The 46,109-nt window shown below is 70.3% G+C and carries 48 protein-coding genes, 2 rRNA genes and 1 riboswitch (2 of these 51 running past the window's edge); of the genes, 34 read left to right on the top strand and 16 right to left on the bottom strand.

Features of this window, described 5'->3' with window-relative positions; translation table 11 throughout:
* The 12 genes from OHS57_RS06700 to OHS57_RS06645 form a co-directional block, all read left to right on the top strand.
* A 23S ribosomal RNA gene (locus OHS57_RS06700) occupies positions 1-890 on the top strand; it begins 2,233 nt to the left of the window's first position.
* An 82-nt stretch (positions 891-972) separates the two neighbouring features.
* Positions 973-1,089: ribosomal RNA gene (rrf, locus tag OHS57_RS06695) — 5S ribosomal RNA — on the top strand.
* 157 nt (positions 1,090-1,246) lie between these two features.
* The gene (locus OHS57_RS06690; RefSeq protein ID WP_041991795.1) at positions 1,247-1,855 is read left to right on the top strand and encodes a CDP-alcohol phosphatidyltransferase family protein; all 609 of its coding nucleotides are present in this window, start codon (positions 1,247-1,249) and stop codon (positions 1,853-1,855) included.
* A gap of 114 nt (positions 1,856-1,969) precedes the next feature.
* Positions 1,970-4,465 (top strand): mannose-1-phosphate guanyltransferase, encoded by a 2,496-nt coding sequence (locus tag OHS57_RS06685; protein WP_041991797.1) that lies wholly within the window; start codon positions 1,970-1,972, stop codon positions 4,463-4,465.
* A gap of 110 nt (positions 4,466-4,575) precedes the next feature.
* A complete protein-coding gene (locus OHS57_RS06680; RefSeq protein WP_328581359.1) occupies positions 4,576-5,508 on the top strand; it encodes a DUF881 domain-containing protein in 933 nt (310 codons plus the stop codon).
* Positions 5,505-5,837, top strand: coding sequence for a small basic family protein (locus tag OHS57_RS06675; RefSeq protein WP_031069011.1), 333 nt, complete (start codon positions 5,505-5,507; stop codon positions 5,835-5,837). Before OHS57_RS06680 ends, OHS57_RS06675 begins: the two co-directional genes overlap by 4 nt.
* A gap of 50 nt (positions 5,838-5,887) precedes the next feature.
* Entirely contained in the window at positions 5,888-6,643 is a 756-nt protein-coding gene (locus OHS57_RS06670; RefSeq protein WP_241778788.1) for a DUF881 domain-containing protein, read from the top strand.
* Between the two features lie 85 nt (positions 6,644-6,728).
* The gene (locus OHS57_RS06665; RefSeq protein WP_078863731.1) at positions 6,729-7,679 is read left to right on the top strand and encodes an FHA domain-containing protein; all 951 of its coding nucleotides are present in this window, start codon (positions 6,729-6,731) and stop codon (positions 7,677-7,679) included.
* 19 nt (positions 7,680-7,698) lie between these two features.
* Positions 7,699-8,439, top strand: a complete 741-nt coding sequence (gene ftsR, locus OHS57_RS06660) for a transcriptional regulator FtsR (protein ID WP_328581358.1) — start codon at positions 7,699-7,701, stop codon at positions 8,437-8,439.
* A gap of 53 nt (positions 8,440-8,492) precedes the next feature.
* The gene (locus OHS57_RS06655) at positions 8,493-8,966 is read left to right on the top strand and encodes a bifunctional nuclease family protein (protein ID WP_033327106.1); all 474 of its coding nucleotides are present in this window, start codon (positions 8,493-8,495) and stop codon (positions 8,964-8,966) included.
* A gap of 178 nt (positions 8,967-9,144) precedes the next feature.
* The gene (locus OHS57_RS06650) at positions 9,145-9,732 is read left to right on the top strand and encodes a MerR family transcriptional regulator (protein WP_041991815.1); all 588 of its coding nucleotides are present in this window, start codon (positions 9,145-9,147) and stop codon (positions 9,730-9,732) included.
* 41 nt (positions 9,733-9,773) lie between these two features.
* Positions 9,774-11,336, top strand: coding sequence for a DNA polymerase IV (locus OHS57_RS06645; RefSeq protein WP_328581357.1), 1,563 nt, complete (start codon positions 9,774-9,776; stop codon positions 11,334-11,336).
* Here OHS57_RS06645 and OHS57_RS06640 read toward each other — a convergent pair.
* Entirely contained in the window at positions 11,237-11,641 is a 405-nt protein-coding gene (locus OHS57_RS06640) for a PRC-barrel domain-containing protein (protein WP_078863977.1), read from the bottom strand. The two genes, OHS57_RS06645 and OHS57_RS06640, sit on opposite strands and share 100 nt — an antisense overlap.
* Before the next feature lie 102 nt (positions 11,642-11,743).
* Positions 11,744-11,842, top strand: a riboswitch (glycine riboswitch).
* A gap of 177 nt (positions 11,843-12,019) precedes the next feature.
* Between OHS57_RS06640 and gcvP the strand changes: the two genes are divergently transcribed.
* Positions 12,020-14,905, top strand: a complete 2,886-nt coding sequence (gene gcvP, locus OHS57_RS06635) for an aminomethyl-transferring glycine dehydrogenase (RefSeq protein ID WP_328581356.1) — start codon at positions 12,020-12,022, stop codon at positions 14,903-14,905.
* 95 nt (positions 14,906-15,000) lie between these two features.
* Here the strand turns inward: gcvP and OHS57_RS06630 are convergent, their stop codons facing one another.
* Positions 15,001-15,207, bottom strand: a complete 207-nt coding sequence (locus OHS57_RS06630) for a DUF5999 family protein (RefSeq protein WP_041991821.1) — start codon at positions 15,205-15,207, stop codon at positions 15,001-15,003.
* Between the two features lie 267 nt (positions 15,208-15,474).
* Positions 15,475-16,068 (bottom strand): hypothetical protein, encoded by a 594-nt coding sequence (locus tag OHS57_RS06625; RefSeq protein ID WP_041991822.1) that lies wholly within the window; start codon positions 16,066-16,068, stop codon positions 15,475-15,477.
* 524 nt (positions 16,069-16,592) lie between these two features.
* On the opposite strand from OHS57_RS06625, the gene OHS57_RS06620 reads away from it, so the two are divergent.
* The gene (locus OHS57_RS06620; protein WP_041991824.1) at positions 16,593-18,101 is read left to right on the top strand and encodes a glutamate-cysteine ligase family protein; all 1,509 of its coding nucleotides are present in this window, start codon (positions 16,593-16,595) and stop codon (positions 18,099-18,101) included.
* Between the two features lie 91 nt (positions 18,102-18,192).
* On the opposite strand, the gene OHS57_RS06615 is transcribed toward OHS57_RS06620, so the two are convergent.
* Positions 18,193-19,962, bottom strand: a complete 1,770-nt coding sequence (locus OHS57_RS06615) for a substrate-binding and VWA domain-containing protein (protein WP_328581355.1) — start codon at positions 19,960-19,962, stop codon at positions 18,193-18,195.
* A 163-nt stretch (positions 19,963-20,125) separates the two neighbouring features.
* Between OHS57_RS06615 and OHS57_RS06610 the strand changes: the two genes are divergently transcribed.
* Positions 20,126-20,926, top strand: coding sequence for a CPBP family intramembrane glutamic endopeptidase (locus OHS57_RS06610; RefSeq protein ID WP_041991828.1), 801 nt, complete (start codon positions 20,126-20,128; stop codon positions 20,924-20,926).
* Here the strand turns inward: OHS57_RS06610 and OHS57_RS06605 are convergent.
* The gene (locus tag OHS57_RS06605) at positions 20,923-21,753 is read right to left on the bottom strand and encodes a PhzF family phenazine biosynthesis protein (RefSeq protein ID WP_041991830.1); all 831 of its coding nucleotides are present in this window, start codon (positions 21,751-21,753) and stop codon (positions 20,923-20,925) included. The genes OHS57_RS06610 and OHS57_RS06605 overlap by 4 nt on opposite strands.
* A 160-nt stretch (positions 21,754-21,913) precedes the next feature.
* On the opposite strand from OHS57_RS06605, the gene OHS57_RS06600 reads away from it, so the two are divergent.
* Positions 21,914-22,525 carry a PadR family transcriptional regulator gene (locus OHS57_RS06600; RefSeq protein WP_041991832.1) on the top strand — a complete coding sequence of 204 codons (612 nt, stop codon included), beginning with the start codon at positions 21,914-21,916 and terminating at the stop codon, positions 22,523-22,525.
* A gap of 82 nt (positions 22,526-22,607) precedes the next feature.
* On the opposite strand, the gene OHS57_RS06595 is transcribed toward OHS57_RS06600, so the two are convergent.
* Complete coding sequence (locus tag OHS57_RS06595; RefSeq protein ID WP_041991834.1) at positions 22,608-22,802, bottom strand: hypothetical protein; 195 nt, start codon at positions 22,800-22,802, stop codon at positions 22,608-22,610.
* A gap of 225 nt (positions 22,803-23,027) precedes the next feature.
* Here OHS57_RS06595 and OHS57_RS06590 point away from each other — a divergent pair, with 225 nt between their 5' ends.
* The 3 genes from OHS57_RS06590 to OHS57_RS06580 all read left to right on the top strand — a co-directional run bounded on the left by OHS57_RS06590 (position 23,028) and on the right by OHS57_RS06580 (position 25,919).
* The gene (locus OHS57_RS06590; RefSeq protein WP_328581354.1) at positions 23,028-23,564 is read left to right on the top strand and encodes a Clp protease N-terminal domain-containing protein; all 537 of its coding nucleotides are present in this window, start codon (positions 23,028-23,030) and stop codon (positions 23,562-23,564) included.
* A gap of 87 nt (positions 23,565-23,651) precedes the next feature.
* Positions 23,652-24,653: an EamA family transporter gene (locus tag OHS57_RS06585; protein WP_328581353.1), complete on the top strand. Its 1,002-nt coding sequence runs from the start codon at positions 23,652-23,654 to the stop codon at positions 24,651-24,653.
* Positions 24,654-24,956: 303 nt separating this feature from the next.
* The gene (locus tag OHS57_RS06580; protein WP_328581352.1) at positions 24,957-25,919 is read left to right on the top strand and encodes a DMT family transporter; all 963 of its coding nucleotides are present in this window, start codon (positions 24,957-24,959) and stop codon (positions 25,917-25,919) included.
* Positions 25,920-25,962: 43 nt separating this feature from the next.
* Here OHS57_RS06580 and OHS57_RS06575 read toward each other — a convergent pair whose 3' ends face one another.
* Positions 25,963-26,634 carry an FMN-binding negative transcriptional regulator gene (locus OHS57_RS06575; protein ID WP_328581351.1) on the bottom strand — a complete coding sequence of 224 codons (672 nt, stop codon included), beginning with the start codon at positions 26,632-26,634 and terminating at the stop codon, positions 25,963-25,965.
* Positions 26,635-26,644: 10 nt separating this feature from the next.
* Complete coding sequence (locus tag OHS57_RS06570; protein WP_041991842.1) at positions 26,645-27,334, bottom strand: pyridoxamine 5'-phosphate oxidase family protein; 690 nt, start codon at positions 27,332-27,334, stop codon at positions 26,645-26,647.
* A 23-nt stretch (positions 27,335-27,357) separates the two neighbouring features.
* Here OHS57_RS06570 and OHS57_RS06565 point away from each other — a divergent pair, with 23 nt between their 5' ends.
* Complete coding sequence (locus tag OHS57_RS06565; RefSeq protein WP_328581350.1) at positions 27,358-28,689, top strand: aminotransferase class I/II-fold pyridoxal phosphate-dependent enzyme; 1,332 nt, start codon at positions 27,358-27,360, stop codon at positions 28,687-28,689.
* On the opposite strand, the gene OHS57_RS06560 is transcribed toward OHS57_RS06565, so the two are convergent.
* A complete protein-coding gene (locus OHS57_RS06560) occupies positions 28,680-29,684 on the bottom strand; it encodes a DMT family transporter (protein ID WP_328581349.1) in 1,005 nt (334 codons plus the stop codon). The genes OHS57_RS06565 and OHS57_RS06560 overlap by 10 nt on opposite strands.
* A gap of 74 nt (positions 29,685-29,758) precedes the next feature.
* Between OHS57_RS06560 and OHS57_RS06555 the strand changes: the two genes are divergently transcribed.
* Positions 29,759-30,673, top strand: coding sequence for a LysR family transcriptional regulator (locus OHS57_RS06555; RefSeq protein ID WP_041991845.1), 915 nt, complete (start codon positions 29,759-29,761; stop codon positions 30,671-30,673).
* Here OHS57_RS06555 and OHS57_RS06550 read toward each other — a convergent pair.
* A complete protein-coding gene (locus OHS57_RS06550; RefSeq protein ID WP_041991846.1) occupies positions 30,660-31,112 on the bottom strand; it encodes a Rieske (2Fe-2S) protein in 453 nt (150 codons plus the stop codon). The genes OHS57_RS06555 and OHS57_RS06550 overlap by 14 nt on opposite strands.
* Positions 31,113-31,318: 206 nt before the next feature.
* On the opposite strand from OHS57_RS06550, the gene OHS57_RS06545 reads away from it, so the two are divergent.
* Both OHS57_RS06545 and OHS57_RS06540 read left to right on the top strand, forming a co-directional pair.
* Positions 31,319-31,789 carry a helix-turn-helix transcriptional regulator gene (locus OHS57_RS06545; RefSeq protein WP_328581348.1) on the top strand — a complete coding sequence of 157 codons (471 nt, stop codon included), beginning with the start codon at positions 31,319-31,321 and terminating at the stop codon, positions 31,787-31,789.
* Positions 31,790-31,799: 10 nt separating this feature from the next.
* Positions 31,800-32,210, top strand: a complete 411-nt coding sequence (locus OHS57_RS06540) for a VOC family protein (protein WP_041991851.1) — start codon at positions 31,800-31,802, stop codon at positions 32,208-32,210.
* A 28-nt stretch (positions 32,211-32,238) separates the two neighbouring features.
* On the opposite strand, the gene OHS57_RS06535 is transcribed toward OHS57_RS06540, so the two are convergent.
* The gene (locus OHS57_RS06535; RefSeq protein WP_328581347.1) at positions 32,239-33,075 is read right to left on the bottom strand and encodes an alpha/beta fold hydrolase; all 837 of its coding nucleotides are present in this window, start codon (positions 33,073-33,075) and stop codon (positions 32,239-32,241) included.
* Positions 33,072-33,665, bottom strand: a complete 594-nt coding sequence (locus tag OHS57_RS06530) for a TetR/AcrR family transcriptional regulator (protein WP_041991854.1) — start codon at positions 33,663-33,665, stop codon at positions 33,072-33,074. The genes OHS57_RS06535 and OHS57_RS06530 overlap by 4 nt, the downstream gene beginning before the upstream one ends.
* Positions 33,666-33,740: 75 nt before the next feature.
* On the opposite strand from OHS57_RS06530, the gene OHS57_RS06525 reads away from it, so the two are divergent.
* On the top strand, positions 33,741-34,289 hold the full coding sequence (locus OHS57_RS06525; RefSeq protein WP_041991856.1) for a YciI family protein: 549 nt from the start codon (positions 33,741-33,743) through the stop codon (positions 34,287-34,289).
* Positions 34,290-34,304: 15 nt separating this feature from the next.
* Here OHS57_RS06525 and OHS57_RS06520 read toward each other — a convergent pair whose 3' ends face one another.
* From OHS57_RS06520 to OHS57_RS06505, 4 genes are all read right to left on the bottom strand, one after another.
* Complete coding sequence (locus OHS57_RS06520; protein WP_328581346.1) at positions 34,305-34,871, bottom strand: hypothetical protein; 567 nt, start codon at positions 34,869-34,871, stop codon at positions 34,305-34,307.
* A gap of 1 nt (position 34,872) precedes the next feature.
* Positions 34,873-35,970, bottom strand: coding sequence for a DUF6286 domain-containing Asp23/Gls24 family envelope stress response protein (locus OHS57_RS06515; RefSeq protein WP_328581345.1), 1,098 nt, complete (start codon positions 35,968-35,970; stop codon positions 34,873-34,875).
* Positions 35,967-36,155 (bottom strand): hypothetical protein, encoded by a 189-nt coding sequence (locus OHS57_RS06510; RefSeq protein WP_328581344.1) that lies wholly within the window; start codon positions 36,153-36,155, stop codon positions 35,967-35,969. The genes OHS57_RS06515 and OHS57_RS06510 overlap by 4 nt, the downstream gene beginning before the upstream one ends.
* Before the next feature lie 83 nt (positions 36,156-36,238).
* On the bottom strand, positions 36,239-36,742 hold the full coding sequence (locus OHS57_RS06505; RefSeq protein WP_328581343.1) for an Asp23/Gls24 family envelope stress response protein: 504 nt from the start codon (positions 36,740-36,742) through the stop codon (positions 36,239-36,241).
* A 209-nt stretch (positions 36,743-36,951) separates the two neighbouring features.
* On the opposite strand from OHS57_RS06505, the gene OHS57_RS06500 reads away from it, so the two are divergent.
* The 10 genes from OHS57_RS06500 to OHS57_RS06455 form a co-directional block, all read left to right on the top strand.
* Complete coding sequence (locus tag OHS57_RS06500) at positions 36,952-37,539, top strand: RNA polymerase sigma factor (protein WP_328581342.1); 588 nt, start codon at positions 36,952-36,954, stop codon at positions 37,537-37,539.
* Complete coding sequence (locus tag OHS57_RS06495; protein WP_328581341.1) at positions 37,530-38,201, top strand: Asp23/Gls24 family envelope stress response protein; 672 nt, start codon at positions 37,530-37,532, stop codon at positions 38,199-38,201. Before OHS57_RS06500 ends, OHS57_RS06495 begins: the two co-directional genes overlap by 10 nt.
* On the top strand, positions 38,198-38,596 hold the full coding sequence (locus OHS57_RS06490) for an Asp23/Gls24 family envelope stress response protein (RefSeq protein ID WP_328581340.1): 399 nt from the start codon (positions 38,198-38,200) through the stop codon (positions 38,594-38,596). The genes OHS57_RS06495 and OHS57_RS06490 overlap by 4 nt, the downstream gene beginning before the upstream one ends.
* A gap of 171 nt (positions 38,597-38,767) precedes the next feature.
* Complete coding sequence (locus tag OHS57_RS06485; RefSeq protein WP_041991866.1) at positions 38,768-39,583, top strand: hypothetical protein; 816 nt, start codon at positions 38,768-38,770, stop codon at positions 39,581-39,583.
* A 31-nt stretch (positions 39,584-39,614) separates the two neighbouring features.
* A complete protein-coding gene (locus OHS57_RS06480; RefSeq protein WP_328581339.1) occupies positions 39,615-40,298 on the top strand; it encodes a class F sortase in 684 nt (227 codons plus the stop codon).
* Positions 40,299-40,424: 126 nt separating this feature from the next.
* Complete coding sequence (locus OHS57_RS06475; RefSeq protein WP_041991868.1) at positions 40,425-41,450, top strand: LacI family DNA-binding transcriptional regulator; 1,026 nt, start codon at positions 40,425-40,427, stop codon at positions 41,448-41,450.
* A 135-nt stretch (positions 41,451-41,585) separates the two neighbouring features.
* Entirely contained in the window at positions 41,586-42,848 is a 1,263-nt protein-coding gene (locus OHS57_RS06470; RefSeq protein ID WP_328581338.1) for an ABC transporter substrate-binding protein, read from the top strand.
* Positions 42,849-42,863: 15 nt separating this feature from the next.
* Positions 42,864-43,838, top strand: coding sequence for a carbohydrate ABC transporter permease (locus OHS57_RS06465; protein ID WP_078863734.1), 975 nt, complete (start codon positions 42,864-42,866; stop codon positions 43,836-43,838).
* Between the two features lies 1 nt (position 43,839).
* Positions 43,840-44,655, top strand: a complete 816-nt coding sequence (locus OHS57_RS06460) for a carbohydrate ABC transporter permease (protein WP_328581337.1) — start codon at positions 43,840-43,842, stop codon at positions 44,653-44,655.
* 65 nt (positions 44,656-44,720) lie between these two features.
* Positions 44,721-46,109, top strand: the 5' portion of a protein-coding gene (locus OHS57_RS06455; RefSeq protein WP_328581336.1) for a glycoside hydrolase family 31 protein. 633 nt of this gene lie beyond the right edge of the window; the window shows 1,389 of its 2,022 coding nt (coding positions 1-1,389); the start codon lies at positions 44,721-44,723; the stop codon falls past the right edge of the window.

Raw genomic sequence — 46,109 nt, 5'->3', positions numbered from 1 at the left:
GTGAAATTGCACTACGAGTAAAGATGCTCGTTTCGCGCAGCAGGACGGAAAGACCCCGGGACCTTTACTACAGTTTGATATTGGTGTTCGGTTCGGCTTGTGTAGGATAGGTGGGAGACTGTGAAGCTTGGACGCCAGTTCAGGTGGAGTCGTCGTTGAAATACCACTCTGGTCGTGCTGGATGTCTAACCTGGGTCCGTGATCCGGATCAGGGACAGTGTCTGATGGGTAGTTTAACTGGGGCGGTTGCCTCCTAAAGAGTAACGGAGGCGCCCAAAGGTTCCCTCAGCCTGGTTGGTAATCAGGTGTTGAGTGTAAGTGCACAAGGGAGCTTGACTGTGAGACCGACGGGTCGAGCAGGGACGAAAGTCGGGACTAGTGATCCGGCGGTGGCTTGTGGAAGCGCCGTCGCTCAACGGATAAAAGGTACCCCGGGGATAACAGGCTGATCTTCCCCAAGAGTCCATATCGACGGGATGGTTTGGCACCTCGATGTCGGCTCGTCGCATCCTGGGGCTGGAGTCGGTCCCAAGGGTTGGGCTGTTCGCCCATTAAAGCGGTACGCGAGCTGGGTTTAGAACGTCGTGAGACAGTTCGGTCCCTATCCGCTGTGCGCGTAGGAGTCTTGAGAAGGGCTGTCCCTAGTACGAGAGGACCGGGACGGACGAACCTCTGGTGTGCCAGTTGTCCTGCCAAGGGCATGGCTGGTTGGCTACGTTCGGGAGGGATAACCGCTGAAAGCATCTAAGCGGGAAGCCTGCTTCGAGATGAGGACTCCCACCCCCTTGAGGGGTTAAGGCTCCCAGTAGACGACTGGGTTGATAGGCCAGATGTGGAAGACCGGTAACGGTTGGAGCTGACTGGTACTAATAGGCCGAGGGCTTGTCCTCAGTTGCTCGCGTCCACTGTGTTAGTTCTGAAGTAACGAACAGCTGTGTCCATATCCGGTGTAGTTCGACATCTTCATAGTGTTTCGGTGGTCATTGCGTGAGGGAAACGCCCGGTTACATTCCGAACCCGGAAGCTAAGCCTCATTGCGCCGATGGTACTGCAGGGGGGACCCTGTGGGAGAGTAGGACGCTGCCGAACAATTCTTCAGTTAGACCAGGGAAGCCCCTGCACCTTCACGGTGCGGGGGCTTTTCTGCGTTCTGCACCTCCCTCGCACCCCCGTTGCGTCCGCCCGTCCGGCCTGAGGGTAAGGTCAGGAGGCATCGTCGGCACGTTTCTCACATGGAGGCCCCCGGGTGGAGGTCCAGGAGACCCGCGTTCAGACGAACCGGGTGCTCACCATCCCCAACATCCTCAGCATGGCTCGCCTCGTCGGCGTGCCGCTGTTCCTGTGGTTGATCCTGCGTCCCGAGTTCGGTGGCCCCAACAGTGACCTGTGGGCGCTGCTGGTCCTGGCCCTGAGCGGCATCAGCGACTACCTCGACGGCAAGCTCGCCCGCAGGTGGAACCAGATCAGCAGCCTGGGGCGGCTCCTCGACCCCGCTGCCGACCGGCTGTACATCCTTTCCACCCTTGTCGGCCTCACCTGGCGCGAGATCCTGCCCCTGTGGCTCACCGCGGCGCTATTGGCCCGCGAGCTGATGCTTCTGGTGATGGTCGGAATCCTCCGCCGGCACGGTTATCCGCCTCCCCAGGTGAACTTCCTGGGGAAGGCAGCTACCTTCAACTTGATGTATGCCTTCCCTCTGCTGCTGCTCAGTGACAGAGATGGCTGGCTTGCGTCACTCGCCGAAGTTTTCGGATGGGCGTTCGCAGTTTGGGGTACAACTCTGTATTGGTGGGCAGGGATCCTGTATGTGGTCCAGGTCCGCCGGCTCGTCAGAGCGGACACCGTGGCCGATTGAGCCCGTCGTTCTGGTCGTGCCGTGCAGTGTCGCCGGCCCGCGCTTGACGCTTATGCGCCTGCCTCTGACGGGTGACGTCGGCGAGATCGTCTCTTCGAGGAGGATTCTTCCGACATGAAGGCCGTCGTGATGGCCGGTGGCGAAGGTACGCGACTTCGCCCCATGACCTCCAGCATGCCCAAGCCGCTTCTGCCGGTCGCGAACCGGCCGATCATGGAGCATGTTCTGCGGTTGCTCAAGCGCCATGGGCTGAGTGAGACCGTTGTCACCGTGCAGTTCTTGGCTTCTCTCGTCAAGAACTACTTCGGTGACGGCGAGGAGCTCGGAATGGAGCTCACCTATGCCAACGAGGAAAAGCCGCTCGGCACCGCGGGGTCGGTGAAGAATGCCGAGGAGGCGCTCAAGGACGATGCCTTCCTCGTCATCTCCGGCGATGCCCTGACCGACTTCGACCTCACCGATCTGATCGCCTTCCACAAGGAAAAGGGCGCCCTTGTCACGGTGTGCCTCACCCGGGTGCCCAATCCGCTGGAATTCGGCATCACGATCGTGGACGAAGAAGGAAAGGTCGAGCGCTTCCTGGAGAAGCCGACCTGGGGGCAGGTCTTCTCGGACACCGTCAATACGGGCATCTATGTCATGGAGCCCGAGGTCTTCGACTATGTCGAGGCCGACGTCTCGGTGGACTGGTCCGGTGATGTTTTCCCTCAGCTCATGAAGGAAGGCAAGCCGATCTACGGCTATATCGCCGAGGGCTACTGGGAGGACGTCGGTACGCACGAGAGCTACCAGAAGGCTCAGGCGGACGTTCTCGAAGGCAAGGTCGACGTCGATATCGACGGCTTCGAGATCTCGCCGGGTGTCTGGGTCGCCGAGGGCGCCGAGGTGCACCCGGACGCCGTGCTGCGCGGTCCGCTGTACATCGGTGACTACGCGAAGATCGAAGCCGATGTGGAGCTGCGCGAGCACACCGTCATCGGCTCCAACGTGGTCGTCAAGAGCGGCGCGTTCGTGCACCGGTCCGTCATCCACGACAACGTGTACATCGGTCAGCAGTGCAATCTGCGCGGCTGTGTGATCGGTAAGAACACCGACGTCATGCGTGCGGCCCGGATCGAGGACGGCGCTGTCATCGGCGACGAGTGCCTCGTGGGTGAGGAATCCATCATCCAGGGCAACGTCCGCGTCTATCCGTTCAAGACGATCGAAGCCGGCGCCTTCGTCAACACCTCGGTGATCTGGGAGTCCCGCGGACAGGCGAACCTGTTCGGGGCCCGCGGGGTCTCCGGGATCCTGAACGTGGAGATCACCCCCGAGCTGGCCGTGCGGCTGGCCGGCGCGTACGCGACCACGCTGAAGAAGGGGTCGACCGTCACCACGGCGCGTGACCACTCCCGTGGTGCCCGTGCGCTCAAGCGCGCCGTGATCTCCTCGCTCCAGTCCAGCGCCATCGACGTGCGTGACCTGGAGAACGTGCCGCTGCCTGTCGCACGGCAGCAGACGGCGCGCGGCAGCGCCGGCGGGATCATGATCCGTACGTCACCGGGTGTGCCGGACTCCGTCGACATCATGTTCTTCGACGAACGGGGCGCTGACCTGTCCCAGGCCGGGCAGCGGAAGCTGGACCGGGTGTACGCGCGGCAGGAGTACCGCCGAGCGTTCCCGGGTGAGATCGGGGACCTGCACTTCCCGGCCAGCGTCTTCGACTCGTACACCGGGTCCCTGCTCCGCAACGTCGACACGACGGGGATCGCGGAAGCCAATCTCAAGGTCGTCGTGGACGCCTCGAACGGCAGTGCCGGGCTTGTGCTGCCCAGCCTGCTCGGTCGGCTCGGTGTCGACGCGCTGACCATCAACCCCGGGCTCGACGAGTCCCGGCCGACCGAGACCGCCGAATCGCGCCGGTCGGGTCTGGTCAGGCTCGGCGAGATCGTCGCGTCGGCGCGTGCCGCGTTCGGGGTGCGGTTCGACCCGGTCGGTGAGCGGCTGTCGCTGGTCGACGAGCGCGGCAGGATCATTGAGGACGACCGCGCGCTGCTGGTGCTGCTCGACCTGGTCGCCGCCGAGCGGCGCAGCGGCCGGGTGGCGCTGCCCGTGACGACGACGAGGATCGCCGAGCAGGTCGCCGCGTACCACGGCACGCAGGTGGAGTGGACGACCACGTCGCCCGACGACCTGACCAGGGTCGGCCGCGAGGAGGACACGATCTTCGGCGGTGACGGGCGAGGTGCCTTCATCGTGCCGGAGTTCAGCAGTGTCCTCGACGGTACGGCCGCGTTCGTGCGGCTGATCGGTCTGGTGGCGCGTACGCAGCTGACCCTCAGCCAGATCGACGCCCGGATTCCGCGCGCCCATGTGCTGCGTCGTGATCTGGCGACGCCGTGGGCGGTCAAGGGGCTCGTGATGCGCCGTGTGGTCGAGGCGGCGGCGGACCGTCAGGTGGACACGACGGACGGCGTACGGGTGGTGGAGACCGACGGCCGGTGGGTGATGGTGCTGCCCGACCCGTCGGAGGCCGTCACCCATCTGTGGGCGGAGGGTCCGGACGACGCTTCGGCCCAGGCGCTGCTCGACGAGTGGGCGGCGGTCGTCGACAGCGCAGGTCACTGACGAGAGTGACGCAAGTGACGGGAATGTGCCCGGCGGTGTCCTCGGACGCCGCCGGGCACACCGGTGGGGCCATTCGGCGGTAGCGCCCGCGACGTGCGACGATGTGCGGCATGTCGCAGCAGTCCCCCATTCGGAGCACCGCATCGCCGCCCGCGCGGCCGGACGCCTCCATGTCGCTGCTGAACAACGTGATGGACCACAGCCTCGACGACGGCTACGCCGAGGCCGCGGCGCGCAGGGACGCCGAGGAAGGCGGTCTGCCGCGCACGCTGCGGGCGAAGCTCGGTCTGGCGGCGGGGCTGGTGCTCGCCGCCGTCGTCGTCACGGTCGGTGCCGCGCAGGCGCGGATCGCCGCGCCCGTGGTGGCCAAGGAGCGCGACGAGCTCATCAACCGGGTGGACACGGAGACGTCGCGGGCCGACGCCCTGGAGAAGTCCGTCGACAAGCTCCGTAAGGATGTCGGCGACCGGCAGCGCGCCGCGCTACGGAACCACGGCGGGGACAAGGGCGCGCTGGTGGCGTTGCTGGCCGGTGCGACCGAGGTGCACGGCCCCGGGGTGAAGCTCGTCGTCGACGACGCCAAGGACACCGAGTCAGGCGGGGGCGGCGGGCCGCGGGAGAACAGTGACTTCTCCGACACGGGCCGGGTGCGCGACCGCGACGTGCAGCGGGTCGTCAACGGTCTGTGGGAGTCGGGTGCCGAGGCCATCGCGATCAACGGGCAGCGGCTGACGGCCCTTTCGGCGATCAGGGCGGCGGGTGACGCCATCCTGGTCGACAACAGGCCGCTGGTGCCCCCGTACACGCTGCTGGCGGTGGGGAACGCGAAGAAGCTGAGCACCGCGTTCCTGGACAGCGCCGACGGGCAGTACCTGCATTCGCTGAAGGACAACTTCGGTATCCGTACCAGCATTTCCGACCGGGACGAGGTGCGGCTGCCGGCCGCGCCGAGCCTGATCGTACGTATCGCAGAGCCGAGGACCGCCGGCACCGGGACGGGTGCCGGGCAGGGGACGGCTGACACAGGGAAGGGCACATCGTGATCGCCGTACTGGGCCTCGTCGTGGGAGTGGTGGTCGGACTGTTCGTCCGGCCCGAGGTGCCGGCGGTGGTCGAGCCCTATCTGCCGATCGCCGTCGTCGCCGCGCTCGACGCGGTCTTCGGCGGGCTGCGGGCCATGCTCGACGGGATCTTCGTCGACAAGGTGTTCGTCGTCTCGTTCCTGTCGAACGTGGTGGTGGCGGCGCTGATCGTCTTCCTCGGTGACAAGCTGGGCGTCGGTGCCCAGCTGTCGACCGGTGTCGTCGTGGTGCTGGGGATCCGGATCTTCTCCAACGCCGCCGCGATCCGCCGGCACGTCTTCCGGGCGTGAGGCCGATGAACGAGCAGCCGATGAACCATCAGCCGGCGGGCGAGGGGCCGATGAGCAGCGAACCGCCCCCGCAGGACCGTCCGGCCGAGCTGACGGGCCGCCAGCGGCTGGCGGCCGGCCTGTGGCCGCCGCGGGTGACCCGCGCCCAACTCGTCGTGGCCGTCCTGCTGTTCGTGCTGGGCCTGGGGCTCGCCATTCAGGTCAGGTCGAACAACGACGACAGCGCGCTGCGCGGGGCCCGTCAGGAGGACCTGGTGCGGATCCTGGACGAGGTCGACAACCGCACCCAGCGTCTCGAGGACGAGAAGCAGCGTCTGGAGGACCAGCGGACCGGTCTGGAGACCAGCTCGGACCAGGCTGAGGAGGCGCGCAAGCAGACCCTGGAGAAGGAGCAGCAGTTGGGCATCCTGGCCGGTACGGTGGCGGCCCAGGGGCCCGGCATCGTCCTGACGATCGGTGACGGTCACGGCTCCGTCGAGCCGGACATGCTGCTCGACACGATCCAGGAGCTGCGGGCGGCGGGAGCTGAGGCGATTCAGATCAACCAGGTCCGGGTGGTGGCCGACACGCACTTCTCCGGCGCGGGCGGCGACGTCAAGGTGGACGGCAGCGCGGTGGATGCTCCGTACCGGTTCAAGGTGATCGGCAAACCGCAGGATCTGGAGCCCGCGCTCAACATTCCCGGCGGTGTGGTGCAGACGCTGGAGAAGGAGCAGGCCACAGCCACTGTGACCGGCTCGAAGAAGATCATCGTGGATGCCTTGCGACCGGCGGAGCAGCCTGACTACGCTCGGTCGTCATCGTAGTGGCCGGATGGTGCATGGCAGGTGCCACAGGAGGGCATGAGGTTGCGGGGGGTCGGCGCACGATCAGCACGTTGAGTGGTGGAAACTGTCCGGTGGATACGGACGTTGTCAAGATGTCCGGGTCGGCAGGTGTGTTCATTCAGGGTTCGTCCTGCCCCACGGGCGGGTCTGTATCGGTCAAGGGGAATCGCCCGTGAAGTTGTTTGCGAAGTTGTTCGGCAGGAGCGCACGCGAGGAGAGCGGCGGCTCCGCCCGTCACCGCGCGTCACGCCAGGGCCAGAGCGAGGAGGCGAGCGGTGATCGCCCGCTCTTCCGTGATCAGCTCGGTGGCGAGGGCGGTGATAATCCCGGTGGTCACGGCGCGTCGGCTGTTGACCCCGCCGGTCAGGGGCGCATAGGTTTCGGGAAACCATCAACCTCAAGTACGGGTGGAGACTTTCCCACCGGTACGTACGCCACCGACGCCGCAGCGGGGCAGTCGCGGCAGGAGGGTCCCGCCATGGCCTTGCCGGTCTGTACCAGATGTGGACACCGAAACGCCGAAGCGAGCAGGTTCTGCTCCAACTGCGGCGCGCCACTGCGGGCCGGCGCGCCGGCCGAGCGGCCCTCGGAGACGACGTCCACTATTTCCATCTCCGGTCTTGAGGCGTACGAGGCCGAGGCCACCGGGCAGACGGTGCTGCCGTCGCTCTCACCCGAGGCACAGGCCGCTGTCGACGCCCTTCCTGCGGGCTCGGCGCTCCTGGTCGTGCGCCGCGGGCCCAACTCGGGCAGCCGCTTCCTGCTGGACGGCGACCTGACCACGGCGGGGCGTCACCCGCAGAGCGACATCTTCCTGGACGACGTGACGGTGTCCCGTCGCCATGTGGAGTTCCGCAGGGGCGCCGACGGTCACTTCACCGTTTCGGACGTAGGCAGTCTGAACGGCACGTACGTCAATCGTGAGCGGATCGATTCGGTCCTGCTGGCGAACGGCGACGAGGTCCAGATCGGCAAGTACCGACTGGTCCTCTACGCGAGTCCGCTGGGCGTGTGACCCCTCAAAGGGAAGGTCCATGCTGCGAACACCGACGGGCGGTGCCGGACACGGCACCGCCCACACGGGCGAGCCACTGGTGAGCATCGGGGCCGTCCTGGCCCAGTTGCGGGACGAGTTCCCCGAGGTCACCATCTCGAAGATCCGCTTCCTGGAGGCGGAGGGGCTGATCGAGCCGCGCAGGACGCCCTCCGGGTACCGCAAGTTCGGCCCGCAGGACGTCGACCGGCTGGCGCAGGTGCTGCGCATGCAGCGGGACCACTATCTTCCGCTGAAGGTCATCAAGGAGCATCTCGACGCCGTCGGCCGGGGTGAGCGGGCCCCGATGCCCGGCCCCCCGCGGGAGCCGCTGGACGGGTCCTGGACCGCCGACGCTGCGGAGCTGCCGACGGCCGCGCGGATCGGCCGCGCCGAGCTGCTGGCCGCCGCCGGGGCCGAGGGGAGCGAGCTGGCGGAGTGGGAGTCGTACGGTCTCGTCACTCCGATGCCGGACGGCGGGTACGACGTCGAATCCGTCACAGTGGCGAAGCTCATCAAGGATCTGAGCGGATTCGGTCTGGAGCCCAGACATCTGCGGACGATGAAAGCCGCCGCCGAACGCGAGGCCGGGCTGGTCGAGCAGGTGGTCGCGCCCTTGCGCCGGCACCGTAATCCGCAGACCAGGGCCCATGCCGAGGCCACCACGAAGGAGCTGGCGGAGCTGTCCGTACGGCTGCACGCGGCACTGGTCAGCACGGCTCTCGGGGTCCGGTTCCACTGATCTTGGAGGAGTCCGACTACCCAAACCGGCCGGGCACGTCCTAGGGTTGCTGTGTGAACGAGCTCGACGTTGTGGGTGTCCGGGTGGAAATGCCCTCCAACCAACCGATCGTGCTCCTGCGTGAAGTGGGAGGCGACCGCTACCTCCCCATCTGGATCGGACCTGGGGAGGCGACCGCTATTGCCTTCGCCCAGCAGGGGATGGCACCGGCCAGGCCGCTGACCCACGATCTCTTCAAGGATGTCCTCGAAGCGGTGGGCCAAGAGCTCACGGAGGTCCGCATCACGGATCTGCGTGACGGGGTCTTCTACGCGGAGCTGGTCTTCGCCAGTGGGGTCGAGGTGAGCGCGCGGCCGTCCGACGCCATAGCGCTCGCCCTGCGCACGGGAACACCGATCTACGGCAGTGACGGGGTGCTCGACGATGCGGGCATCGCCATCCCCGACGAGCAGGAGGACGAGGTGGAGAAGTTCCGGGAGTTCCTCGATCAGATCTCTCCCGAGGACTTCGGAACCAACAGCCAGTGAGCGGCCGGTGAGCGCTGCGCCGGTCCCCATCAGCGCATTCGGACAGCCCTTCCCCAAAAGGGGACACGCGAAACCACTCTCAGGGTGATTATCACTCGGCGTGGCGAGTGCGGCGATCGTTGACGCACCCCGAGTGACTGCCTACCGTCGTGATGGCAGGTCTAGGACGGAGGTCGGCGTGGGAAGCAGCGGCGACAGCACGGCGGCGGGTCCGTATCCGCTTCAGAGCAGCGCGGCCGACCCTGTGGTCGCCCCGCCCGAGGTCGAGGTCGAGACCGTCGGGTACCGGGGTCCGACCGCGTGTGCGGCGGCGGGCATCACCTACCGCCAGTTGGACTACTGGGCGCGCACCGGGCTGGTCGAGCCCAGCGTGCGACCCGCTTACGGCTCCGGCACCCAGCGGCTCTACAGCTTCCGGGATGTCGTCGTCCTCAAGATCGTCAAACGGTTCCTGGACACCGGTGTCGCCCTGCAGAACATCAGGGCGGCCGTCCAGCATCTGCGCGCCAGGGGCTTCCAGGACCTGGAGCTGATGACGCTCATGAGCGACGGCGCGACGGTCTACGAATGCTCGTCGCCCGACGAGGTCGTGGGCCTGCTCCAGGGGGGCCAGGGGATCTTCGGCATCGCCGTGGGGGTGGTCTGGCGCGACGTCGAGTCGGCCCTCTCCCAGCTGCACGGGGAGCGGATCGACACCGGCGAGACGCTGGTGGGGAACAACCCCGCCGACGAACTCGCCAGACGGCGCCGCGACCGGGCCGTGTGACGAACGGCCGATTGTCAGTGCTCTGAGGCAGCATCGGTGGTGTGAGAACCGCCCCGACCATCCTCCATCTCGACATGGACGCCTTCTTCGCCGCCGCGGAGCAGGCGGCCAAGCCGAGTCTGCGCGGGAAGGCGGTCGTCGTCGGGGGGCTCGGGCCGCGCGGAGTGGTCTCGACGGCCTCGTACGAGGCGCGCAGGTTCGGGGTGCACTCCGCGATGCCGATGGCGCAGGCGCGCAGGCTCGCGCCGAACGCGGCGTATCTCGTGCCCCGCTTCACCGTCTACCGGACGATCAGCGAGCAGGTCATGGAGCTGCTGGGGCGGCTCTCCCCGCTGGTGGAGCCGCTGAGTCTGGACGAGGCCTTCGTGGACCTGGAGGCCGGCGGCTCCGCCGACGACTCGGCGAGCGCGCGGGTGGCCGGTGAGCAGCTGCGCAGGGACATCAGGGCCGTCACGGGACTCACCGGCTCGGTGGGGCTCGCCGCCTCCAAGATGCTGGCGAAGATCGCCTCGGAGCAGGCCAAGCCCGACGGGCTGGTCCTCATAGAGCCCGGCACCGAGCGCGGGCTGCTCGGGCCGATGTCGGTGCGGATCCTGCCGGGGGTCGGCCCCGCCACCGGTGATCATCTGCGGCGCGCCGGGATGACGACGGTCGCCGAGCTGGCGGAGGCCGGCGAGGACGAGCTGGTCCGGCTGCTGGGCAAGGCGCACGGCAGCTCGCTGTACCGGATGGCGCTGGCCCACGACGAGCGTCCCGTGGTGTCCGACCGGGAGGCCAAGTCCGTGTCGGTCGAGGACACCTTCGACGTGGATCTGCACGACCGGGTCCGGGTGCGTACGGAGGTCGACCGGCTGGCCGACCGGTGCGTGGAGCGGCTGCGCGCCTCCGGGCACTCCGGGCGGACGGTGGTCCTCAAGGTGCGGCGCTACGACTTCTCGACGCTGACCCGTTCGGAGACGCTGCGCGGGCCGACGGACGACGTGGGAGTCGTCCGCGAGGCGGCGGGGCGGCTGCTGGAGTCCGTGGACACGACCGGCGGGGTGCGGCTGCTGGGGGTCGGCGTCACGGGACTCGCCGACTACACACAGGAAGACCTCTTCGCCCAGGCGGCCGCCGAAGGGCCCAAAGCGGCGGCCGCCGAGGCCGCGGAGTCGGCGGAGCCCGCCGAGTCCGCTGCCGGGCCGCCGGAGCCCTCCGCGGAGCCCGGCGGCTCTCCCGGCGGCGGGCCGCCCGCGATGCCCGCAGAGGCCCCGACAGCGGCCGTGGAGGTCCCGGCCCCGGCTGAGCGGCGCTTCGCCGCCGGGCATGACGTGCATCACGCGGTCTTCGGACCCGGCTGGGTGCAGGGCAGCGGCCTTCGCCGGGTCACGGTGCGCTTCGAGGTGCCGGGCTCGCTGCCCGGCCGGGTACGGACGTTCTGGGTGGACGACCCCGACCTGGAGCCCGCCGACCCGCTGCCGCTGGTGCCGCTCGCGCCTGCGGACACGGACCCAGCGGCGCCGGATCAGTCCTCCTGGCCGGCCAGACGGCCGAAGTCCCGCTGGGAGTCCCCGTCCGACAGGGAAGCCGGCCGCTCGGACGGCTCCGGGAGGGCGAGGCCGTAGTGGTGGTAGAGCTGCAGTTCCTGCTCGGGGGAGAGATGCCGGCCGACACCGAAGTCCGGCGCGTCCTTGATCAGGGACCGGTCGAACGGCACGCGCAGCGCCTCGTCCACCAGCGTGCTGGGGCTGAGGGGTACGAAGGCGTCGTGGCTGAACAGCCCCGTACGCACGGCGGCCCACTCCGGGACGCCTGTCGCGTCGTCGAGATAGACCTCGTCCACCGTGCCGATCTTGTGGCCGTCGCGGTCGAACGCCTTGCGGCCGATCAGGCTGCGCGGATCGATATCGCTCTCCACGGTCCCTCCAATTGGTCGCAACTGCTGGTAAAGACTACAAAAGTGCAGATCCGGCAAGGCGGCCACTCGAAAAGTTGGCCTCAAGCGCTCGCTGGTAGGCTGGCAGACGGCTGTCGACCCCGTGCGGGAGAGTCCTCCGATTGAGATCATCGGAGGCGCCGAAGGAGCAAATCCTCCCCGGAATCTCTCAGGCCCCCGTACCGCACGGACGAGGTCACTCTGGAAAGCAGGGCGGATGCCGCGAGGCAGCCGCTCTCACCGACGGTGAAAGCCGGGCCGCCGCAGGGCGGGCCGGTGAAGCTCTCAGGTCGAGATGACAGAGGGGGAGGCCGCCCGGGCACCCGCGTCTTGGTGCCCCTCGCAGGTCGTGTCGACCAGGAGGCCTCCGTAATGACCGCCAACCGCATTCCGCTCGCACAGCTGGAGCGAGGCACCCCCTTCGAACAGCGCCACATCGGTCCCGACGCCGGCGCTCAGGCGAAGATGCTCGCCCAGGTCGGTTACGGCTCGCTGGACGAGCTGACCGCCGCGGCCGTGCCCGACGTGATCAAGAGTGCGGAGGCGCTGCGGCTTCCCGACGCCCGTACCGAGGCCGAGGTCCTGGCCGAGCTGCGCAGCCTCGCCGACCGCAACCAGGTGCTCGCGCCGATGATCGGCCTCGGCTACTACGGCACCTTCACCCCGCCGGTGATCCTGCGGAACGTGATGGAGAACCCGGCCTGGTACACCGCGTACACGCCCTACCAGCCGGAGATCTCCCAGGGCCGGCTGGAGGCGCTGCTCAACTTCCAGACCGTAGTCGCCGACCTCACGGGACTGCCCACCTCGGGCGCCTCCCTGCTCGACGAGTCCACGGCCGCCGCCGAGGCGATGGCGCTGTCCCGCCGGGTCGGCAAGGTCAAGAACGGCGTCTTCCTGGTCGACGCCGACACCCTGCCGCAGACGATCGCCGTGATCCGGACCCGCGCCGAACCGACCGGCGTCGAGGTCGTCGTCGCCGACCTGACCGACGGCATCCCCGCCGAGGCCGCCGAGCGCGGTGTCTTCGGCGTCCTGCTCCAGTACCCCGGCGCCTCCGGTGCCGTACGGGACATCGCGCCCGTCGTCGAGCGGGCCCACGAACTCGGCGCCGTCGTCACCGTCGCCGCCGACCTGCTCGCGCTGACGCTCCTCACCTCGCCCGGCGAGCTCGGCGCCGACATCGCCGTCGGCACCACCCAGCGCTTCGGCGTCCCCATGGGCTTCGGCGGACCGCACGCCGGCTTCATGGCCGTGCGCGAGACGTTCGCCCGCAACCTGCCGGGCAGGCTCGTCGGGGTCTCCGTCGACGCCGACGGCGACCGGGCGTACCGGCTGGCCCTCCAGACCCGCGAGCAGCACATCCGCCGCGAGAAGGCCACCAGCAACATCTGCACCGCCCAGGTGCTGCTCGCCGTGATGGCCGGCATGTACGCCGTCTACCACGGCCCGGAGGGACTGCGCGCCATCGCGCAGCGCACGCACCGGTTCGCCACGCTGCTCGCCGAGGGGCTGCGGGCCGGCGGCACGGAGATCGTCCACGGCACGTACTTCGACACCGTCACCGCGCGGGTCCCCGGCCGGGCGGCCGACGTGGTGGCGGCGGCACGCGAGAACGGCGTCAACATCCGGCTCGTCGACGCCGACCATGTCTCGATCGCCTGCGACGAGACCACCGGCCGGGTGCAGCTGTCCGCCGTGTGGACCGCCTTCGGCGTGGACGCCGACATCGACGCGCTCGACGCGACGGCCGACGACGACCTGCCCGAGGCGCGGCTGCGCTCCGACGACTACCTGACGCACCCCGTCTTCCACCAGCACCGCTCCGAGACGGCGATGCTGCGCTACCTGCGCAGGCTCGCCGACCGCGACTACGCGCTGGACCGCGGCATGATCCCGCTCGGCTCGTGCACCATGAAGCTGAACGCGACCACGGAGATGGAGTCCGTCACCTGGCCCGAGTTCGGCGCGCTGCACCCCTTCGCCCCGGCCGACCAGGCGCAGGGCTATCTGACGCTCATCCGCGAGCTGGAGGAGCGGCTCGCCGAGGTCACCGGCTACGACGCGGTGTCGCTCCAGCCCAACGCCGGCTCGCAGGGCGAGTTCGCCGGGCTGCTCGCCGTACGCGCGTACCACCGCGCCAACGGCCAGGAGGGGCGCACCGTCTGCCTGATCCCATCCTCGGCGCACGGCACGAACGCGGCGAGCGCGGTCATGGCCGGTATGAAGGTCGTCGTCGTGAAGACCAGCGACGACGGTGACGTGGACGTCGCCGACCTGCACGCGAAGATCGAGCAGTACGGCGACCAGCTCGCCGTCCTGATGGTCACCTACCCGTCCACGCACGGCGTCTTCGAAGAGCACATCACCGACATCTGCGCCGCCGTGCACGACGCGGGCGGCCAGGTCTACGTGGACGGCGCCAACCTCAACGCGCTGGTGGGGCTCGCCAAGCCCGGCAAGTTCGGCTCGGACGTGTCCCATCTGAACCTGCACAAGACGTTCTGCATCCCGCACGGCGGCGGCGGCCCCGGCGTCGGCCCCGTCGGCGTACGGGCCCACCTCGCGCCGTACCTGCCCAACCACCCCCTCCAGCCGGCCGCCGGACCGGAGACAGGTGTGGGACCGATCTCAGCCGCCCCCTGGGGCTCGGCGGGCATCCTGCCGATCTCCTGGGCGTACGTGCGGCTGATGGGCGGCGAAGGGCTCAAGCGGGCCACCCAGGTCGCGGTGCTGGCGGCCAACTACATCGCCAAGCGGCTGGAGCCGCACTACCCGGTCCTGTACACGGGCCCCAACGGGCTGGTCGCCCACGAGTGCATCGTGGATCTGCGGCCCCTGACGAAGGCGACGGGCGTCAGCGTCGACGACATCGCCAAGCGCCTCATCGACTACGGCTTCCACGCGCCGACGATGTCCTTCCCCGTGGCCGGCACGCTGATGATCGAGCCGACCGAGAGCGAGGACCTGGCCGAGCTGGACCGGTTCTGCGAGACGATGATCGCGATCCGCGCCGAGATCGAGAAGGTCGCATCGGGCGAGTGGCCCGCCGACGACAACCCGCTGCGGGGTGCTCCGCACACGGCGGCGGCCCTGGGCGGCGAGTGGGACCACGCGTACAGCCGTGACGAGGCGGTCTTCCCCGCCGGGGTCTCGGCGGCCGACAAGTACTGGCCGCCGGTGCGCCGGATAGACGGCGCCTTCGGTGACCGCAACCTGGTCTGCTCCTGCCCGCCGCTGGACGCGTACGACCACTGAGGTGACCACCGACAGCGGAGAGTGACGAGGCGCGGACATGCGTCGGGGCCGGTACGGAGGAAGATCTCCGGCCGGCCCCAGTCATACCGACGGCATCAGGCTGCCGTCACCACCTGCTCGGAGCGGAGCGGCCGGTGGGGAGCGATGATCTTGCCGTCCGGCAGCAGTTCACCGGTGTCCTCGAAGAGCAGGATGCCGTTGCACAGCAGACTCCAGCCCTGCTCGGGGTGGCTCGCCATCAGTCGGGCGGCCTCCCGGTCGGCTGAGTCGGCTGTCGGGCAGGCTGGTTGATGCTGGCACATGGGTAGGTTCTTTCGCTGCGTCGTAGTGACTGTCCTGCGGCTCGATGCGCTCACGGCCGCCCCCGTATCTGTTGTCGGTCCCAGTGTTGCCCCACGGACGCCGATCCGCAGGTATTTCACGGCAGCACTTTGTGTTGAGTAATGACGTCGCTCCGTGCCGGGCGGTTCAGCTCAACTCGGCCATCCTCCGGGACCGTTCGTCACGGCATGCGGCGCGCCCCGTGGCCGGAGGGCAACGGGGCGCGGGGACGGCGGTCGCGACGCAGGTCAGGCGGGGGTCCGGACGAGTGAGGCCGGCTTCGGCGCGAGCCGCAGACCGATCATCGGCAGCAGCTCGGAGACGCGGTGCGGGAGGTGCGAGGCGATACCGGGCGGCGCGGGCGCCAGCGGCACCAGCAGGTCGGCGGGGGCGGGCGAGCCCTCCGACGCGTCCGCGTCCGTGTCCTCGTGCAGCCACAGCGTGAGCATGTACAGCTCGGGTACGGAGAGCAGCCGTGGCTGATACGAGGCACTCAGTGTCTCGGCCTGGCGCAGCGCGCGCTCGGTCGAGGGGACGTAGGGGCCTTCGAAGAACCGCGAGAAGGCCCAGCCGTCGGGGGTGAGCATCGTGTCCGCCGCAGCCACGGCGCGCTCGGCGCTGCGGATCAGGAACCGCCAGCCGGTCAACCGGGTCCTCGGGGTGCTGCCGGCCGGGGAGACCCGGTCCAGCACATGAACGGGCAGGGGGAACTCGGCGCTCAGCTGTCCCTGGACGGACTGCAGAGCGGGCGTGCGTGCTTCACGGACGGCGGTAGGTGAACCGAGGGCCGCGAGAACGCTGCGCAGGGCGGGCGCGGGAGCCGGGGGGACATGCAGCGGCATGGTGGGTTGCCTCTCACTCAGGAGACAGGGTGAAACGTGGGCATACGGGGGCGGTGCGTGCGGGTGCGGACGTCGCTGTCGGCAGACGAGGTCAGAGGAGGAGCCAAGGGCCACGTGGCCGGGCGCCGACTCTCCGCCTCGTTCGGCAGTTTATACGACGCGTGTTCACGCGGTGTTTCTTCTAGCTGTCGTAGATATTGCGGCAAGGCGTTATTCGGTCCAACTTGTGCGGAGTTCCCGCAGATAAATCGTGAACGCGGCCGTCTGGCCTGGGCCGATACCGGCTGCGCGGTCGGCCGAAACTCGTTGGCGATTCCGTGCCCGACCGGGCGGTGTCCGCAGAAGAGCCGGTGTCTTGTCAGTCACATACCAATGGGCATGCCAAAGGAATGTGCCGTACGACCGTTCTCACCACTCTACCTGGCGTACCCGGTGAACGGGACGTTACGGATCACCGTCCGGGGGCATTATCGACCGTGACATGAGTACGGGCCGACCGGCCGGTCACTCGGGGAGGACACTCGATGGGTGAGAAGGTCGTTGCGGACGGTGGTGGCCTGTCCGACCGCCAGAAGTACCGGCGGAAGTCGCAGCAGTGCCTCGCGGCGCTGGGACGGCTGCTGGCCGAGGAGCGGTTCGACCGGCCCAGGAATCTGATGGGCCTGGAGATCGAACTGAATCTGGCCGGATCCGACGGGATGCCCCGCATGATGAATGCGGAGGTGCTGAAGCGCATCGCGAGCGAGGATTTCCAGACCGAACTGGGAATGTTCAACCTGGAAGTAAATATCGCTCCGCATCGTCTGGACGGGCGGGTTCTGGATCAGCTCGCCGAGGAACTGCGGGCCGGCCTTGGATATGCCCACCGCAAAGCCAACGAGGTCGACGCCGGCATCGTGATGATCGGAATTCTTCCGACGCTGGCGGGTAAGGACGTCGTCTCGGCGAATCTGTCGGACGTCGACCGCTACACCTTGTTGAACGAACAGATGGTCGCCGCCAGGGGCGAGGATTTCACCCTCGACATCGACGGCGTGGAGCGGCTGGTCTGCACGTCGGCGTCGATTGCGCCGGAGGCCGCCTGCACCTCCGTACAACTGCATCTGCAAGTGACGCAGGAGCGTTTCGCCGACGTCTGGAACGCCGCGCAGTGCGTCGCGGCCGTACAGGTCGCCCTCGGCGCCAACTCGCCGTTCCTGTTCGGCAAGGAGCTGTGGCGGGAGTCCAGGCCGCCGCTGTTCCAGCAGGCGACCGACGTCAGGCCGCCCGAGCTGACCGCGCAGGGCGTCCGGCCGAGGACCTGGTTCGGGGAGCGCTGGATCGATTCCGCTTACGACCTGTTCGAGGAGAATCTGCGCTATTACCCGGCGCTGCTGCCGATCTGTTCGGAGGAGGACCCGCTGCGGGTGCTCGACGAGGGCGGCATCCCCGACCTCCAGGAGCTGGCCCTGCATAACGGCACCGTCTACCGGTGGAACCGGCCGGTGTACGAGGTCGCCGACGGCGTGCCGCACCTGCGGGTCGAGAACCGCGTCCTGCCGGCCGGGCCCACGGTCGCCGACGTCATCGCCAACACGGCCTTCTACTACGGCCTGGTGCGGGCGCTGGCGGAGGACGAGCGGCCGGTGTGGGAGCAGCTGCCCTTCTCGGTGGCGGCCGAGAACTTTGACACCGCCTGCCGCCACGGCATCGAGGCGGAGCTGGCCTGGCCGCGTCCCGGGCGGGCGTCGGGCATCACCTCGGTACCCGTGGCGAAGCTGGTACGGGACGAGCTGCTGCCGCTGGCGGCGGCCGGGCTCGACGCGTGGAACATCGAGCCCGCCGACCGGGACCTCTACCTCGGGATCATCGACGAGCGCTGCAAGCGGCGGATGAACGGCGCCTCATGGCAGGTGGACACCTTCCACCGGGCCCTGGACGCCGGACTGGAGCGGGACGCGGCGTTCGCCGCGCTCACCCGCCGCTACAGCGAGCTGATGCACCAGGGGGACCCGGTGCACACCTGGCCGGTCGGCTTCCCCGGCCAGTCGTGAGGTGAGTGCCGGTCCTGACCCGACTGTCAGGACCGACTGTCACGACCGGCTGTCACGCCCGGCTGTCACGCCTGGCTGTCACGACTGGCCGTCAGGACTGGCCGACCGTCATGACCGCCTTCAGGATCACCGCCTGGATGTCGGCCGGATCGCTCACCTCGTAGCCGGCGCCGCCGGTTGCCTTGGCGATCTGGTCGACCTCGGTGCGGTCGGCGTCGGGCCCCACCGCGATCCCGATCATCGGCACCGGGCGCCGGGGGTCGGCGAGCGTCCTGAGCCGGTTGATCAGGGCGCCGCGGGAAATGCTGTGGTCGTCCTGGTTGGTGCCGTCCGTGAGGACGACGAGCGCGTTGAACTTGCCGCTCACATAGGTCGACTGGGCCTTCTGGTAGGCGGCCAGCGTCGTGTCGTACAGCCCCGTCGAGCCGTCCGGCACCGGCTTGAGTGAAGCGAAGGCGGCGGCCAGCCGCTCGCGGTGGGTGCCGCCGCCCGGCGCCGACTCACCGAGCCGGGCCGTCGGCTCAAGCTCGCGGTAGTCCTTGGCACCGTCGAGCTTGGTGGCGAACTCCCACAGCCCGACCTCGTCCTGCGGCGTGAACTGGGCGAGGGCCTGGAGCAGCGACCCCTTGGTGACATCCATCCTGGACTGACCCTTGCGGCCGGGCACCGGATCCGCCATCGACCCGGAGGCGTCCACGACCACCGTCAGCCGGGCGCTCTGCACGGTGATGGTCCACAGACCGAGTGTCTGCTGCACCGCGTCGTCCGTGGGCGGGGGCGCGTCGCTCGACGCGTACGGCTGCGGGGCCCGGCCGCCGGCCGTGCGCACCATGGCCGCCTTCAGCGGGGTGTCGGCGGCCCGGAAGCCGTGGTCCTGGAGGGTGTGCAGCGCGGCGCTCTGACTGAGCAGGGTCATGAAGCGCAGCGCCGCCCTGCCCTGGTCCGTGGTCAGCTCGCTGTCGTCGACCAGGTTGAACGGGTAGTCCAGCGCCGGGGTGGCGTCCGTCGGATAGAAGAGGTCGAGATTCGACGCGCCGCCGCCGTCGGAGTTGTGGGCGAACGCCGCCTGCTCGGACAGCAGCACCGCCTCGTTACGGCGCGGATTGCCCGTCTCGGTACCGGAGTCGTCCTGCGCGAGGGTCTGCAGCACCTGGGTGTCGGAGTCGGAGGCGCGCTGCGCGAGGAGCTTGGCCGTGGCGGCGACCTGGGTGTCGCTGCCCGCGCCGGAAGCCTGGGCCGACGTGGCGATGCTGGCGAGCGCGAGGAGGCCGGTGGCGCTGCGGGCCGGGTCGGCGGTGCCGAGACGTACCTTGTCGGTGGCGGTCGTCGCCGCCGTCAGCTCGGCCCAGCTGTACTTCTTGTTGGGCCAGCCCAGCGAGGCAGCGGCCGTGGGGACGGCGCCGACCGTGACGGGGGAGCTGGCCACATTGCCGGCGGGGGTGAGCGGGACGCCGTTGCCCTTGCCCCGGGCCCGGTCCGTCCAGAGCGACGAGTCGGGCACCCAGATCTGGTAGTCGGGGTCGGTGGTTCCGTCGGAGAGGGAGGCCGCGACCTTGAAGCTCTCCCGCGCGGCGACCTGGACGTCGAGACAGTGTCCGTCCGTGGTGACCTTGTCCCGCCGGGCCCGGTCGGCGATGGTACGCAGCACGGGCGCGATGTCGGGAGAGGCCACCAGATCCACCCGTACCGGATCACCTGCGCAGGGCCCCGAGCGGGAGAGCAGTCCCGCCTGGGCCGCCACCCCGGCGCCCGCGGCCACCACCAGGACGAGGATGGTGGTGACCACCACACCTCGGCGGCGCGGCGGACGGTCCCTGGCGGCGTTCCTCACAGGCTCGTCGGGCAAGCTGTGACGTCCCATAGCGGTGGTGCCCCTCCGTGAAGGGTGAACAAGGGAGAAGGGGGACCTCGCCGTCGAACGGCGTCCGTCCCCCGGCCTGTCGTGCGCGATCTTCGTACCTGTATTCGAGACCCTAGTGGCACGGCGAGTGGCATGAGGCGGGAATGAACAACTGGAGGCAGGAGTGCAGACAGACGCCGGGAGCGTGGCCGGTTCTTTTCCCGAGGAGGACCCCTCACGGAAGATCTTCCGGTCCGAGACGGTGCTCGTACTGGCGCTCTCGCTCGGTGCAAGCGGTGTATCGGCGCTGATCAGTTTTGTCGGCTCGGTGACGAACAGCCAGGCGCTGAAACACCAGCAGGCCACGCTCAACGCGTCGGCCGCACCCGGGCGGCCCTGGCTGGATCTCGCCTGGCAGTTGTTCGGTATCGCCACGGCGCTGGTGCCCGTCGCGCTTGTCGCGCATCTGCTGCTGCGGGAGGGCAGCAGCCTGCGCGCCATCGGCTTCGACCGGCTGCGGCCGCGGTCGGACCTCGGCCGCGGTGTGCTGATCGCCGCCGGGATCGGCAGCATCGGGCTCGCGTTCTACCTGGTGGTGCAGAACCTGGGCTTCAACCTGACCGTCGTACCGGAGTCACTGCCGGACGTGTGGTGGAAGTTCCCCGTGCTGATCCTCTCCGCCGTGCAGAACGCCGTCCTGGAGGAGGTCATCGTCGTCGGGTATCTGCTGCGCAGGCTCGGCCAGCTCGGCTGGTCGCCGATGGCGGCCCTGGTGGCGAGTTCGGTGCTGCGCGGCTCGTACCACCTGTACCAGGGCGTCGGGGGCTTCCTCGGCAACATGGCGATGGGCGTGGTCTTCGTCTATCTGTACCGGCGCTGGGGGCGGGTGGGACCGCTGGTCGCGGCCCACTCGCTGCTCGACATCGGGGCGTTCGTCGGCTTCGCGCTGCTGGCGGGCAAGGTCGGCTGGCTGCCGACGGGTTAGCGGCCGGGCGGGGAGCTGAACAGTTCTCCTTCGATGACCGTCACGGCGCTGCCGGTGAGCAGGGTCCGTTCGCCGCGCAGCGCCGTACGGACGAGTCCGGTGCGGGCGGACGCCTGCAGTCCGGTCAGTTCGTCGCGGCCGAACCGGGCCGACCAGAAGGGGGCGAGCGCCGTGTGCGCGCTGCCCGTCACGGGATCCTCGTCGATCCCCACACCGGGGAAGAAACAGCGCGAGACGAAGTCGTAGCCGCGGCCGGGATCCTCGGCCGCCGCTGTGGCGATGATGCCGCGCCGGCTCTGCCGCATCAGGTCGGGGGAGTGCGGGGCGAGCGCGCGTACCGTCCGCTCGTCCGCCACCTCGACCAGCAGGTCCCCGATGTGCTCCGAGGTGTCGTGCACCGAGACGGGATCGGCGCCCAGGGCCTCCGCGAGCCCGTCGGGAGCGGCCACCGCCGTCAGCGGTGAGGTCGGGAAGTCGAGTGTGATCGTGCCGTCGTCGTGCGCGGCGGCGCCGAGGACTCCGGGCCGGGCGGCGAACCGTACGGCGCCGTTCGTGCGGCCCGTGGTGTGCAGGACATGCGCGGTGGCGAGCGTGGCATGGCCGCACATGTCCACCTCGGTGCTGGGGGTGAACCAGCGCAGCGCCCAGTCGGCGGGTCCGCCGGGCGGCAGCGGGTGGGCGAACGCCGTCTCCGAGAGATGCACCTCGGTCGCGACCTGCTGCAGCCAGCTGTCGGCCGGGAAGCCGTCGGAGTCCAGGAGGAGCACCCCTGCGGGGTTGCCCGCGAAGGGCCGGTCGGTGAAGGCGTCGACGATTCGAATCTGCATCCGCCGAGCGTAGGCGGCGCGCGAAGCCACAGGCCAAGGCCAATACGCGGGTGGCGGCCCGGAAAAGTTCCGGCAGCTGTTTGCCAAGCGATGCGTTCCGATATATCGTTGAGCCATCGCGACAGATTCGCGATAAGTCTAAGAAGAGAGGAGCGCAGTCATGCGTTCACACGGACATGAGCACGGACCCGAAGCGGGTCACTGCGGACCCGGCCAGCACGGCAGGGGCGGCTTCGAAGGGCGGCGCGGGGCCTTCGGCCCGTTCGGCCCGCCCTTCGGCGGACCTTTCGGAGGCGGCGGACGCGGTCGTGGCGGCGGTGGCAGGGGACGGGCGCGACGCGGTGACGTACGCGCCTCGATCCTGGCGCTGCTGAAGGACCGGCCGATGCACGGCTACGAGATGATCCAGGAGATCGGCGAGCGCAGCGGCGGGGCCTGGCGCCCCAGCCCCGGCTCGGTGTATCCGACGCTCCAGCTGCTGGAGGACGAGGGTCATATCACCAGTCAGAGCGAGGGCGGCAAGAAGCTGTTCACGCTGACCGAATCGGGGCGTACGGAGGCCGAGTCCGGCCCCGAGGCCCCCTGGGAAGAGGCGGGCCGTGGAGTCGACTGGGAGTCGATCAACGAGATCCGCCAGGCGGGCTTCGGCCTGATGGAGGCGTTCGGGCAGGTCTGGAAGACCGGCACGCCCGAGCAGCGCCAGAAGGCGCTCGCCGTCACCAACGAAGCACGGAAGAAGCTCTATCTGATCCTTGCCGGCGACGACGAGTGATCGTCGGCCGTCGTCATGGCTGAGATGAGTGAGTGTGAAGGGCCTGTCCGGCCTTGATCCGCCGGACAGGCCCTTTTCTTTGTCAGGTGCGGTCGGCCGTCCGCAGCCGCCAGAACACCGCCGAGTCGAACCAGTCGGACGCCCGTGGGTGCGGGCCCTCGTCATGACAGAGGAAAGCCGCCCAGAACACATCGCCCCGCAGCGCCTCCGCCGGTGCGTACACGCGGTAGACGTACTGCAGCCCGTCCTCGGCGAGCAGGGCCACCATCCAGTACATCGGGCGCCCTCCCTGCGGCAACGGGTCTCGGTCGTCGTACGTTGCGACGCGTGCGCGCTCCGTGACGGTTGCGGATGGCAAGGCGGCTCGCCTCCCCTCCGGGAGGAGTGGGGCGATCTCCTTCGTAAGGAGGAGAAGCCGCATGTCTGTGCCCACCTTCGGTGGGACCGGCGAATGCTTCCCGGCGGGGATGCGGCAATTATGTGCGACTGATGAGGTGGGAGTGTGCAAAGCCCTACCCCGCAGGTGCCAGGACAGCCCGCACCGAACAACTCCGACATCGACGCCCGTCTCACCGTGGAACTGGCCTCGGTGGTCTCGGGTGCGCGCAGACGGGCGCACCGCGACGGGGACCAGCAGATCGACACGGCCCATTTGCTGCACTCGCTCGTCGAGTCGGACCCCGAGGTGCGCGAGGCCTTCGACAGCGGACCCCAGGTCGCCCGGGTGCTGGGCTATCTCGTCCAGCGCAGCATCGGCTACGGCCTGCGCTGGCAGGGCACCGTCGAGGACTCGGGCGCCGTGCCCGTCGTGACGGAGCAGGGGCCTGCGGTGGCCGGCTGGTCGCCCGCCGCCCTGACCGCGATGGACGGCGCCCTGGAGCGCGCGGCGCGGCGCGGTGACCCGCAGGCGGGCGGGCTGGATCTGCTGGCCGCGCTCGCAGCCGACCGCGCCTGCCGCGCGGTCGAGGTGCTCGAACGAGCCGGGGTCGACACGCGGAGCCTCGCCTGGCGGCTGGCCTGTGCCTGCCCGCAGGCATGACAGGTGCGATCACGCCGCACGCGGCGCGATCGCTGCGACAGGTGCCACCGGTGTGACGCTCCTGACGCCGACTGCCATGATGACGCCATGCATGTGTCTCAGCGCAGGAGCGCCAGTCTTGGACTCGCCCTGGTTTCGGCGTTCGCGTTCGGCGGGTCCGGCGTCGCGGCCAAGCCGCTGATCGAGGCGGGGCTCGACCCGCTGCACGTGGTCTGGCTCAGGGTCGCCGGAGCCGCCCTCGTCATGCTGCCGGTGGCCTGGCGCCATCGCGCCCTGGTCACCCGCAGGCCGGCGCTGCTCGTCGGCTTCGGGCTGCTGGGCGTCGCGGGGGTGCAGGCGTTCTACTTCGCGGCGATCTCCCGTATCCCCGTCGGGGTCGCGCTGCTCGTCGAATACCTCGCTCCGGCCCTGGTGCTGCTCTGGGTGCGCTTCGTGCAGCGCAGGCCGGTCAGCCGGGCGGCGGCCGTCGGTGTGGTGCTCGCCGTCGGCGGACTCGCCAGTGTGGTCGAGATCTGGAGCGGGCTGAGCTTCGACGCGGTCGGTCTGCTGCTGGCCCTCGGCGCCGCGTGCTGCCAGGTCGGCTACTTCGTCCTGTCGGACCATGCCGGGGACGGCGACGAACCGGCGCCCCCGATGGGCGTGATCGCGTACGGGCTGCTCGTCGGCGCTGTCGTGCTCACGGTCGTGGCCCGGCCGTGGGGCATGGACTGGTCGCTGCTCGGCGGCAGCGCCGACATGGGCGGGACGCGGGTCGCCGGGGCGCTGCTGGTCGGCTGGATCGTACTGATCGCGACCGTGCTCGCGTACATGACCGGCGTGGTCTCGGTGCGCAGGCTGTCGCCGCAGGTGGCCGGTGTCGTCGCCTGTCTGGAGGCGGTCGTCGCGACCGTACTGGCCTGGGTGCTGCTGCGGGAGCATCTTTCGGCGCCGCAGATCGTGGGCGGGGTCGTCGTGCTCATCGGCGCCTTCGTCGCCCAGTCCACTACCCGCGAGCCACCCACGGGTCCCACGCCGGGCGGCCCCGGCGAAGTGGTCGATGAGCCGGCGGGCGAGCCCGAGCGGTTGTCCGCCGCCGGGCCGACCGCCTAGCGCCGCGATCGGCAATGTTCGCCCGTGGAGGGCCGGGGACCGCGACAGGGCAAAGCTTGCCGGGAGAGGCGCTAGGGTACGGATCATGCCTTTGACCGTATTGCCGCCTCCCGCCGCTTAGCGCGGGCGGCCATCCGCTGACGAAGACCGGACCGGGCACCGCCGATGTGCGCTTACCCCGGGTGGTTCGTCGCTGCCCGCGTGACGGAGCTGAGCGACCAACCAACCGTTCTTCTCACGGAGTGTCACGTGTCGAAGTCTTCTTCCGTTTCTGTTCCCGATTCCGGCCCCGCCGCTGTCGCCGTGTCCGACGACACGCGCGTGGGGCGCAGTCTGTCCTTCCTGATCGTCGCGGGTCTCGCCTGGGGCACGGCCGGCGCCGCGGGGTCGCTGGTCTACCGGATCAGTGACATGGGTCCTTTCGCGCTCTCCTTCTGGCGCTGCACGGGCGGACTCGTCCTGCTGCTGGGCGCGTTGGCGCTGCGCCCGCGCCGGGCCAGGGCACGGGCCAACGCGACTGCTGCCGAACCGCGCGGGCGCAGGCTGCTGCGCATCCTCGGCAGCGGCTGCTGCTTCACCGTCTTCCAGACCGCCTACTTCGGCGCCGTCCAGCTGACCGGGCTGGCCGTCGGTACCGTCGTCACCCTCGGCGCCGGGCCGGTGTTCATCGCGGTCGGCGCCCGGCTGACCATGGGGGAGCGGCTGGGCGGCGGCGGGCTGCTCGCCGTGACCGGGGCGCTCGGCGGACTCGGCGTGCTGGTCCTGGGCGGCAGCGGCAGCGGCGACGTACACCCGGCGGGGATCGCGCTCGCCGTGCTGTCGGCGGCCGGGTACGCGGCGATGACGCTGCTCACCCGCTGGCTCGGCCGTGGCGGCGGGGCGGCCGATCCGCTGTCCACGACGGCCTGGTCCTGCGCGGTCGGTACCGTCACACTGCTGCCGTTCGGGGCCGCCGAGGGGCTGCTGCCGCACACCGCCCAACTGCCTGACGTCGTCGGTCTGCTGGTCTATGTGGCGGCCGTGCCGACCGCTCTCGCCTACGCGCTGTACTTCGCGGGCGCCGGAGTCGTGCGCTCGGCCACCGTCTCCGTGATCATGCTGCTGGAGCCGGTGAGCGCGGCCGTGATCGCCGTGAGCCTGCTCGACGAACGGCTCACCGGCGCCACGGTCGTGGGCACCCTGCTGCTGCTCGCGGCGGTGGCCGGGCTGGCGGTCGCCGAGGCCAGGGGAGCGGCGGCCCGGCGCAGGGTCGCGGTGCTCGTCTGACAGCTCCTTCGGATCGCGGGAAGGGGCTCGCGGCCGGGCCCGGTCAGCCCTGCGGGGCACCGTCCTGCGGGGCGCCGGGCGTCCGGTGGCGCAGATGGTGGGCGTACGCGGCGGCGTCGCGCGGGCCGCCGCGTGCGAGCAGCCAGGCCGCCGTGCGTTCCTTCACGTCGTCCGGTTTGTGCGCCGCGTACTTGAACTTGGCGCGGACGTCGGTCACTTCCAGCCGCAGCCCGCGGATCCCGGACAGCATCCTGCCGTACGGGGCCTCGCCGACGGCGGCGCGCGCCGAGCCGCCGTCCGGCTGGAAGTGGCCCACCTGCGCGTTGAGCAGGTCCGCCTTCTCCCGCGGGTCGTCCACGAGGTGTGCGGTGCAGCGCAGCTGGACGGCCGCGTAGAAGCTGGTGGGTGTGCCGTGCTCGGGCGGGGTGTCGTCCGGCGCCTGCCAGGGGCCCGGCACGTAGACGTAGTCGTCGACGACGCTCAGCAGGACCGGTGCACCGGCCTCGACGGCCGGCCAGATCGGGTTGGGCCGGGCGAGATGCGTGAGCACCTCACCGTGCGGCCCGCGCAGCGGATCGTAGGCGAAGTGCAGCGGCTGGACGTAAGGCGGCTCACCCGGCAGGCCGTTGACGGCGAGCTGGCCGAAGTCGTGCTCAGCGAGCCACTGTTGCCAGACACCGTCGTCCTGCGGCGCGTCCCAGGGATGGATCAGCACGGCGGGCTCCTCAGAGGACGGTGAGATAGTCGGGCACGGCGACGGCCGGGTCGAGGTCGTCCGCCGGAATCGGCGGGCCGTAGCCGCGCTCCACCGGGACGACACCGCTCCAGTGGGGGAGTGCCACGTCCTCAGGCTCGTCACCGGGGCCGCCCGTACGGACCTTGGCCGACACCTCGTGGAGATCGAGGCTGAGCACGGCGGTCGCCGCCAGCTCCCTTTCGTTGCCCGGCCGGGAGTCGTGGGACCGACCAGGGACGACATGGTCGACGATCGCGTCGAGCGCGACGCGCCGCTCCTGCGGGTCCGTCACCTGGTGGGCGACGCCGTGCACCACCACGGAGCGGTAGTTGATCGAGTGGTGGAAGGCGGAGCGCGCCAGCACCAGCCCGTCGACATGGGTGACGGTGAGGCACACGGCAAGACCGGGGTCGGTGTCGTCCGGCTGCCGCGCGCCGGCCATCCGCAGCGGGCGCGAGCCGGTCGACCCGTGCACGTACAGCCGCTCGCCCACCCGTCCGTAGAGGGTGGGCAGCACGACCGGTGCGCCGTCCCTGACGAAGCCGAGGTGGCAGAGGTACGTCTCGTCGAGTATCGCGTGCACCAGTTCGCGGTCGTAGGACGCCCGCTTCGCCGAGCGGGTGGGGACGGTGCGGGCGGTCGGCGGGTAGCCGGTGGGGTCCTGCATTGCGCTCTCCATTGCACTAGTGCATAATCTTCTTTGTGCTAGGAGAGTATCGGATCGTCGGTCGGCGCGCAGCCGAGATCGCAGCGAGTGTGGAGCGCGGGGTGGGCTCGGGTGAGCTGGCCCCGGGCCAACCCCTGCCGCCGATGCGGGAGTTGGCGGTGGATCTGGGCGTCAACCCGAACACCGTGGCCGCCGCCTACCGCACGCTGCGTGAGCGCGGGGTGATCGAGACGGCGGGCCGCAAGGGGAGCAGCGTGCGCCGCCGCCCCGCCAGCACGGTCCGCGGCTCGATCCGGGTGGACGCGCCACCGGGTGTGCGGGACCTGTCCGAGGGCAATCCCGACCCCGCCCTGCTGCCGTCGCTGCGTGACGCGCTCGCCGCCGCTGCGCTGCGCCACGAAAGCGCGCCCGGCCTCTACGGACAGGCCCCGGTCGAGGCGGAGTTGGCGCGGCTCGCCCGCGCGGGGCTCGACGCCGACGGGCTGCCCGCAGGACCCGTAGCTGTCACATCGGGCTCGCTGGACGCGATCGAGCGGGTGCTCGCCGCCCACTTGCGGCCGGGCGACGCCGTCGCCGTCGAGGACCCCGGCTGGGGCAGTCTGCTGGATCTCGTCCCGGCCCTCGGGCTGCGCCCCGTGCCGATGGGCCTGGACGACGAGGGGCCGCTGTCCGCCGAGTTGGCGCGCCTGCTGAAGGACGGTGTCCGGGCGGTCGTCGTCACCGACCGGGCGCAGAACCCGACGGGCGCCGCCGTCTCCGCCCGGCGCGCCGCCGAGCTGCGCACCGTCCTCGCCGCCCGTCCCGATGTGCTCCTCGTCGAGGACGACCACGGCCATGCCATCGTCGATCTGCCGTTGCACCCGCTCGCCGGTGTCACGGACCGCTGGGTGTTCGTGCGCTCGACGTCGAAGGCGTACGGCCCCGACCTGCGCGTCGCCGTATTGACCGGAGACGCCCTGACCGTCGACCGGGTGACGGGGCGTCAGCGCCTCGGCCCCGGGTGGGTCAGCAGGCTTCTGCAGCAGGCCGTCGTGGAGCTGTGGAGTTCGGGCGCCGTGGACGTGCCGGCCGTCGCCGCCTCGTACGGGCGGCGGCGGGACGCACTCGTACGGGCGCTGGCGGAACGGGGCGTCGCGGCGCACGGCCGCAGCGGTATGAACGTCTGGGTGCCGGTGGCCGACGAGACCGGCGCCGTCGCGCGGCTGCTGCACGCCGGCTGGGCCGTCGCGCCCGGCGCCCGCTTCCGGCTCTCGGCGCCGCCGGGGGTGCGGCTGACCGTCTCGCCGCTCTCGGACGCCGACATCGGACCGCTCGCCGACGCCGTGGCGGCGGCGAGCGGCCCGATGCAGGCGCGCAGTTACGGCTGATCCGCTCCGGTCGTACGGGCGGCGGGCGTCGTACCGATGGCGGGCGCCCCGCGTCTGCTCTGTCTGCTCTGGGTGAGGGCGGCGCCCGCGACCACCACCAGCGCACCGACCGGGGTGTTCCAGCTCAGCGGCTCGTGCAGCAGGGTGACACCGGCGGCCGTCGCGATGACCGGGATGAAGTAGGTGACCATTTGGCCCGTGGTCGGGCCCACTTCGGCGACGATGCCGTACTGGAGCAGGATCGCGAAGCCGGTGCCGAGCGCGCCCAGCACGATCACCGCCAGCAGTGGGCCCACCGGGAGCGACGTCGGCACGCTGGTGAAGAACGGCAAGACCACCGCCAGTTGGACGGTGGCCAGCAGCAACTGGCTCGTCGACAGCGCGAGATGTGAGCTGCTGTTGCCACCGAGCGTGCGGCGTACGTAGATCCAGCCGATCGGGTAGCACAGCGAGGCGAGCAGGGCCATCGCCGTACCGGTGACATCGAGCCCCGAGAAGCCCTGCCAGGCGCCGAGCACGGTCAGCACACCGAGGAAGCCGAGACCGAGTCCCGCCACCCGGCGGCGGGTCGGCCGGTCCTCGGAGAGGGCGACCAGCGACAGGACCATGCCCCAGAGCGGCGACGTGGCGTTGCAGATCCCCGCCAGCGTCGAGGGGATCGTGAGCTCCGAGTAGGCGAAGAGCGAGAACGGCAGCGCGTTGAGAAGAAGCGCGGCGACGGTCAGATGCGTCCAGGTACGCCCGCCGCGCGGCAGCCGCTCGCGTCGTACGGCCAGCGCCACGGCCAGCACCGCCGTACCGAACAGCAGGCGGCCGAAGGTGACTTGGAAGGGGGCGAAGCCACGGGTGCCGACCTTGATGAGCAGAAAGCTGAAGCCCCAGATGAGCGAGAGCACGCCGAACCGGATACGCCAGTCGAGGGCCGGTCGGGTCGTTGCGGTGGGCGGGGCGGAGGGGGCGACCGGCTTGCGGCGGGGCGGCAGGGCGATGCTCATGCCCGTAACGATGACGCCTGCCATCTCGTAGAACAAGCGAGAATTGATCCACCCGTTCCCTTAGCATTGCTTACATGTTGAATCTGGAGCGGCTGCGCACCCTGGACGCCCTTGCCCGGCACGGTTCGGTGAGCGGCGCGGCCGGCGGGCTGCATGTCACGACGTCGGCCGTCTCGCAGCAGATGGCCAAACTGGAGCGGGAGGTCGGCCAGCAACTGCTGGCCAAGAACGGGCGCGGGGTCCGGCTCACCGACGCGGGAAAGCTCCTCGCCGATCACGCGGCGCGGATCCTGTCGCAGGTCGAGGTGGCCCAGGCCGACATCGAGGCGCAGCGCGGCCAGGCGGTCGGCGAGGTCCGGATCGGCGCCTTCCCGACGGCGGCCCGGGGGCTGTTCCCCGCCGCGCTGGTGGCGCTGGCGCGCTCGCACCCCGAACTGCGCGTGCGGTCCACGGAGATCGAACCGGAGGCGGGCATCACCGGCGTGATCCGGGGGGATCTCGATCTCGCCGTCGTGCTCGACTGGAACAACAAGCGGCTGCCGGTGCCCGGCGGTCTCGCCACGGCGCGACTGCTGGACGACGCCGCCGATGTCGCCCTGCCCGCCGGCCATCCGCTGGCCGGCCGCGCCGAGGTCGACCTGGAGGAGTTCGCCGACGACAGCTGGGTGTCCTGGCCGGAGGGCGAGTTCTGCTACGAGTGGCTGATGTTCACGCTGCGCTCGAAGGGCATCGAGCCGCGGATCGCCCATCTCGCGGCGGAGCACCACACCCAGCTCGCGCTGATCGCCGCAGGACTCGGCGTCTGTGTCGCGCCGAGGCTGGGACGCGGCCCGGTGCCGGACGGCGTCGTCGTCGTACCCGTACGGCAGAAGATGTGGCGCCACATCTACGCGGTGTGGCGCACCGACGCCGACCGCCGCCCGTCGATCAGGGCGGCGGTCGCGGCGCTCACGGAGGCCGGGAGTGCGCCCGGCGTCACGCGAGAGTGATCGAGTCCCCCGCGACCTTGATCTGTTCGGCGGGCAGCGGCTTGGTCGCGGGACCGCCCTTGACGCTGCCGTCCGTCACGCTGAACTGGCTGCCGTGGCACGGGCAGTGGATGATCCCGTCGGAGACGTCCTTCACCTTGCAGCCCTGGTGGGTGCAGGTGGCGGAGAACGCCTTGAACTGGCCCGCCGTCGGCTGGGTGACCACCACGCCCTGATCGGCGAAGACCTTGCCGCCGCCCTCCGGGATGTCGGCCGTCTTCGCGAGCACGTCACCGCCACCCTCGGCCGGCGCCTTGGCGTCCGGCTTCTCGGCGGCGTCGGACGACCCGTCCGCGCTGTCCGAACCGCAAGCGGCGAGCGCCACGCCGAGTCCGGTCGCGCCGGCCGCCGCGACGACGGTCCTGCGTGCCACGCCTGCTGTTCCGCGCGTTGCCGTCATACCTGGGTCCCCTTTTTTCGCATACGGCCGCGTCTCGGCCGGTCGTCAGGGGGTACGGGCGCAGATGCTGCGATGTTCAAGCATCCGAAGATTTTTTACGAAGGGGCCACCGGCGGACCGGCAGGTTCCGCCCCCGCCACGGCATCCGAATGGTTGTTTCCGCTGGCCAGAGGCTTTCTTTACGGTCCGGATGGTAATCTCGTCCTATGGATTCGCAGGATCTCGCCAACCTGGCGCATCTGCGCAGGGCGCGGGATTTGATCGACCGGGAATATGCTCGTCCGCTGGATGTGCCGACGATGGCCCGGCACGCCCTTATGTCGCCCGCCCATTTCTCCCGGCAATTCCGCGCGACCTACGGCGAGACGCCGTACCAATACCTCATGTCCCGCCGAATTGAGCGGGCGATGGCGCTGCTGCGCGCCGGAATGAGCGTGACCGACGCGTGCATGACCGTCGGCTGTACGTCGCTCGGCTCGTTCAGCTCGCGCTTCACCGAGATCATGGGCGAGTCGCCGAGCGCGTACCGCAGCCGTGACCACCAGGCCGTGACGGCGATGCCGGCATGTGTGGCGATGGTGCGCACTCGGCCGGTCAGAAACGCGGCGCCCCGGAATATGGCGGCTCGCAACGACGTGAGCAGGATTCGAGAAGCGGGTCCGAAAGCCGCCGACTAGCGTTGCCCGCATGAGTATCGCACTGCAGTACTGCCATATCACCGTCAACGATCCGGACGAAGCGCTGCCCTTCTACCGGGACGCACTCGGCCTTGAGCTGCGTAACGACGTCGCGTCGGGCGGATTCCGCTGGGTCACCCTCGGCTCCGCCACTCAGCCGGGCCTTGAGATCGTCCTGTCGGAGCCGCACGCCGGACGGTCCCAGGCCGACGGCGACACCCTTCAGGAACTGCTCACCAAGGGCGTCCTGCCGAACATCGTCTTCAGCGTCGACGACGTGGACGCGACCTTCGAGACGGTCCTGGCCTCCGGCGCCGAGGTCCTTCAGGAGCCCATCGACCAGTCGTACGGCCCGCGCGACTGCGCGTTCCGCGACCCGTCGGGCAACACGGTACGGATCTCGCAGGCGCCCAAGCCGTAGGCGCGGACGCGGCCGTCGCCGCTGCCGGTCAGTCGCCGAGCACCTTGCGCAGGTGCTCGGCGAACTCGGCGGGGTGCGTGGTCAGTCCGACGTGGCCGCCCGGAAAGTGCACCAGCTCCGTGCCGAAGCGCTCGGCCAGGAACGCGGCGGGGCGGTAGGGCAGTTCCCCGCGTGAGTCCTCGCCGCAGGCCGGCACGAACCGGTCCGACACGGCCGTGAAGCGCTCCATGTCCGGTGCGTAGGACATGAATTCCGGCACGATGCGCCCGACGAAGAACGGCATGTCGGCCATCGTCCGCTCGACCCGCGCCGCCGCCCGCGGTGGCAGTTTGATCTCGGGCTTCGGCCCGGTGGAGTCGTCTGCCTTCTTCAGCCCTGCCGCGAACACCGCCACGGCAGGCGCGAGTCCCTCCGTGCGGAACGCCGTCCGTACGGAGGTGACGAACGCGCGATGTCCGGCGGCGTCCGGCAGGACCTCCACCAGGGGTGGTTCGTGCGCCACGAGCCGTTCGACGCGCTCGGGGTGGGAGATGAGCAGGTGTACGCCGGCGATCGCGCCCGAGCTGGCGCCGAAGACCCGGGCGGGCGCGCCCGGCGACAGCAGGTCCAGTATCCGCAAGGCGTCGTCGGCGTGCTCGGCCACGCTCTGTTCGGCCTCGGGGTCGTCGAGCGTGCTGCGCGACATGCCGCGCGGATCGTACGTCGCGACGGTGTACTCGGCGGCCAGGACGTCGGCGACGTCGTCGAAGGAGGCCGCCCCGCCCGTACCGCCCGGAATCAGCAGCAGGAGCGGGCCGTCGCCGCGCACTTCGTAGTGGAGCGTCGCGCCGTGCACGCGCAGGCTGCCGGTGGTCGGGCCGGTCATGAGGGAGCTCCTTCCGGGGCGGTCGGCCAGTGTTCGAGGAGGGTGTGCAGCGCGTCGAGGGCGCGGTCCCAGGACTGCTGCGGCGGACGCTCGTGCCCGAAGCCGCCGGCGGCCTCCAGCGCGACGAACCCGTGGAACGTGCTGCGCAACAGCCGTACCGCGTCGGTCAGATCGGGTTCGGGCAGCCCGTAGGCGCGCAGCATGCCGTAGGTCAGTTCCACCGCGCGCCGGGGTCCTGCCGCCTTGGCCACCAGCTCCGGGTCGATCTCGATCGGGGTCTGCGTCGCCATGTAGCGGCCGGGATGCGCGTGGGCGTACGCGCGCCAGGCGTTGGCGAAAGCGACCAGTGCGTCCTTGCCCGCGCATCCGGTGGTCGCCTCGGCGATCCGGATGGTCTTCTCGTCCGCGGCGAGCAGCGCGATCCGGCCGCGCAGATCCTCCAGTCCGCGGACGTGGCTGTACAGACTCGCGTCCTTCACGCCGAGCCGCCGCGCGACCTGCGACATGGTCACTTGATCGAGCCCGACCTCGTCCGCCAGCTCGGCGCCCGCGATCGTCACCCGCTCCACCGTCAGACCGGCCCGCACCATGTGTCCTCCTCGTCTTCCTAACACTCCTAGGTATAACCTAGAGATCCTAGGAAGGGCAACGCCGATACTGAGGCCATGGAGTACTTCTGCCACCACCGCGACCGGCCGGGTTCCCTGGCCCTGCGCGACGAACTGCTGGAAGAGCACTGGTCGTACATGGACCGGTACGCGCAGGAGATGATCGCCCGCGGCCCGACGCTCGCCGACGACGGCGACACGCCCACCGGCAGCGTGCACGTCCTCGACCTGCCGGACCCGGCCGCCGCCCGTGCCTTCGCCTTCGACGAGCCCGGCTACCAGGCCGGCGTGTACCGGGACGTGCTGCTGCGCCGCTGGCGCAATCTGCTGGGCCGCACCATGTGGGGCTTCCCCGGCGGCCCGGCCGAGGGCAACCGGTATCTGGTGCTCGGCCTCGGTACGGGCCCCGCCGCCGACCTGGACGTACCGGATGACGGTGACGAACTGATCGCGTACGGGCCGTTGTTGTCCGACGACGGCGCCAACTGGCTGGGGACCGCGGCGCTGGTGCGCGCACCGGACCCGGCCACGGCGCGCGCCGTCCTCACGTCCGACCGGTACGCCGACATCGAGGTCCACCGCTGGCAGTTCGGCGGCCGGTCGTGACCAACGGGCGCTGAGTCAGCGGGTCCGGCGCTCCCGGTGGGCCCGCACCCGCATGCGTACGGCCGCGTCGACGGAGCGCGGAGCCGCCGACTCGCGTGCCTGGGCGAGGGTTTCGGCCGACAGCCGGTGAAGTACGGCCGCGGGTTCGGCGTCCGGCTCCAGCACGACGTCGACCGTGGCCCGCAGCCGGCGCGATCCGTGGCGGAGGCGGACGTGCGCGCGGGCCACGCCCGGCAGTTGGGCGCTCCGCGTGGCCATGGCCTGGGCGAGTGCGCCGGTGCGCAGGCTGATGCCCCTGGGCGTCAGCGGGATCGGACGACGGCCACCGCCACGGAGCTGTCCTGCCAGCCACCAGAGGAGCAGCAGCAGGAGCACCGTGAGCCCGCTCAGCACGGCCGGTGTCCACCAGGTGTGTTCGCGCAGCCGCTCAAGGCCCGGCCGGTCCACGAGCGCCGTGTCCGCGCCGGGCACCGGCCACCAGGCGGGGAGCCGTGACCGTACGGCGGATCCGGCGGAGAGCAGGAACAGACCGGAGGCGAGCAGGGCAACGCCCGCGCACGCCAAGGCGATTCGGTTCGTCACATTACGCACCTGGCGCATCGGGATCCGTTCCCTTCCCGGTCAGTTCCGGCATCGGTGTCGGCCCCGGCGTGGGCGTGGGCGGGGTTTGCGTGGACGGGGGTTGCGCGGGACGGTCGGGGGTCAGATCGGCATGTGCTTCCGCGCTCACCGCCACCCGCAGCCGCAGCGGGCGGTGCAGGCTCAGCCCGTCCAGCACCCGCGACGCGGCGGCGGTCACGGCCTGTTCGGCGCTCGCCCGGTCGCCGAACCCGAGCTGGGCCCGTACCCGGATCCGCCGTCTGCCGACCCGGGTCCGGCATTCGGTGACGCCGGGTACGTCGCCGACCGCGTCACGGACGAGTACGGCCACGGCCGGACGGTCGAGCACCGCGCGGAGGCCGGGTTCGACGGTGACCAGCGGGAGTTGGCGGCGGTGTCCCGGCGTGACGGCGAGTACCAGCAGCCACAGTCCGACCACCGCGATCAGCACAGCGAGCCCGGTCACCACCGCGTCGCCGGGACCGTGACCGGAGAGCCAGTCCAGCAGCCGCGTCCGCCACCCCATGGCGGCGCGGTTCGCCGCGTGCACGGCCACGACGTCGTACAGCAGCAGGGCGCAGGCCGCGGCGGCTGCCAGCAGGAGCAGCACCATGGGTGTGCGGCGCTGGGCCCAGGGCCGCCGGGCGGTCGGCACCGCGGTGCCGGTGTCCGTGCCGGTGTCGGTGCCGGCGTTGACGGATGCGCTGTCCTGATGGCCCCGAGGGCTCGGGAGGCCCTGCGCCCCGGGCTCGTCCGGTGTGCCGTCGAGCCCGCGGATGCGGATCCGGGTCCGGGTGACCGTGAGGCCGGTGAGTTCACCGGTCCGCTCGGCCACCCTCCGCTGGATCCGGTCGCCCGCATCGTCGAGGCCCACCGGATACGGCAGCGCGACGTCGAGCGCCACATGCGCCCGCCGGCCCTGCACGGAGACGGACCCGTGGGCGACCCGTACCGCGCCGGGCCGCAGTGCCTCCCCGGCGGCCCGCTCGGCGATCCGCCGGACCGCGCGGTCGGCCACCGTCGTCGTACCGCGCTCGCCGGGCGCCGCAGCGGTGCCTGCGCGGTCACCGGGCGTCGTCATCGGCGTCCCCTGCGACCGGAGTTCAGGAACTCGCGCAGATCGAAGTCGTCGCCGTCGAGGAGCCGGCCGACCACAAAGCCGACCGCCCCCAGGGCGGCCACCACGAGGAACGCGCCGAAACCGCCGAACCAGCCCGCGAAGCCCAGCGCCATACCCACCATCAGACCCACTGTCGCTCTGCTCATCACTCACCTCACCGTCGTCATGTGCGGGGGACACGTGCGGTTGTCGAAAAGGGACACGTGCGGTTCTCGAACCAGCGGCCTGGTTAAGCGACCCGGGCCTCGGACGCCGAGTCCGCGTCGTCGTCCTCCGGCAGGTGTACGTCGTTGACCGCGATGTTGACCTCGACGACCTCAAGACCGGTGATCCGCTCGACGGCCGCGATCACGTTCTCCCGTACGTCACGCGCCACGTCCGTGATCGGCACGCCGTACTCCACCACCAGATCCAGATCGATGGCGGTCTGCCGCTCACCGACCTCCACCTTCACGCCGCGTCCCACGTTCGGGCGACCGCCCGGGACACGGTTGCGTACCGCTCCGAGCGTCCGGGAGAGGCCGCCGCCCATGTCGTGCACGCCGGGGATGTCCCGTGCGGCCGTACCCGCGATCTTGACCACCACGAGGTCGGCGATGGCCGTCTTGCCGCGCGTCGCCGCCGGTTCGGCGGGGCCGGTGCCGCCCCCGCTGAGCGTGGTGGTGTTCTGCGCGTTCTGGTTCTTCTCCGTGCTGCTCGCCGCAGGCACGGCGGGCGACAGGTCCGTGGTCATGGCATCTCCTCGGTCGGTCGGGCGGGGCGGCGGGGAACTCCTGCGTGCCCTCACCTACTTCGACACGCCTTCCACGGGGTTGTGACGCGCATTCCCCGGGTTGTTCGGACGGCCGCTGCCGTACGCCGCCGCCGGATAGTGTGCGAAAGCCGCGTCACACGCCCGGCCGCCGGGTGTCCAACACGGTGAGGCGAGCGAAAGGAGCCGTGTTGTCCGGGGACCTGGGCACGACACGGGCGGCGGGTGACGGCCGTCCCTGGCATGACGACGCTCTGCTGGCCGTACGGGCGGGCGAGGGCGACGAAGAGGCGTTCGAGACGCTGGTGCGCCGCTACGGCCCGGTCCTGCTGACGCTGGCCACCCGGCTGCTCGGCAGCCGTACCGAAGCGGAGGACGCCGTGCAGGACTCACTCGTCAGCGCCTGGCGCAAGCTCCCCGAGTTCCGCGGGGACGCCGCGTTCGGCACCTGGGTGCACCGGATCGTGACCAACCGCTGTCTGAACGTACTGCGGGCCAGGCGGCCGGTCACCCCGCTCGACACCGTGCCCGAGCAGCCCGCTCCCGACCACCACGACTCCCCGGCCAGGAGCGCCGAGACACACGCGGCGGTGGAGGCCCTGTCGGTGGCCATGGCCGGTCTGTCACCCGAGCAGCGGGTCTGCTGGGTGCTGCGCGAGCTGGACGGCACGTCCTACGAGACCATCGCCGAGACGGTCGGGATCAGCCAACAGGCGGTCCGCGCGCGGGTGTTCCGCGCTCGGCGCTATCTGACGGAGGCGATGGGCGCATGGCGGTGAACGCGAACTCCGGTCCCCCCTACGGGAACGTCCGGCAGTCGGCGGACGACGACGAGCAACTGCCCTGCGGACGCCTGCTGTCGCAGGTGTGGGAGGGCTGGGAGGACGGCAGGCCCGACCCGCACGCCGACGGCTGCCCCTACTGCGCCGCCGCGCTGGACGACCTGGCCCAGCTCGGCCGGGCCGTACAAGAGGTGCGCGACACCGGATTCGACGAGGCGGACACGGCCTCACTCACCTCGCGCGTCATGGATGTCGTACGGCTGGAACTGCGACCGGGCCGCACCCTTCCGCTGGGCGGTCCGGGCGACGACACCTGGATCATCGAGGCCGCGGCGGCCAGGACCCTGCGGGCAGCGGCCGAACTGCTGCCCGGTGTACGGGTGGGCAGCTGCCGGATCAGCCCGCTGCCCGTGTCCGCCGACGAGTCGCCGGCCGCGCCGCGAGGGCCGCTGCGCGGGCCGGTACGGGTACGGCTGAGCGCGGTGGTCACGTTGGCCCGGCCGCTCCAGGAGACGGCCGACCGGATCAGGGAGCAGGTCACGGATGCGGCGGACAGCGCGCTCGGCATGAGCGTCGCCGCCGTGGACGTCACGATCACGGACATCGCGGACGACGCCGGGCAGGACGAAGGAGCGACGTGGGAAGGAGCGGGCCGGTGACCCAACAGGAGCGGGACAAGGGGCGGACCGTCGAGGAGCGGCTGTCCGGTGTCGCGGCGCCGGCGGCGCTCGCGGTGCCCGGTGTGGCGTTCCTGCGCCCCGGCCTCGCCGGACTGCTGCGCGGCTCGGTGCCGTCGGTGCTGCGGCGCGACTCCGAAGGGCGGCCCGACGGCACCGGGGTACGGGTCGAGCGCCGGACCCCCGACGGCGCGGACGGCACACCGGGCGCGGACGGTGTGTGGACGATCAGCGTCCATGTCGTGCTGCGCCGCAACCGGCGCGCGGTCGACGTCGCGCGTGCGGTGCGTGTCGCGGTGGCCGAAGCGGTGGTGGGTTCGGGCCTCACGGACACGGTGGCCCCGGAAGTGGGCGTGACCGTCACCGGTTTCGTCTGACACCGCACCGCGTCGCACGCCTGCGACCTGCCCGTTCGCGACTTCCTCACGGCGATTCACAGAAATGTCGTGTTCGGACCAAGCCGCGGAGCGCAGCACACCGAATGTGAGGCAAGAAACCAACGCGGCCCCCGTGCACGGTTCGTGGGCCGCACGAAGGGGATGCCTCACGTGATAGCCCAGCGCACAGTCCGCCTCACCGCACTCATGGCCCTGCCTGCCGCACTCACACTCGCGGGGGCCGCGCCGTCGTTCGCCGCCGGTGGCACCACCACGAAGGCGCAGGACAACAACACGTACCAGATCGACCTGGACAGCCTGAACGACTCCGGTGCCACCGGTGTCGCGCTGCTCAGCCTGGACGGTACGAAGCTGACGGTGAAGATCGAGTCCTCGGGTCTGACCCCCGGCGCGCCGCACGCCCAGCACATCCACGGCGACACCAAGGGCACGGACTTCCACTGCCCCGACGCGAGCGCCGACAAGGACGGCGACGGCATCGTCTCCACCAGTGAGGGTGTGCCGATGTACGGCAACATCAACATCTCGCTGACCACCAAGGGCGCCACGGACATGGCCAGTGGTCTGGCCGTCGACCGGATGCCCGTCGCCGACAAGAACGGCGACCTCAAGTACTCGCGCACGATCAACGTGTCGCAGGACGTCGCCGACCACATCAAGGACCTGCACGTCGTGCAGCACGGCATCGACCCCAACAACAACAAGAAGTACGACTTCGGCGCCGGCAAGAGCGACCTCGACCCGAAGCTCCCGCAGGAGGCCACCGCACCCACCGACTGCGGCATGGTCAAGGGCGCGGCAGTGGGTTCCATGCCCGTGGGCGGGGTCGAGACGGGTTCCGGCACCACGCAGGGCATCGAGTCGCCCGGCCTGATCGCCGGTGGCGGACTGGCCGTTGTCGCGGCCGGCGCGCTGTTCGCCGCCCGGCGCAAGATGCGTCCCGCCGACACCCGCCAGGGCAGCTGAGCAGCGGACCGGACAGGAGGGACGGAGCGGAATGGACGCCACGTTCGCGCGTCGGCGCACGATTTTGCTGGTCACGATTCCGGTCCTGCTGATCGTGGGCGGGCTGCTGCTGGCGGTGGGACTCACCCGGCAGCAGCCCGCGCCGCCCCGGGCGGTCGACAGCGGCGGGCCGCCGGTCTCCATGCCGGCCGGTCCGAAGACGGGCTCAAGTGCCCCGTCCACCGGGGCGGGAGCGCACGCGCAGCACGTCGCCGCGCTGCCCGCCTCCCGGCCGGTGCGGGTGACAATCCCCTCGATCAAGGTGTCTTCGACACTGGAGGAGCTGGGGCTCGCGAAGGACAAGACCATGGAGACCCCGCGTGACCCGGCGAAGGCGGGCTGGTTCACACCGGGTCCCACGCCCGGCGCGCAGGGCCCCTCGGTCATCGCGGGCCATGTCACCTGGAACGGTGTGCCCTCGGTCTTCTTCAAGCTGGGGGATCTCGCGCCCGGCGACCGGATCGACGTCCAACGGCAGGACGGGCGCACCGCGCGGTTCACGGTGGACCGGATCGCGACGTACGCCAAGGACGACTTCCCGACGGTCGCGGTGTACCGCAACACCGACCAGGCCGCGCTCCGGCTCATCACCTGCGGTGGTACGTACTCCAAGGCGGACCACTACTACCCCGACAACGTCGTGGTCTACGCGACACTGACGGGCAGTCACACGTAGCGAGTCCCCGACCGGCATCGCCCGGTCCTGTCACACCCCTTGACCCCGGGACTGACCCGCGTATGTAATCAGCGAACCGGTTCGCGAACCGGTTCGCTGATTTTTTTGATCCTGGGGAGGCACCTGGTGAACATCGGTGAGATCGCCCGCAGGGCCGGTGTGTCGCGCAGTACGGTCTCCTATGTCCTGAGCGGCAAACGGCAGGTGTCGGAGCAGGTCAGGGAGCGGGTGAACCGCGTCATCGAGGAGTCCGGCTACCGGCCGAGCGCCACGGCGCGGGCCCTGGCGCACGGTTCGCCGAAGACCTTCGGTCTGGTCATCCCGCCCATGCGGGGCCATCTCAGCGTCGACCAGCTCCAGTTCGTCGGCGCCGTGGCCGAGGCGGCGGCCGATCACGACTACGACATCCTCCTGTCACCCACCGGCGAGGGCCGGGAGGCGGCCTTCGACCGGATGGTCGGCGAGCGCAGGGTCGACGGTGTCATCGTGATGGAGACCCTGCTGCACGACACCCGGGTCAGCCGGCTCGTCGAACACGGGCTGCCGTTCGTCACCATCGGACGCACCGGCAGCGAGGAGGCCCACGGCTGGGTCGACCTCGACTACGCGGGTCTCGTCACCGCTGCGGTGGAGCGGCTGCGGGCGCTCGGCCACCGCCGTGTCGCGCTCGTCAACCGCCCGCAGGCACTGCTGGACCGGGAGTACGGTCCGGCTTTCCGCGCGCTGGACGCCTTCGAGAAGACCGTCGCCGAACACGACCTGCTCGGACGCGCGTTGTGCTGCGAGGACGACGAACAGGCCGGCGCCGACTGCGTCGCCGAACTCTTCGCCACCGACGGCACACCCAGTGGCATCGTCGCCGTGAACGAACGCTCGCTCGCCGGTGTGGTGCGGGCTCTCCACGCGCGCGGATCGAGGATCCCCGACGACGTGTCGGTGCTGGCGGTGACGTCCGAGAACAATGCCCGTAGCCTCACCCCGGAGATCACCGCCGCCGACGTACCCACCGCCGAGATGGGCCGGCACGCGGTCGAGTCCCTGCTCAGGCTGGTCGCTGACCCCGCCGCCGAGCCCGCCCACATCCTGCTCGCGCCGCCCTTCGTCGACCGCCGAAGCCACGCCCCCGCCCCCGGATCCGCGGCGGGCGGCTGACGGCTGACGGCTCAGCGCCGGTCACCACCCCCCTCCTCCGTACCCCCTTCTCCGCACTCCCTTGCTTTCTCCCACCGCCGCCTCGCCGCGCCAGCGGTCGGCGTGCGATGCCCGCGTCCAGAAAGGAACCGAACCATGAGCGGTACCGCGTCAAGAGGCGTACGCCCACGCCCACCTCGTACGGCGACGCTCGCACTGACCTCGGCCGCAGCGGCCCTGTCGTTGCTGCTGACGGCGTGCAGTTCGGGCTCGACCACAGCCGCCGGTTCGGACGGCGGCGAACTGACGCTCACCGAGATGGACTACTACAACACCGGCACGACGATGACCGCCCTGCCCCAGCTGCTCAACAGCTGCGGCAAGCAGGCGGGTGTCACCGTCAAGCGCCAGATCGTGCCCGACCTGCGGACCAAGCTCATCCAGCTCGCCAGCAGCCACGCCGTCCCCGACCTGGTCCTGCTGGACAACCCCGATCTTCAGCAACTGGCCGCCACCGGCGCGCTCGCCGACCTCGGTGCTGCCGGACTGAGCACGGACGGGCTCTACCCGAACGTGGTCGAGGCGGGCAGGTACCAGGGCAAGCAGTACGGCGTGGCGCCGGGCGTCAACGCCCTCGCGCTCTACTACAACAAGAAGCTCCTCACCCAGGCCGGCGTCGAACCGCCCACCACATGGGACGAGTTGAAGACGGCAGCGAAGAAGCTGACCGACGGCGACAAGCGCCGAGGCCTCGGCTTCGCCGTACCCGCCACCGAGGAGGGCAGTTTCCAGTTCGAGTCGTTCTTCCTCAGCGCGGGGGCCGATCTGACGAAGCTCGACTCCGACCAGGCAGTCTCCGCCCTGGAGCTCCTCGACGGGCTGGTGACGTCCGGATCCGCGCCCAAGGACGTGCTGACCTGGACCCAGGCCAACGTCGAGGAGCAGTTCGCCAACGGCTCCCTCGCGATGATGGTGAACGGACCGTGGCAGCTGCCCCAGTTGAAGAAGGCCGGGATGACGGAGTACGGCATCGTCCCCATGCCCACCCCCACGGCCGGCGGCACCCCGTCCGGCGCCCTCGGCGGCGAAGTGTGGGCGGCCGGAAACAACGGCGCCAAGTCCCGTAAGGCCGCCGAGGTCATCAAGTGCATGACCTCCGCCAAGAACAGCCTCACCTGGTCCGAACTCACCACCTACGTCCCGTCCAGTCGGCAGGCCGCCGCCAAACTCGCCGCCGGCGACCCCGACATGCAGCCGTTCGTGGACGGGATCGCCGGGGCCCAGGGGCGTACGGCGAAGCTCGGCGCGAAGTACCCCGCGTACTCCCAGGCGCTGTGGACCGCTGTGCAGTCCGCCCTCTCCGGTCAGAAGTCGCCGCGCGCCGCCCTCGGCGACGCCCAGCGCCAAGCCACCCGATGACGCGGGGGCGTTGACGTGACACTCACGCTCCCCGACGGCGCCGTACACGGCCGTGCCGGTGCGCCCGCCGGCGGCGGGCCCGGGGACGGCCGCCGTCCCCGGCTCCGGCGCCGCACCCTGCTGCGCCTCGGATTCCTCGCCCCCGTCGTCGTCTACACGGCGGTGTTCTTCCTCTACCCGCTGATCCGCAACATCCAGCTGTCCTTCCAGGACTTCGGCATCCAGTCGGTCTACAGCGGCCAGGCCCCCTACAACGGCCTGGGCAACTACCGGAAACTCTTCGACGACCCGGTCTTCCTCAAGTCCGTCACCAACACGCTGGTGTTCGTCGCGCTCTCGCTGCTGTGCCAGTTCCTGATCGGCCTCGGTCTCGCCGAGTTCTTCCGGCACACCTTCCCGCTGAGCGGTCTGCTGCGGTCACTGCTGCTGGTGCCGTGGCTGCTGCCGCTGGTCGTCGCGGGCACGGTGTTCCGCTGGATGCTGGACACCAGCAACGGCGTCGTCAATCAAGTGCTGCTCGCCACCCACCTGGTGAGCGATCCGGTGCCCTGGCTCAACAGTCCGCACACCGCCATGGCCGGCGTCCTGATCTGCAACATCTGGATCGGGGTCCCGTTCAACATGGTCATCCTCTACGGCGGGCTCCAGGCCATTCCCGCAGGGCTGTACGAGGCGGCGGCCCTCGACGGCGCCGGCCGCCGGCAGCAGTTCCGCCATGTCACGCTGCCGCTGCTGAAGCCCGTCATCGGTGTCGTCCTCACCCTGGGGCTGATCTACACCCTCAAGGTATTCGACGTCATCTGGGTGATGACGAAGGGCGGACCTGCCAACGCCACCCACACCGTGACCACGTACGGCTACCAACTGTCCTTCGGCGGGCTCTCCGAATTCGGTGTCGGCGCCGCGGCGGGGGATCTGCTGATCGTGGTGGCGGGACTCTTCGCCGTGTTCTACCTGCGCTCCCTGCGCGCGGAGACAGGAGGCCGCTGAGATGGCCCGCGTCAGGACCACCGTCGGTGTCCTCGTCGTCGCTGTGATGCTGTTCCCGCTGTACTGGATGATCAACGCGTCCTTCCAGACCAACGAGCAGCTGGCCAGGCGCTCGGCGCTCTGGCTGCCGCTCGGCGGCACCCTCGGCGGCTACCGCGACGCCTTCGCCCAGCAGGGCGGACATCTGCTCGCCTCGATCGTCGTCGGGGCCGGGGCGACCGTACTGACACTGGTCCTCGCCACCCCCGCCGCATACGCGCTCGCCCTGCTCAAGGCGCCCGGCGGCAAAGCCCTGTTGAGCGTCCTGCTGATCGTCCAGCTCGTCCCCGGCATCGTCATGGCCAACGCGCTGTACCGGATCTTCTCCTCGGCGGGGATCCTCGACTCGGCGCCCGCCCTGATCCTCGCGGACTCCACCCTGGCGGTGCCCTTCGCCGTGCTGATCCTGCGCGCCTTCATGATCTCCATCCCCGGCGAACTCCTGGAGGCCGCCGCACTCGACGGCGCAGGGGCGGTACGCGCCTTCCTGCGCATCGTGCTGCCGATGTCCCGCAACGCGCTGATCACAGCGGGTCTCTTCGCCTTCCTCTTCGCGTGGGGCGACTTCCTCTTCGCCACCACCCTCAACCTCAGCTCCACGACCTGGACCCCGATCACCGTGGGCCTCTACAACTACATCGGCGCCGGCACCAACACGACCAGCTGGAACTCGGTGATGGCCACCGCCGTCATCTCCTCGCTCCCGGCCGCCGTCCTGCTCGTCGTCGCACAACGGCATGTGGCCGCCGGTCTGTCCACCGGCGCGGTCAAGGACTGAACCGCCCCCTGGCCCCGCCCCCGCCCCGCCACTCCGCGGCCCGTCGGCCGTGGGAAAGGACGAACGTGTCCCCTTCCGGCACACCCGCCATCGAATACACCTGCCAGGACCACACCCTGCGGGTCGAACCGTGGGGCGACGACAGCGTCCGCGTCCGTGTCGCCCGGCACACCGTCCAGGACGGACTGCCCGGCGCCCTGTCGGACGAGCCCGCCCCCACCGCCGCCGAGCGGCACGACACAGCCGACGGCACGTCCGTCCTCACCGTCGGACGGCTGCGCGTCGAACTCTCGCCGCAAGGTCATCTGACGTTCCTGCGGGCCTCGGACGGGGGCGAGTTGCTCCGCGAGGTGCCGGGACACTTCGCCTGGCCGGGGCCGCGCCAGTTCACCCCCGTGGGTGACGGCCACTACCGCCTCGACCAGCGGTTCGCCGCATACGACGACGAGCGCTTCTACGGTCTCGGCCAGCACTCGCACGGCCGCCTCGACCACAAGCACATGGTCCTCGACCTCGTGCAGCGCAACGGCGAGGTCACCATCCCCTTCGCGCTCTCCTCACGCGGCTACGGACTGCTCTGGAACCAGCCCGCCGTGGGGCGCGTCGAGCTGGCCGCCAACGGCACCCGCTGGGTCGCGGACGCCGCGCGGCAGATCGACTACTGGTTCACCGCCGGGCCCGCGCCCGACCGGATACTCGCCCGCTACGCCGACGCCACGGGCCACGCACCCGTCCTGCCCGACTGGGCGCTCGGCCTCTGGCAGTCCAAACTCCGCTACCGAGACCAGGCGGAACTCCTCGCCGTGGCAAGGGAGTACAAGCGTCGCGGGCTGCCGCTCTCCGTCATCGCCGTCGACTACTTCCACTGGAACCACCTCGGTGACTGGAGCTTCGACCCAGCCGACTGGCCCGACCCCGCGGCCATGGTCGGCGAACTCGCCGATCTCGGTGTGCGTCCGCTGCTGTCGGTGTGGCCCTCCGTGAGCCCGCTCAGCGACAACTTCACCGCCATGCACGAACAGGGCCTGCTCGTCGGTACCGAACAAGGCCTGCCCTTCCACCACACCTTCCCCGACGCCGAGTTCGAGGGCCGCTCGCTGCCCGTCGCCTTCTACGACCCCACCGAGCCGCGCGCCCGCGACTTCGTCTGGGACCGTGTCAAGGAGAACTACTACGACCTGGGGTTCCGGGTCTGGTGGCTGGACGCCTGCGAACCCGAGATCTTCCCCGAGCAGTACTCCCACCTGCGCTTCGCCGCGGGACCCGGCCGCGCCGTGGCCAATCTGTACCCGCGCGACCACGTCAAGGGCTTCTACGAGCACACCCGCGCACAGAACGCACTCGACCCGGCAGCGCCCGGCGCGGACGAGGCACCCGTCAGCCTCGTCCGGTCCGCCTGGGCCGGCAGCCAGCGCTACGGCGCGGCGCTGTGGTCCGGTGACATACCCGCCACG

Source organism: Streptomyces sp. NBC_00370 (genome assembly GCF_036084755.1).
Lineage (GTDB): Bacteria > Actinomycetota > Actinomycetes > Streptomycetales > Streptomycetaceae > Streptomyces.
Note: the sequence above shows the minus strand (reverse complement) of the source record. Positions and strands in the feature narration are given on the sequence as shown.

Excerpts from the sequence above, each read along its gene's own strand:
- OHS57_RS06570 (WP_041991842.1), bottom strand. The coding sequence starts at position 27,334 with ATGGAGAGCGCAATGCAGGACCCCACCGGCTACCCGCCGACCGCCCGC.
- OHS57_RS06625 (WP_041991822.1), bottom strand. The coding sequence starts at position 16,068 with ATGCCGCTGCATGTCCCCCCGGCTCCCGCGCCCGCCCTGCGCAGCGTT.
- OHS57_RS06540 (WP_041991851.1), top strand. The coding sequence starts at position 31,800 with ATGAGTATCGCACTGCAGTACTGCCATATCACCGTCAACGATCCGGAC.
- OHS57_RS06600 (WP_041991832.1), top strand. The coding sequence starts at position 21,914 with ATGCGTTCACACGGACATGAGCACGGACCCGAAGCGGGTCACTGCGGA.
- OHS57_RS06460 (WP_328581337.1), top strand. The coding sequence starts at position 43,840 with ATGGCCCGCGTCAGGACCACCGTCGGTGTCCTCGTCGTCGCTGTGATG.
- OHS57_RS06620 (WP_041991824.1), top strand. The coding sequence starts at position 16,593 with ATGGGTGAGAAGGTCGTTGCGGACGGTGGTGGCCTGTCCGACCGCCAG.
- OHS57_RS06550 (WP_041991846.1), bottom strand. The coding sequence starts at position 31,112 with ATGACGGCAACGCGCGGAACAGCAGGCGTGGCACGCAGGACCGTCGTC.
- ftsR (WP_328581358.1), top strand. The coding sequence starts at position 7,699 with ATGCTGCGAACACCGACGGGCGGTGCCGGACACGGCACCGCCCACACG.
- OHS57_RS06510 (WP_328581344.1), bottom strand. The coding sequence starts at position 36,155 with ATGAGCAGAGCGACAGTGGGTCTGATGGTGGGTATGGCGCTGGGCTTC.
- OHS57_RS06470 (WP_328581338.1), top strand. The coding sequence starts at position 41,586 with ATGAGCGGTACCGCGTCAAGAGGCGTACGCCCACGCCCACCTCGTACG.
- OHS57_RS06615 (WP_328581355.1), bottom strand. The coding sequence starts at position 19,962 with ATGGGACGTCACAGCTTGCCCGACGAGCCTGTGAGGAACGCCGCCAGG.
- OHS57_RS06495 (WP_328581341.1), top strand. The coding sequence starts at position 37,530 with ATGGCGGTGAACGCGAACTCCGGTCCCCCCTACGGGAACGTCCGGCAG.
- OHS57_RS06670 (WP_241778788.1), top strand. The coding sequence starts at position 5,888 with ATGAGCAGCGAACCGCCCCCGCAGGACCGTCCGGCCGAGCTGACGGGC.
- OHS57_RS06680 (WP_328581359.1), top strand. The coding sequence starts at position 4,576 with ATGTCGCAGCAGTCCCCCATTCGGAGCACCGCATCGCCGCCCGCGCGG.
- OHS57_RS06605 (WP_041991830.1), bottom strand. The coding sequence starts at position 21,753 with ATGCAGATTCGAATCGTCGACGCCTTCACCGACCGGCCCTTCGCGGGC.
- gcvP (WP_328581356.1), top strand. The coding sequence starts at position 12,020 with ATGACCGCCAACCGCATTCCGCTCGCACAGCTGGAGCGAGGCACCCCC.
- OHS57_RS06535 (WP_328581347.1), bottom strand. The coding sequence starts at position 33,075 with ATGACCGGCCCGACCACCGGCAGCCTGCGCGTGCACGGCGCGACGCTC.
- OHS57_RS06505 (WP_328581343.1), bottom strand. The coding sequence starts at position 36,742 with ATGACCACGGACCTGTCGCCCGCCGTGCCTGCGGCGAGCAGCACGGAG.
- OHS57_RS06630 (WP_041991821.1), bottom strand. The coding sequence starts at position 15,207 with ATGTGCCAGCATCAACCAGCCTGCCCGACAGCCGACTCAGCCGACCGG.
- OHS57_RS06480 (WP_328581339.1), top strand. The coding sequence starts at position 39,615 with ATGGACGCCACGTTCGCGCGTCGGCGCACGATTTTGCTGGTCACGATT.
- OHS57_RS06555 (WP_041991845.1), top strand. The coding sequence starts at position 29,759 with ATGTTGAATCTGGAGCGGCTGCGCACCCTGGACGCCCTTGCCCGGCAC.
- OHS57_RS06545 (WP_328581348.1), top strand. The coding sequence starts at position 31,319 with ATGGATTCGCAGGATCTCGCCAACCTGGCGCATCTGCGCAGGGCGCGG.
- OHS57_RS06685 (WP_041991797.1), top strand. The coding sequence starts at position 1,970 with ATGAAGGCCGTCGTGATGGCCGGTGGCGAAGGTACGCGACTTCGCCCC.
- OHS57_RS06585 (WP_328581353.1), top strand. The coding sequence starts at position 23,652 with ATGCATGTGTCTCAGCGCAGGAGCGCCAGTCTTGGACTCGCCCTGGTT.
- OHS57_RS06595 (WP_041991834.1), bottom strand. The coding sequence starts at position 22,802 with ATGTACTGGATGGTGGCCCTGCTCGCCGAGGACGGGCTGCAGTACGTC.
- OHS57_RS06530 (WP_041991854.1), bottom strand. The coding sequence starts at position 33,665 with ATGGTGCGGGCCGGTCTGACGGTGGAGCGGGTGACGATCGCGGGCGCC.
- OHS57_RS06515 (WP_328581345.1), bottom strand. The coding sequence starts at position 35,970 with ATGACGACGCCCGGTGACCGCGCAGGCACCGCTGCGGCGCCCGGCGAG.
- OHS57_RS06560 (WP_328581349.1), bottom strand. The coding sequence starts at position 29,684 with ATGAGCATCGCCCTGCCGCCCCGCCGCAAGCCGGTCGCCCCCTCCGCC.
- OHS57_RS06525 (WP_041991856.1), top strand. The coding sequence starts at position 33,741 with ATGGAGTACTTCTGCCACCACCGCGACCGGCCGGGTTCCCTGGCCCTG.